Consider the following 57,671-nt stretch of genomic DNA (forward strand, 5'->3'; position numbering starts at 1 on the left):
TGCGGGTGCTTAAATCAAAATGGTTACCAGCATGGGTCACTTTACTGAATAAATGACTGAGGCTGCGATTAAGGTACTTAGATACAGATAAACTCAACCATGCTAATAAGCTTATGGAGATAGTTAATGCTAACAAAGATGTCCACATTAACTGACTTGCCGAATTCAAACGCTCTTGAGTTAAGCTAATTAAGTCATCAGCAAGAAAATGTTCAAAGTCAGTCAGTACGTTGATTCTGTTTGTTGAAGTCTTAAACCAACTTTCAGGATTTTGCTCACTGATATCACTCGCAACCTGTGAAAAAGCAATTTGACGTAACTGCTCTACTTCACTGATTTCACGTGAGCGATTCACTTGATTAAATTGCGATATCCAATCGGGGGTAGCGAGCGCTCTAAAACGTTCACCATAGGTATTTTGCTCCGACACTAAGGTAACAAAACGAGCATACACCCCATCTTTAAAACCTTGCTGACCAAAAGTCGTACTCAATACAGCACGTTCTATACCTGCGCGTTCTTTTAATTGTAAAAATGCGCCGAATGAAGCCAGCTTTAATGACAACTCGCTGTCGGTGCTTTGCATGGCTGTTTCATCGACAACGGACAAAAGTGCACTATTAAGACCAGTGTAGTACTTCACTTCATCTGCTACAGATATCGTTAAACTATCAACTGAGCGTCTAATGGATTGTAACTGCTGCAATTGATTTTGAATTTGACGTAAAGTCGAACTGATTTGAACAGGAAAATCATCCATATCGGGAATATTATTAAAAGTACTGATTTGTCTGTCTGACATAGCGCGCTGACTTGGTATTGAATCAGCAAAAGCTTGCCCTTGTGAACCAATAAAGCCCGCACTCATACCACGCTCTTTTTGTAACTCATGCACAAGCGCACTATTAATAACGGCCAACTCACTTAACGAAAGTACTGTGGTTAATTCCGATTTGGTTTCATATTTATTATGCACAAACATGCCGCCATATATGAGACAAATAACCAGTGGTGGAATAATCAGTAAAAGAAGTTTGTGTAGCGTTTTAAGATTGGTAATCCATTTCATTGTATCTTTACCCTTAGAGTAAGTGCTCCATGCAATTTGGCGGTAAATTACATGCTTTGATGTAATTAAGGCGACTTAATTCTAGATCAAAATAGTAGCGACGTTTCGTTTGCTCAAAAAAAAACCTGTAACAGCTAATTATTTAGCCATACAGGTTTTTATCGACATCTAAAGTTAAAACTTTAGCTTATCCTTCAACGCCTTTGCTGGCTAAGAACTCATCATAAGTTCCTTTGAAGTCGTTAATGCCGTTTGGCGTCACTTCTAAAATACGTGTGGCAAGTGATGATACAAATGCACGGTCATGAGAGACGAATAACAAGGTACCTTCATACATTTCTAAGGCGTTATTCAATGACTCGATTGATTCCATATCCATGTGGTTAGTTGGTTCATCAAGCAGCAAAATGTTTGGCTTTTGCATAATCAACTTACCAAAGTACATGCGGCCTTTTTCACCACCAGATAGTACTTTAACTGACTTTTTAATATCGTCAGAACCGAATAGCATACGACCTAAAATACCACGAACTGATTGGTCATCATCTTCTGGTTTACGCCATTGGCTCATCCAGTCAAATAATGTCATATCGTTAGCAAAATCAGCTTCGTGATCCTGTGCGTAATAACCAATGTTTGAATTTTCAGACCATTGGATAGTACCGGCATCTTGCGGTAAGTCGTGTACTAAAGTACGTAACAAGGTGGTTTTACCCACGCCGTTCTCACCTAAGATAGCAATTCGCTCGCCCACTTCAGCCATCATGTCAAAGCCTGAGAATAATGGCTTTTCATCAAAGCCTTTAGCCAGTTGCTCAACCACTAATGCATTACGGAACAATTTCTTTTCTTGTTCGAAACGAATGAATGGATTAACACGGCTAGATGCTTTGATTTCTTCAATCTTAATCTTGTCGATTTGCTTAGCACGTGACGTTGCTTGTTTTGCTTTCGATGCGTTAGCAGAGAAACGGGCAACGAAGCCTTGAAGTTCAGCAATTTGTGCTTTCTTCTTAGCATTGTCTGATTGTAGACGTTCGCGGGCTTGCTGCGCGGCCATCATGTACTCATCGTAGTTACCAGGGTAAACACGTAATTCAGCGTAATCGATATCAGCCATGTGAGTACATACTGAGTTTAGGAAATATCTATCATGCGAGATAATAACCATGGTGCTGTTACGTTGGTTCAGCATTTCTTGTAACCAACGAATAGTGTCGATGTCCAAGTTGTTGGTTGGTTCATCAAGCAGTAATACATCTGGATCTGAGAATAAAGCTTGAGCAAGAAGTACACGTAACTTAAAACCAGGGGCGATTTCGCTCATTAAGCCGAAGTGTTGGTCAACACCAATTCCCACGCCCATCAATAAGTCACCCGCGCGAGATTCAGCGGTGTAACCGTCCATCTCAGCAAATTCCATTTCAAGCTCAGACACCTTAATGCCGTCTTCTTCACTCATTTCTGGTAAAGAATAAATGCGGTCACGCTCTTGCTTTACTTCCCATAACTCTTTATGACCCATGATCACAGTATCGACTACTGAGAAAGCTTCATAAGCGAATTGATCCTGGTTCAACTTACCCATGCGCTCGCCTGGATCAATCGACACGTTACCGCTTGTGGGTTCTAAATCGCCAGTAAGAATCTTCATGAAGGTGGATTTACCACAGCCATTGGCTCCGATAAGACCGTAGCGGTTACCGCCACCGAATTTAACTGAGATATTTTCAAACAGTGGCTTTGAACCAAACTGCATGGTGATGTTAGCTGTAGTAATCAAAATGAGATTCCAAAATTCAAGTTATGACAAAAACAAAAAACCAGTGCCGACTTCATTAGCAGCTGCGTTTAACAAGTTCTATATTGCTTAACGAGTATAGCGGCTGTACGTAAATAGCACTGGTTTTAAACCACCCTTAAAATAATAAGCATGGTCACAATAATTAGGCGGCGTACTATAGCATTTCAGCTTATTTTTTCAACTTAACTTAGCAGAAGTAGAAGATAATTCGATGGGAAATTGATGAATTTAATGTGTCTGTAAACTTACATATAAAAATAGCCAACAAGGTTGGCCATTATTGCAGCAAATGCTTTGCTATATCTTAGTTACTTTATCTTAGTTACTTTTTAAAGCTAAACTTTTTAGTAAACCAATTAATCGTGTCGACTTGTTGCTGCTGGCTTAAGCCGAAATAAACGCAGATCCACGGGGAAAGTAGAAAATACCAAGGCATGGTCATACCAAGCTGGTCATTGAACTGTAAGTAGAAAAAACCAAAATAGATCACGGCTATACCTGCAATACCAACAGTTAGCATCGTCACCCTCATTGCTTTTTCTAGCCTATCCATTTCTTATCCCTAATAATATCTTTATATTTTACTGTGTGATGCCACACAATTAACTCATTATACCCAAACAACCTGAAGATGCTCGATTTCAGCAAGAATTTACACGCGTTTAGGCAAGGTATTGATTGCGGGTAATGGTTATTCCCTTTTCAAAATCAATAACGCAGCATAAACGCGTGTAAAACTTGCCCTCAGGGAGTTTCACCGTGTTCCCACTACGTTGTTGCGCTAATTTATAAGGTACCTACATTACCGCATTAACGCGCCTAGTATTGAAAACACGGTGAAGCTCTGAAACACGTATATTCAAGTAGTTTGGGTATAAGATGGTAACAATAAAATCATTAATAAAAAAGCCAACCATTTAACAGGCTGGCTTTAACTAACATCACCTGTATTACAGGATGTTGATGACAGTGATTAAGTGACAGTAAACAAATTATTTCGATAACTTCTTTCAATAACTGCTTTCAAAAACTGACTCTCACTAAGTAAGCGTGAAACTTGAAGATAGCTTGATGGTTTTAATATCAAGCCTCACTTCAATATTACATGCTTAAACCGCCATCGATTTCAAATACACGGCCATTAACATAGTCGTTTTCGACAATGAATTTTACTGTAGCTGCGACTTCTTGCGCTTCACCTAAACGGCCAACTGGTACCATTTTCTCTAAGCGCTCTAAGGCCTCTGGTTTCATGCCTGCGGTCATTTCGGTCGCAATAACGCCAGGGGCCACTGCAGCACTTCGAATATTGTAACGCGCCAGCTCTTTTGCCCAGCCAACACTCATCGCGGCAACACCCGCTTTAGAAGCTGAGTAGTTTGACTGGCCCATGTTACCAGCCTTAGCGATGCTCGAAATATTAATAATCACACCAGCTTGCTGTGAATGGATCATCGCCGCAGCCGCTTCACGGCCACACAAGAATGTGCCGGTTAAGTTAACATTGATGACTGATTGAAACTGCTCGTAAGACATACGGTCAGTGACTTTACCTTCTTTGGCTTTCACCATTAAACCATCACGTAAAATACCCGCGTTGTTAATTAACACGTTTACTTGACCGAAATCCTCTAGGATGTAATTAAAACCAGCAACTACATCTTCTTCGTCAGTAATGTCCAGTGCATAACCTTGTACTTCAGTAGAAGCACCTAAATCAGCACATGCGCGCTCTAATTTCTCTTGGTCTACATCGATAAGCGCCAAACGAGCGCCTTGTGCAGCAAAGTCTTGCGCCATGGCTAAACCTAAACCACCAGCACCGCCAGTAATGACCACAACCTTATCTTTAATTTCCATTAACTGGATCCTTTCTACTCTTATTTAAACCGAGATTATTGCTCTTGAGTCTATTAAACCCGTTACTTTTTATCCGCGGGGGCAAATTGTTCAAAAATACTTGAGAAATCGCGGCGACCATTGCCCTGACGCGCATGATTAACATACATGCTGCGTGCTAACGCTCCCATAGGTGTACTTGAGTTTGATGCTACCGACGCTTGTTGAGATAAACCCAAATCTTTGACCATCAAGTCGACCATAAAGCCACCTTGGTAATCGTTAGATGAAGGCACACTTTCCATCACATCTGGACAAGGGTTATATTTCTCTAAGGTCCAATTGCCACCACTGCTGACTTTCATGATATCAGATAACACTTTAGGGTCTAAACCATTATCAATACCTAATTGTAATGACTCGCTAGTACCAACCATTAATACTGATAACAGCATATTATTACAAATCTTAGCGATTTGACCTGCACCTGCTGCGCCTGCATGGAAAATATTAGCGCCCATTACCGTTAATACCGTTTGCGCTTTCTCATAGGCCTTATCACTACCACCACAAATAAAGGTCAAGGTACCCGCTGCAGCGCCTGCCGTTCCGCCCGAAACAGGTGCGTCCATAAACTCGATACCTTTCTTGGCAGCATGAGCACCTACCACTTGCGCCGTGCCAGCATCAATGGTCGAGCAATCAATCAATACGGCATCTTTGGCAACTACGTCCAGTAGGCCTTTATTGTCTGCATCGCCAATATACAATTGATGAACATGCTTGCCTGCTGGCAACATGGTGATGACAAAGTCAGCCGATGCCGCTGCGCCGCAAGCTGTTTTAGCACTGAGTGCACCTTGCGCTGTTAATGCTTCAACCGCAGCTGGAACTAAATCAAATACAGTCACAGTCATGCCTGCTTTAATTAAATTCGCCGCCATTGGGCCGCCCATATTACCTAAACCAATAAATGCTACTGTAGCCATGATAAATTCCTTTTAAAGATCTTTTAATGGATGCTTGTCAGCATCCCAAGGTGATGTCAGTAATTGCGTTACCGCTTCAGCTGTCACTTCACTTGCATGGCTAAAACGCCACTTTGGCTGACGGTCTTTATCTATCAAAAGTGCACGAACGCCTTCGCAAAAATCACCATGTGAACAGCAATTAACACTCACGCCTAGTTCCCATTTAAAAGATTCTGCCAAGGTTTTACTTGTGCCTAAATTGGCTTGTGCAAAAATTAAAAACCAACTTAACGGGCTACCTGATAACGCCGTTTTTTGAGCGCGTTTCAGCCAATCAAGTTCAGTATTTAAACTGGTAATTTGATGATGGACTTCTTCAATTTCACCTGACATTAATTGATCGATTTGTGGCTGGAATGTCGCAAGAGGACTTTCGCCAACCTCTTTAGTGGAACTCGCCTGCATTTTATTAAGTAATATACTCAACTGCTGATGATTTAAGCCAGCGTCATCGCTCCAGCTAATTTCGGCAATGGCATCGAACAAAGGCTCTTTCTCATCACTGCCTAAAAAGTGATTACCCAGATCAACATGTAACGCATCTGCCGCGTTCATATTGTAGGCCGTTAACCCTAAAAACAGTCCAAGTTTGCCTGGCATTCTGTTGAGGAAATAACTGCCACCCACATCAGGGTATAAACCAATACTGACTTCTGGCATGGCAATTCTGCTGCGCTCAGTAACAACACGATGACTACCGCCAGCCATCAAGCCAAGGCCACCTCCCATGACAATACCATCACCCCAGATAAGAACAGGTTTACCAAATTGATGTAGTAAATAATCAAGCTGATATTCTTGAGTAAAGAAATCACATGCCTCAGCGGTCATGGTGTTTGGGTTAGCGATAGAAGCATGGTAAATCGCCCTTACATCGCCACCTGCACAAAATGCTTTTTCGCCAGCACCATCAAGTACCACAAAGGCAATATCATTATCGTCTTTCCAAGCCTGTAATTGCTTGGTCATGGCTTGCACCATATCAAGGTTTAAGGCATTTAAGGCTTTTTCAATATTGAGCGTAACCACACCAATTGATTTGCCAGATAATGTCCCTAAAGTCTGAAATATTACATCTTGAGTCATTAGCAGTTCTTCCAATTTGCCGCACGTTTATCTAAAAAGGCATTTACGCCTTCTGCCTGATCTTCTGTATCAAATAAGCCTACGAATAGTTCACGTTCTAATGGCAATGCTTGAGTGCGTGGCATAGTACGTCCAGCTTGAATCAGCTTTTTACATACAGTCACACTACTTGGAGATTGACGCGCTACTTTCGCCGCTAATGCCACTGCAGCATCCAGAGAACTGCCCTTTTCGACCACTTCTTCAACTAAACCTATTTGCTCAGCTTTTGCGGCATCCACCCTTTCACCACAAAGGATCATTCTTTTCGCCCAGCCTTCGCCCACAAGTGCAGTCAGGTTTTGTGTACCGCCAGCACACGGTAATAAGCCAACGGTCGCTTCTGGCAGTGCCATTTGGGCCTGACTTTCTGCAATGCGTAAATCACAGGCCAGTGCAACTTCAAGACCGCCGCCCATGGCATAGCCATTAATTGCTGCAATCGACACGCCGCGAAATGCGCTTAAGGTCTCGAAAGCCTCACCAAAACATTTGGCCATTGTCGCGGCATTACCTTTGTCACCATCGGCAAATAATTTAAGATCTGCGCCCGCTGAAAAGAATTTCTCACCTTGTCCGGTGATCACAAGAGCATAGATATTGTTATCTGCATTTAATCGCTGCACGATATTTTTCAGCAAGACTAAACTATCAGCAGTCCAAGTATTAGCAGGTGGATTATTTAAGGTTAATATCGCCGTATGACCATTGATGGTCTCGATAATTGCTGGTGCTGCATCATTTGATTGCATTAAACCATTAGTTTGAGTTGAATCTGAGCTTGTCATTATTCGTTCCTTAAATGGTGACAATTATAGAATTGCGTGGGCGTTTTCATCTAACAAACGACGAGCAATAATCAGACGCATAATTTCGTTAGTGCCCTCTAAAATCTGATGCACACGGACGTCTCTAAAGTGGCGCTCTAAAGGATATTCACGGATATAACCGTAACCGCCATGGATTTGCAATGCGCTATCACACACCTGAAAGCCAATATCAGTCGCAAAGCGTTTTGCCATTGCACAATATGCAGTGGCTTCAGGATCTTTCTGATCTAATTTAAACGCTGCTAATCGCACCATTTGACGCGCCGCAACTAACTCAGTTGCCATATCAGCTAACTTAAACTGTAACCCTTGAAATGCCGCAATGGGTTTACCAAATTGCTTACGTTCATTCATGTATTCTGTGGCGCGCTCTAATGCAGCTTGCGCTGTACCCACTGAACAGGTTGCGATATTGATTCGACCACCATCGAGTCCTTTCATCGCAAAGGTGAAACCTTGGCCTTCTTCGCCTAATAAGTTTGCTTGAGGAATACGCACATTTTCAAAGCTGATTAAGCGGGTTGGCTGAGCATTCCAGCCCATTTTGTCTTCTGCTTTACCATAAGTAACACCTTGGGCATCTGCTGGAATCGCAATCGCTGAAATACCTTTAGCTCCCGCTTCACCTGTGCGGCACATCACCACTAATAATTCAGTTTCGCCGGCACCTGAGATAAACATTTTGGAGCCATTGATAATATAATCATCACCGTCTTTAACGGCTTTAGTTTGCAGTGATGCAGCGTCACTACCCGCACCAGGTTCTGTTAAGCAGTATGATGCTAATAGCTGACCTGTTGTTAGGCCTTCAGACCACTGTTGACGAAGTGACTCTGTTCCCCAAGTTGTCACCATCCAAGTTGCCATATTATGAATGGTCAACATTGCCGTTGTTGCGGTGCAGCCATGGGATAATTCTTCAAAAATGATTGAGGCATCCAGACGAGATAGACCCATGCCACCTTCTGACTCTGGTGAATAAAGTGAGCAGAAGCCGAGTTCGCCTGCTTTTTGCATAACATCTTTAGGAAAGTGATGTTCTTCATCCCATTTGGCAGCAAATGGTGCCAGCTCTTCTGCTGCAAATTGACGGGCAAGATCGGCGAATTGGCGTTGGTCTTCGTTGAGATTAAAATCCATGGTATGAATCCTTTTTTACTATGACTCTATGGTCACTTAAGCCTTAGTTCAGCATTAATTGTGTGAGCTATTTTGCTCTGTTTGCTGATAACTAGGCGTGATTATTGTTGTTTGCTGCACTTATCCAGCGTCCTGCTGAATGACATGTCTCGGCAATTGCCAACGAATGGAATGTTTATCTTTCAAGCGTTGGCATTATCTAAGGCCTTCTCCCAAAAGAAGGCCTATTTACACACTTATAGCGTGATTACTTAAGATCAATACTCATATTCGGGCCACTGACGACTTCATCAGCAAACCAGCGAGAAGTAATGGTTTTAGTTTCAGTATAGAAACGCACTGCTTGCTTACCGTAAGCATGCTGATCGCCATAGAAACTGCCTTTCCAGCCAGTGAATGAGAAAAATGGTAATGGCACAGGAATAGGTACGTTGATCCCAACCTGACCCACTTCGATGTGATGCTGGTACTTACGCGCTGCACCGCCAGATGCAGTAAAAATTGAAGTGCCGTTGCCGTAAGGGCTGTTATTAACTAATTCAATCGCTTCATCTAAATCGTCTGCTTCCATACAGCACAACACTGGGCCAAAGATTTCTTCTTTGTAAATGGCCATATCTGTAGTGACATTGCTGAACATAGTCGGGCCAATCCAGTTACCAGACTCATAACCTTCAACAGTGTAATCACTGCCATCAAGTAAACACTCAGCACCTTCTTCCTTACCTTGGGCAATAAGCTTAAGCACACGCTCTTTTGCAGCGGGGCTGATAACAGGGCCATAAGCCGCATTTTCATCATTCCATAAACCAGGACGCACTTTAGCTAATGCTTCTTTTAGTTCTGGGATCCACTCTTTTGCTGCGCCAACAAATACCGCGACAGAAATCGCCATACAACGCTGACCTGCAGCACCAACTGAAGCACCGACCATGTTATTAATCACTTGCTGCTTATTGGCATCAGGCATAATTACGCAGTGGTTTTTAGCGCCGGCAAAGGCTTGAACACGTTTAAGGTTATCGGTACCGGTTTTGTAAATATATTGACCAACACCGACAGAGCCCACAAACGAAATAGCTTTAATGGCTTCATCATTTAATAAAATATCAACGGCAGCTTTATCACCGTGGATCAATTGCAGTACGCCTTTTGGCGCGCCTGCTTCAACAAATAGCTCAACTAGACGCTGTGGTGTCATTGGATCTTGCTCTGATGGCTTAAGAATAAAAGTGTTACCGCAAGCAATCGCTAATGGGAACATCCACAATGGGATCATCGCTGGGAAGTTAAAAGGTGTAATACCAGCGCACACCCCTAGTGGTTGAGTGTAGCTATAGGTATCAATATTACGTGCAACATTCTCAACCGTTTCACCCATTAACATTGACGCGATATTACATGCGTGTTCAGCAACTTCAATCCCGCGCCAAACATCACCTTTAGCATCTTCAAAGGTTTTACCCGTTTCTTGAGCAAGTATGGTAGCAAGTTCATCATGATGCTCTTTTAGCAAATGCTGGTAACGAAGCATCACGCGAGCGCGTTCAGAAACTGGGACTTCTTTCCATGTTTTGAACGCTTCTTTAGCACTATGAATAGCTTGTTTAACTTCATCAGCAGTCGCTGCATTGATGTTCGCAATCACTTGGTTATCAGCCGGGTTAGTGACAGAAATAATCTGTGAACCAACACCTTCGGTGAACTCGCCATTAATATAATGTTTAACTTGAACAGTCATGTCGTTTCCTAAATCCCTGTTGAGCCCCAAAGCTCATCTATTAGTAAAGTACTGGTATAAGTTAAGTACTGGCTGCTTTTTATGTGGCTATTAATTGCCTAGCTAGTCCAGTACTCGTTTTGGTACTTGTGTCTTGTTGAGTTACAGCTTTTGCTGTTGATATTGCTTATAAAATTTCGAGACTGATTAAACTTCAATAGCCATTGCAGTCGCTTCACCACCACCGATACACAGTGATGCAACCCCTTTCGATAAGCCTTTCGCTTTAAGGGCATGAATGAGTGTCACAAGCACACGCGCGCCAGAACAGCCGATAGGATGGCCCAGTGCACACGCGCCACCATTAATATTCACTTTGGTTTCATCAAGCTGTAATTCGCTAATCGCCAACATAGTCACCATGGCGAACGCTTCGTTAATTTCAAATAAATCAACGTCGGCTTTTGACCAATTCACTTTGTCGAAGAGTTTGTTCATCGCACCCACTGGCGCAGTGGTGAACATTGATGGTTCTTGAGAATGAGTGGTATGGCCTTTAATAGTTGCCATCACTTCTAGCCCTAAAGTCTCAGCCTTTTCACGGCTCATCAGCATTAATGCAGCTGCGCCATCAGAAATAGAGCTTGAGTTTGCAGCAGTGATGGTGCCATCTTTAGCAAATGCAGGACGTAAAGCTGGAATTTTTTCAGGGCGAGCATTACCAGGTTGTTCATCGGTATCGATGGTGACATCACCACGGCGACTAGAAATAGTCACAGGAACCACTTCTTGTTTGAATGCACCTGAGTTGATAGCTGCATTGGCTTTTTCAAGTGAATTTAAGGCAAATTGATCCATGCCTTCACGAGTTAAACCAAAATCATCTGCGGTCTTTTGAGCAAATGTGCCCATTGCACCGCCAGTGTATGCGTCTTCAAGGCCATCAAGAAACATGTGATCGAGTACTTTGCCGTGTCCCATACGCATGCCGCCACGGGCTTTATCTAAAAGATATGGCGCTTGGGTCATACTTTCCATACCACCAGCAATAACCACTTCACTTGAACCCGCTTTGATTAAGTCGTGCCCGAGCATCACTGTTTTCATGCCTGAACCACAGACTTTATTTACTGTAGTTGCTCCTACGCTCAGTGGTAAATCAGCTCCAATACTAGCTTGACGTGCAGGAGCTTGACCTAAACCTGCAGGCAATACGCAGCCCATTAACACTTCATCAATCTGTTGGGTATCGATATTAGTTTGTTCAACTAAGCCCTTTATCGCTGTTGCTGCCAATGTTGGTGATGCCACGGCTGATAGTGCGCCTTGAAATCCACCCATTGGGGTACGTTTTGCTGCAACGATAACGATATCTTGTGGTGATGTAGTGCTCATAACTTCTCCGCTGTAAACCGGCTTTAAACTTGGCCGAGATTAATACACAGTAAAATGTGATCTAGTTCAATAATCACACTGTGACGTTTACGCTAACGTAAAGCAAGAAAAATCAGTTAAATTCACATTAAGATTTTTAAAACGCTGTCATTGAAAATTTACATGAAGGTTAAGTGACTGAAATATAGATAATATCTATTATCAAACAAGGCTATATTTGACTTTATCACTGGCAGATCTTTGACCAGTATTAATATACTTAGGGAGCGACTTACAATAACCCATGTTTAATGGCTATTGCCTTTTTTTGAGTGGCTGGTGACAGGGAAATGATGATTGCTGAATAGTTTTAAGTGATTACTCTGGCCTATGAGTATCAGTATTGGGTGACATAAGCACGTATCCGATAAAAACTGGCGAGGTGCTTATCGTATTATGCAAAGACGTCCTTAGTCGAAAGAGTCTCTCATGCTGAGAAGACCTGATTACGGCCGCTATTTTTAGCTTTATATAAGCCTGTATCAGCGCACTTAATCATATCGGCTAAACTGCCAGTTTCGGTGTGTCTAACGCTAACACCGAGACTTACTGTAAATTGTAGTTTTATATCATTAAAACTAAATTGATGTTGCTCAATACTTAAGCGCAATCGCTCAGCAATCTCTACTGCTTGCTCTAAATCAGTATTAGGCAAAATAAGTAAGAACTCTTCACCACCGATACGCCCAAGAATGTCACTCTTTTTAAACCAATTGCGAGCTTTACTAGCTGTTGCTTTAATCGCAAGATCGCCAATAGCATGTCCATATGTGTCATTAATCGTTTTAAACTTATCAATATCAAAAATAATCACCGCCAGAGCTTCATTGCGCTTTTTGGCAGCCGCAAATAACTTACTCCCCTGCTCCATGGTGTAGCGTCGATTAGAGATCCCCGTCATATAATCAGTTTGAGAACGGCGTTTAAAGAAGCGACGTGATTGAATTAAAAAAGCCATAATCACTAATAGCACAGCAATTATTAGCGCTGTAACTAATAAACTCAAGGTGGAAATTTGTTGTTTATCGGTTTCAGATTTCAGTTTTAATAAGTTTATTGCTAGTTGGTTCTCAAGAATTTGTATCTCGTATTCCGCTACTTTTGCACTGTGCTCAAGTGATGAATAGATCACATCTTTATCCATCATTGAAGCATAGGTTTTACGTTCATTGCCCAAGCTTTTGAGTAACAGGTTAAAACTGTCTTGATAGTCCTGCTTCGCAAACTTTTCTAATGCCAATACTGATGTTTTTAAAAACATTGGGCTCGACTGATAACTGTTAGAGTTTATAAACAAAGATGCCATTTCAAAAGCTTTATCAGCATGACTTTGTTGCATATAGCTCAGCGATAAATAGCCATAAATCAAATTGATAAAATAAACTTCTTTGGTGGAATCTTTTATCCGTAATGCCGCTTCTAAATGCTCGATAGCTTGTTCAAAGTTCTGTTGAAAAAACTGATTTCTACCGGCATTACTATGAGCAAAAAACAAAAAGTCATTAAACTCTGGGTGTTGCTCAGCTAACTCAAATAAAGCAGCAACATTAATTTCGGCCGTTCTCCAGTCCGATACTTTGATCGACTCGCCCACCATATTGTGAAGCATGTTAAACATATCTTGATAGTCATTGACTGAACGCCATAAATTGTAAGCTTCATGGAAATATTCATACGCGTATTTGTGCAAGCCATTTGAACGATAAATCGCACCCGTTGAGTTATAAATCATGGCTTGTCTGTTGGCAGTAAATTGATGTTTTCTGGCTAACAGTAACGCTTCCTCTAAACGGCTCAGGCCTTCTTCGAATAAATCCACATCGGCAAAACAAAATGCACTTTGAGTCAGAGCTTTAACGAGTATATCTGGAGAGTTTAATTGGCGAGCAAGAGTTAATGCATGCTCACGGTCGGGGCAATATCCTGCTTTGGAGTTTGTTTGCAAATAAGTGATATAAGAACGTTCAATATAACTTATAACCAGCATATCCGAGATAGGTTGAGCTTCAAGTATCGCAATAGCATCATTGTAGCTTGCATAAGCATTATCCAATTGCTCCATTGCTTCTTGCTCGATCGCTAACAAATGATAAAACTTAGCTTGTTCTTGTATGCTCCAACCAGCAATTTTCGCTTTTTGATCTAATAAAAAAGTTAAACGCGCATCTGTCACTTCAATCAAAGATAACTTGAGTTTAAATAGTTCGATATTCTTTTCGAGTTTATCTTCAATTCTAACTTCACTCTTTCCCTCAACTTCTGTGTCCACTAAAACTTCAGTAGCTTGAGCATCACCTGCAAATACTAGACAGCTCAACGCCATGCAGCTCAATAGCGCAATAATAAAAGCATTTCGATTATTAATGAAAGAATAAGAAGTCACTGAGTATCCTATTTAAGCCAAGTTAGCCTTAACATTATACCAACAATAGTAACCTTGTACGAAAAACCAAGATAAATCAGAAACTAACCTTAGAATAAAGCCAAACTTTTCACATCTGTCATTAGTCATAACATCTAGTGTCTAGCAATATATCATTTAACTCTCCTAGAATAAGGATAAATGCGACAGATAACACCAAATTGCGATTGTAAAAATCAAATAAAAAAAGCGCTGATATCAGCGCTTTTTAACAGATTTAATTCGTTTTCACGTCATAACATTATTTAGTAATCATCACAGCGCCTACACTTCTGTCTTCACTTTGATTAATTAAGCGAATGGTTAAACCATATTCAGGAATATTACGTCCTGCATCTGGTAACCCCCCACCTGTGTAATCTCGTGAATCTCTAAATGTGCGTTGTGCACGAGTGCGGTTGTCATACATAGTGATACCGTATTGTTCAGATAAGTCGATAAACATTTTTTCAGGTCTATCTATTCTGAACGTCGCATCGTGAATTTGATAACGAGTCGTCGCTATGTTGCCATTACTCCAAGACAAGGTATTTTGATCTGCATCCACGACTCCTAAGAAGCCATCCCCAGGATGAATCCCGACCCAATTGTCAGAGTATTGGTTATCAACATACCAAATGAGCATGCCTTTCTCGTAGGTCATTGGTTGGCCGCCCACATTGATATGCGCTAAACCACTATCTACACCATGGTGGGTTCGCCACTCAACCAAGTAATAATGCTCAGTTTCAGAGGTTCCAGCCGATACTTCAAAGCCGCCAAGCATCATGTTTTCAGGAGAAGAATCAGCATTGGCAGTAAAGCTTTCAACTTCATCTATAACCAACTGGATATCATCAATGTACATCCCTGGATTAGACACGGCTTCATCGGTTTGATACATCACATAAAGGTTAAACGCATTACCAGCAAGAGAAGTTAAGTCAAACTCTGCATTAATCCAACCAGAAGAACTTCCCGTAATACCATTACCTAAATTGGTACCATTTGGATTAGTGGTAGAGGTGATAGTACTTTCCAGCATCACTTGTCCAAAGTCTCCAACAGCCATTACATATGCATAATCCCAGTCAGTTTCTATGTCATACCATGTCTGGAAATTAATCGCGGCTGTCGTTGCATCAGATAAATCGACAGCGACTCCCATCACATTTTGTAAGTCATTTCCCGAGCCACTGAAGTAAGCGTATTCACCACTTGTTGGTTCAGTAATAACCCTAACCTTATTAGGAAGGGCAATTTTTATCACATCGTGATTTGTTCCCTTACTTGACGCTTGATCTAGCAAGCCAACGACACCACGGCGTGGAATATCATCGAAATTAACTATCGCACCATGTTGCCAATTCCCCCCTAATGAAGCTTGAAGGAATTCTCTGGCAAACGGACTGAAACCTACGGGCTCTGTACCACCAATCTCGCCAGCCCAACTACCTGAAGACATAACAGACCACATGGATACTGGCTCACCTTGACCTGTGTACTGGGTATCATATTCATCTGGTAACCCTAGGTCATGACCGTATTCATGACTAATAACCCCTACAGCGCTATCAATAGGTGCAATGGTATAATCATATGCCCCCATCACACCGCCCCAATATGGGATATCAGTAGACGAGCCAGGAATGCCATATACACCACCTAGGTTCCAGCGATGTGACCAAATAGCGTCTTCTCCCACTTGTCCTCCACCCGCTTCCTCACCGACTGCGGAGTGAAATACCATTACGTGATCAACTAATCCGTCTGGCTCCCAATAGTTTCCGTCACCATCAAGATCGTAGCGATCTTCAATATCAAACTGACTTAAATCTAACGTAGGATCTAACGATGCGGCAGTTAATGCCTCACGGATTAAACTACGTGCATCACCATCAACATTATTACCATAAAACGCAGCAGGCATAGTCGCCATGTACCAACCTGCTACATCACCGGTCACGGTGTAACTGTCGCCTGACTGTTTTTCATAGAACTGTCTAAAAGAATTGGAATGATGGCCATTGGGTGCAACCCAACCATCATCTCCAAATAGAATTTGACGGTAATGGTCTTGATTATAATCTTCGTAATACATGCCTGACTCTTCAGGCAATATTGAATTATGCACAAAATCAGGAAACTCCATCAGGATTGCAAGCACTCTAGCTTCACGGGTCGGGCCATCATAAAGCTCTTCTTCAACATTAGCTGGACTGTTTCGAATAGATCGGCCTGTTAAACTGCCCTTTGAAGCTTGATGACGTCGCTCCATTTTTGATTTACTTTTGATGCTACTTGTCATCGAGTAATGACTAGTGACTTCTGCATCTTGAGCCGCTGCGTTAATTACTGCTTCAGCTTGTCGTTTTTTCAAATACACTTTCAATGCTGATTCAGCTTCTTGTAAACTCGCTGATTGTGATATCTTGCCCGAGTTTTTGAGCATTTGAATTAGTTTTTGCTCATCAGCAATCACCAAATCAAAAGCACCAGTTTGTGGTATATGAGCATGCTCTGCTGCCTGCAAGCTTACTGAGAGCCCAGCAATAGCCAAGGCTAGTGGGATAAATTTTGTGTTATTCAATTGAATACCCTCATGTGAAATTCAGTTCCGTTTGAAATTTTCTACTCAGAAAGACTCGGCTACGTTAACTAAGTATTCAAAAATCCTAACCGAAGAAACTCATGGGCGACATACCAGAGATAACATTTCATGCCCAAGTATTATTTCGAGCTTAATATCTAATTCCTATGGGTATTTTGATATTATATATCATAATCAAAAGAGCCATTTAGTTAGACTAAATGGCTCAGAATAGTGTTTAAATAATATGAATTAGGTTTACTTAACTCTCAGATTCCCATGGCGTTCTGCCACTCATATCTGATAAGTCATACGGTGTTAGCTGATAAACATAATAGTTTAGCCAGTTGCTCACGAGTAAACTGCCGTGGCTATGCCACCTTGCAATTGCTTCTTGGCTTGGATCATCATTTCTAAAATAATGGCTGGGTACAGAAGGATTCAGTCCTTGTTCAAGATCTCGCTGGTATTCATCTTTCAATGTCGACTTTTGATACTCAGGATGTCCCATCACAAATAAGTTTCGGCTATTGCGACTTAATACAATATAGGCACCTGCTTGGTCTGACTCTGCAAGTACTTCAAGATCAGGATGTTGTTTTATATCTTCAATATTCATTTCAGCAAAACGCGAGTGCGGCGCAAAAAACTCATCATCAAAACCGCGTAATAACGGGTGTGGTTTAGCTGAGCGTCGGTGGCAAAATACCCCTGAGCGTTTTTCATCTAATAATTTACGATGTAAATCATATAGGTGGAATAACCCGGCATGAGCTGCCCAACACAAAAATAATACTGAAGTGACGTGATGCTGGGACCAATCAATGATTTCTTTAATATGTTCCCAATAGACAACATCTTCAAAATCCAGCTGGCCTAACGGCGCACCAGTGATAATGAGTCCATCATAATTTTTACTTTTTACCGCTTCAAAATCGCGATAGAAAGTATTCATATGATCAATAGAAGTATGTTTTGAGGCTTTATCGTGAATACGAAGCAAATCAACATCGACTTGCAGCGGGGTGTTACCCAATAAACGTAATAATTGAGTTTCGGTTTCAATCTTATTTGGCATAAGATTCAAAATAAGTACCCGCATAGGTCGAATATCTTGATTTGCTGCCCGAGTTTCGGACATCACGAAGATATTCTCTGATTCTAAAATTTCTGCAGCGGGTAAATTATCTGGAATTCTAACCGGCATTAAAGGCACCTTTTAATCTAAAAATTTTCGGTGCTATCAATCACTTCCTTCGGGCTGAACTTGCCCTAGTATGAAATGATTATCCACCGACCTTGTTGACGAGCACATTGACGGGTTCAGTTGCGTCAATATTTACAATGTAAGACTGAGTATTGATAAACCATAACTTGCCATCGACTTCAATTCGGGCACCAACGGCATAAGTATGGCCTGATTGAAACTGATCTCTGGCTAATTGAAACTCGAATGCATGGGGTGTCTTCACGTTATCAGTCATCATTTCAGCCATCACAATCGCTTTAGTGTCTTGCAGTGAGACATCTTTCAATTGCACTTTAATGACCGCATCTGCAGGTAATGCAATACGTTCGCGGTACATAACATCACCCGAAATAGTCACAAGATCGCTTTGTGAAGCGCATCCCCCCAGCGCAGCGACTAACGCCACAGCTAGCACAAACGGCATTAATAACTTGTTTAGTGTGTGTTTCATCGTTTTACCCATAATCAATTTCCTTATCATACATTAAGACTTCTAGAAGTCTATACGTCTCACTTGAATAATATTCTTACTTGTTATCGAAAGCAGTTGTTTTTATCATAGGCCATCATTTCAAAGCCATAAAGCGCATGACACAAGCAAACGCAATTATAGTGGGCGCTAGCTCACACCTTAGTAAAGAAATCGCGACTAAATTAGCTCAGCAAAAGGTTTCTTTGGTGCTATTTGTTCAAAACCCTGATGACATGAAGGAGTTTGCCGAGCAACTTCCTATTAAAGTTGATGTTTTGCCACTCGATATTGAAAATCCTGCTGCAATTATCAGCCAACTAGAAAAGGTTTGGCTCAGTATGGATGGAGCTCATCTTGTTTTAGTGAATACCGGGCTAAATGGTTATCACGAATCACTTCCATGGCAATTAGAACAAGATATTATTGATGTGAACGTGAGTGGCTTTACCGCAATTTGTAATACGACATTCCGTTTGATGCGCGAGCAAGGTTACGGCCAAATTGCTGCCATTAACTCGATTGCTGGATTACGCGGTGGACCAAGCGTGGCATATCATGCGTCGAAAGCTTATGCGCAAAATTACCTTGAAGGGTTAAGCATGCATGCACAGCGCTTAAAGCTACCCATTACCATCACAGATATACAATTAGGCTTATTGGATAAAGCCGCCATGCAACAAAGTAAATTATGGTTGCCGCCTTTACCTAAGGTTGCAGATCAAATTATTAAAGCGATGCAAAAAGGAAAACGAAAAGTCTACGTCACTAAGCGCTGGCGTTTGGTTGCTTGGCTTACCATGGGTTTACCTGAATTTATTTACAATACACGTCATTGGAAAGTAAAAAAGAAAAAGTAACTTTTGATTAATTTTTAATTAAAAAAACAGGAGCATAAGCTCCTGTTTTTATTGGTCAGTATCAGTAGTAAATCTGCTTAAAATTTATAACCAACACTCACCATATATACCCAAGGGTTAATATCAGTTTCAATAGTCACAGGTACAGAAACATCGCCACCTTCTGGCGAATAATTGAAACTTGCATCAGTTGAAATCTGTGCATACCAAACAGACGCGTTTACTAACCAGTTTTCATTAACATTGTAATCTAGACCAACTTGAGCAGCGACTCCCCAAGAATTAGATAAGCTTAAATCCGAAAGCCTGCCCCCTACATCATTAGTGATCTCATTATCGAAAAAGTTTGTAAAGTTCACACCAACACCGATATAAGGGCGTAATTTAGATTGCGCATTACCAAAATAGTATTGCGCTACCAAGGTAGGTGGTAAATGCTTGGTCTCAGCCACTTTCATACCAGCTATCGAAATATCATGAGAAAAAGGTGTCGCAGCTAGCAATTCAACAGCCCAATTATCAGTAATCATATAGCCAAAATTCAATCCAACTTGTGTATTGTCATCAACTGAAAACTCGCCAAGATTTCCAAGATCAGGAGTATTAACATCCTGACTTGAGTCATTTGGCGCAACAACAGCAGCACCCACTCGAACGATGAAATCACCAGCTTGGTGAGCGAATGCGGTAGTTGAAACACCTGCAGATAATAGGCTGGCAGCAACAAGACTAAGGGCTAGTTTTTTATTCATTATGACGACTCCATGTATGCAACATAATTAGTGCTTTTACGTAAACACATTTAACAATTGGCGCTACACTGCCAGAAAGTATCAGTAACAATATTGATATAGATCAATAAAAGCACTTACAACCAAATAGGTAGACCACCGACTTGATCTTGATCACAAAAAGCCATCAACTTATGATTAAGATGCTTTAAAAATAGATGTTTAAAGTCAAAAGCAGCAGGCTTATTGAGCGATTACCTGTTAAAACGCTGCTAATTATCATTTCTTCGCAACCTTCGTTAATTAACAAAAAAATAACAGCTAACAACGTAATTAAATACAAATTGTGGAAGAGGAGTTACCTCCTCAATAGTGATATTTTTAGACATTAAAGTGATACGATTATGATACAAATGATATGGATAATATGAGGCTGCTTTCTTTTCAAATGATAACTAGATTAAATGCAACCTTATGGACAATTTTCCAGTTTATGACAGCCTTGGTTATAACGTTCAACACTCATGCTTCAGAAGTACAAAATACTTATGATGCAAAAACGCAAACAGACATAGCTAATGTAAAAGCGACAAAAATAGAAGCTGAGCCAGAAGTTGAAACTGATACTGATACTGATACTGAAAATGAAACAGTTAACTCACCTTGCTATAGTCGCTCTCAATCAGACAGAGCAATAGACAAAACATTTGCCTACTTCAACACCAAATTCTGTGAACCCGCAATTTGGTTCGACAGCTTTTTTGCTGATGATCGAATTATAGACGATGCTAGAGCCGGAACGATTATTCGTTGGTATAACGATTTTTCGTATTTTGAAAAAGAAGGCTTTAAATATCGTTCTAACATTAAAGCTCATTTGAACTTGCCTGGCATGAGTAAAAAGCTAAAGCTTATCTTTGATTCAACAGGCGAAGATGATCCCTTTTCGTTCATCAAAAGGCCAGATGATGACAATGAACGAGATATCAGCTTACGATATGACTGGTATGCAAAAGATAGGACTAGCTTCAATATTAAAGCTAGCTTTAAACCTAAAATTGAAGCGCGCTATCGTTATACCTACCCCATCTCTCAAAATACCTTATGGCGATTTACTCAAACGCTTTATCAAGAGAAAAGCGTCACAGGTGAAACATCCGAATTTGATTTTGAACATGCGTTTAATGACGAGTTTCTATTACGCTGGAATAGTGCTGTTCAATATGAAACCAAAGATAATGGTTGGGACTTAGGGACAGGGTTGCAGCTATATCAATATATCAGTGATGATCAAGCCATCAGTTATCAAGCCAGAATTAATGGTGTCACTGAACCATATCACTATATTGAGGCAGCCAGCATCGGTCTCACCTACCGTCAAAATTACGCTAGAGAGTGGCTATACTTTTCAATCACACCTGAACACCTGAATACACTTGGACCAAAGAAGACGATACTGAACGGTTAAATCAAATGGTGATTACCTTCACCTTAGAGATCCTGTTTCAAAACGTCTAAATGCTTTCTCTTAGATAATGATTTTATAATTCTAAGGACAAGTTAGGATAGTTGTTGAACCAAGGCTTACTGGAAACACGTTTCATAAATACCGACTCGTCTGCTTTGGGGTTGTAATTAACGGTTAGGCCAAATACGGTTTCTAAGCCAAAAACAGAATCGATAATTAACTCCCCTTCTTCATCCAGTTTTACAGCTATCGCTGTTTGCTTTTCTGGCCAGTAAGACATGGCATCAAGGCAAGATAAATATGCCGAATGGTTGTTTTTCTTATGCATTCTTGCTTGGTTTTTAACTGACCAGGGCAAATTAGACTGCTCAGATAACGCAAGCTCAATTAATTTGTCGCGGTAAATACTGGTTTCTTCATGACACCAATAAATGACATCAATATCCTCTAATACAGATACTGGCGAATCGTGAAGCTTATCCCACACTAGATTACGCACAAAACCAGCAGCAATATACCAATCATCAACTTCGTTCTCAGCAAAAAACTGCGCTGTCAGCTTAAGCGCAGACATACGCATTTCATCACTGAGTAACCAATCTTTTAACCGAGCTTCATATTCCATTGCGACTATCCATTCCTACTGCCATTGCTACTGTTTATTAGTGCCAATTGCCATTACCATTGCTAACAGCGACCACTGCCAATGACGGTTTTATTTCTTATCAAATAAACCTATCACAATACCTTTCATGCTTCACTCAATAAAATGTAAATATTAACGCTTGCTAAACTAATTGCTTTTAACAGTATTAAAAACGGCTTTAGAATAATGATTAACTCGCATCTGCTTGCATTTCAGGCGCGGCATCAGCAAATGCAGCTAATTGATTACACTGCTCCCAAATTCTGACAATCTGAGGATATTGCGCCATATCTACGTTAAAACGATAGGCATTGTAAACCTGAGGAATAAGACAAATATCAGCCATGGTCGGAGTGTCGCCAAAACAAAATTGTCCAGAGGTTGTGCTTAATTGCTTTTCTAATGCACTAAAGCCTAGGTGTATCCAATGGTGATACCATTTCATTTTTGCTTCTTCGTCCACGCCCATTTCTTTCACTAAATATTGCAGAACACGTAAATTATCCAGAGGATGAATTTCACACGCAATCGCTTGAGACATTGCCCGCACAATCGCTCTATCTTTTGCTGACTCAGGTAAAGTCGCTTGCTGTGGATATTGCTCTTCAAGATATTCAAGAATCGCCAATGATTGGGTTAGTGCAAACTCTCCTTGTTCATCTTCATCAATAAATGCTGGCACCAAGTGCTGAGGATTAAGCTGACTAAACATGTCACTGTGTTGCTCACCACCATTTTTCACTAAATGAACTGAGACTTGTTCTGCGTTTAATAGTTTTAAATTCAGTGCTATACGCACTCTATAGGCTGCACTTGAGCGCCAGTAACCATATAGTTTCATTGTATATCCTTATCGGTCTTTATTAAGCAATAATGTTGAGCAAAATTGTTACATCTTGAGTCAGTTTTTATTAGGTATAAAAAAAGCAATAACGCACAGCGCTATTGCTTTTGATTAATTAATACCTTCATTAATATGAGGAATTAACCTTTGTATTCGACAACTTTTTGATCAATCGAACCAAAAATACTGCTGTCGTTTTCATCGAACATTTCAATGCGTACAGTATCACCAAAACGCATAAATGGCGTAGCAGGCTTGCCATCAGCAATGATTTCTAACATACGTTTTTCAGCCAAGCAGCTAGAACCAGCACTGCGGTCATAGTTTGAAATAGTACCAGAGCCAATCACAGCGCCAGCACATAATGGTCGAGTTTTAGCCACATGTGCAACTAGCTGACTAAAATCGAACGTCATGTCTACACCAGCATTTGGACGACCGAATAATTCACCATTTAAATGAGTCACTAATGGTAAATGCACTTTAGAATCTTGCCATTTATCGCCTAACTCATCAGGGGTAATCGCCACAGGAGAGAATGCACTTGATGGCTTTGATTGGAAAAAGCCAAAACCTTTAGCAAGCTCACCAGGAATAAGGTTACGAAGTGACACATCGTTCACTAGCATTAATAGTTTAATGTGCTTAGCCGCATTTTCAGAATCAACGCCCATTGCCACATCATCAGTGACAACAGCAATTTCAGATTCGAAATCAATACCGTACTCTTCGCTCGCCATTTCAATATCAGCTTTTGGCGCGATAAAGCAATCTGAACCACCTTGATACACTAATGGGTCAGTCCAAAAGCTTTCAGGCATTTCAGCGCCACGAGCTTTACGCACTAACTCAACATGGTTCACATAAGCACTACCGTCAGCCCACTGATAAGCACGAGGAAGCGGTGATAAACAACGTGCTTCGTCAAAATCCACTGCATTATCCATTTGACCTGCATTTAACGCTTCATACAGCTCTTGTAGTTGAGGATTAAGTAAGTCCCAAGCATCAAGTAATTGCTGCATTGTCTTAGCAATAGCAGGTACTGCAACGGTTTTAGTTAAATCTTTGCTAACCAACATCAGTTGGCCATCACGGCGACCGTTGTTATAACTTGCAAGTTTCATTTTGACTCCTAAATAGGTACAAATAAGGTTGATATTAAATTAATTAAATTATCATCCCAGCTTAGTGCGTTTAATACTTCGACATCAGCGTTAGCCAGCGAGTTTTATATAGCTCACTGTATTAATGAGAAACATGACACTTCACAGGTTAATATCAACAAAAATAGCCTTCTTAAGGCTAGAAATACCTTAAGCTTAGCCAAATTAATATAGCGTGAGGCAAATCACACTTTTGCAAGGCACCCTTGGTTTTGTAAACCTTTTGATACATTGCTCAAGATATTAGCAATTAAGCCAATATGCGTGTTAAAAACACGACAATGCCAGCATATGGCTGGCATTAAATCGTTACAGGTATAATTAGCTCATGCCAATACTCTTGTGCTCGTCGTGATTAACAGGCCCTAGCGCTTCTTGGTAATTTTGTAATCTCTGAGTTTATTGGCAATCGCCGTATGGGAAACCCCAAGCTTTTTTGCTAACTGGCGTGTACTTGGATATGCAGGATACAAACGCCTTAGCAAACTGGCTTCATATTCTTTCATTGCTTGGTCTAAGCTGCCTTCAAACTCTTCATCAAAATAACCGAAGCCTTCAGCATAAGACGGTAACTTTAATTGCTCTACAGTTAATTCAGCAGAACCGTCCCACATTGAGACAGCTCTAAAAATAGCGTTCTTTAACTGACGAACATTACCAGGCCACGCATAAGTGAAAAGGTAATCACGACAACTGGCAGAGATACGACGAAGCGGACTTGAAAGCTGCTGACTGTAATGTTCTAAAAACATCTCAGTCAGTGGAATAACATCCACTTTGCGCTCACGAAGTGACGGCATATGATAGCTCAATACGTGAATGCGATAATATAAATCTTCCCTAAACTCGCCCGACTGACAAAGCTCAGCAAGGTTTTTCTGGGTTGAGCAAATTATTCGTACATCGGCGCGAACTTCTTCATCACCACCAATGCGTCTAAAAGTGCCATCTTGCAATAAGCGTAGTAACTTAACTTGCGCAGCTTTTGACATCTCAGCAATTTCATCTAAAAAGACTGTGCCACCTTTTGCTTCTTCAAACAAACCACGTTTAACCACTTGGCCGTCATTAGAAACAAAACCAAATAACTCTTCTTCTGCAACGCTGTCAGGCAGCGCGGCGCAGTTAATTGGAATAAAGGGATGTTCGCGGCGCATGCTGGCATCATGGCTCGCTTTAGCCATTAACTCTTTACCTGTACCAGTTTCGCCCGTTATCAGTAACGGAGCATCAAGCTGAGCCATACGCTTAGCTTGTTTAAGTACATCTTTCATTTTGTCGCTTACAGCTAACACATTATCAAAACCAGTCGTTTGGTTCTGGAGTGCATTAAACTGCTTACCGACTCTTGCAGGAGATTTAAGAGACACCACCGCACCAGCAAGAATACTGGCATTGTTTTCATCAGGAAGATAAATTGGCAGCATTTCAGCCAAATATTCATTACTGCCTATTTGAACGCGAGTGGCTTGTGCAAGCACAGGCGCTTCAGTTAACCAACGAGAAAAGTTAAACCCTTGCACCCAATGGTTTAATGACTCATCAATCACTTCATGCTCATGCATGTTTAATGTCAGCAGCGCAGACTCATTTACAATACGTATGCGGCCTTTAGAATTAATAGAGAATACCGAATCTGGTAAGGTTTTTAACAAGGTTTTTAACGCATAATGTTCTTGTTCTGACGGCATAAATGACACAGTGCGAACATCATGTACACTTTCTACTTTTCGGATGAGGGGCATTAACTCGCTTAAGGTTTCAAAACCAATTTCAGCGAATTGCAGGTATAAGAAACCTTTATTACTAGCATCAATCGCGATTAAATTAATGCCATAATTTTCTAATACTTCGAGAATATCTTTCGCAAGGCCGATGCGATCTAAACAGCTCACTTCCAAACGCATATACAACTATTCCCTATCAGTCATTTTTCTGGAATATACGAGGATTAATGAAAAACTCATTAAAAAATAATGAGAAATACCATCCTTCTTTAATTTGTGAGCGATACGTTAAAAGGTTATGAGGCGTGTGGCAAGTGTTGTTTACAGTGGAATTGTAACAGAGGAAGTATTGCAGCAGGTTACGTTAACGTAACCTGCTGAAAATAATACTGAAGATGATTAACCAATTAACTGGTCTGTTTTCGCAGCCATGATGAAATCATTCTTATGTAAGCCTTTAATTGAGTGTGACCACCAAGTTACAGTCACTTTGCCCCATTCAGTTAAGATACCTGGATGATGAAACTCAGCTTCAGCCAGCTCAGCTAATTGATTAGTAAACACCATGGCAAGTTTAAAGTTTTTAAACTTATAAACGCGCTCTAATTGGTTGATTCCGTCACGATTCTCAACACGCCACTCAGGAACCATTTTGCTGAACTCAATCATTTCTTGCTCAGTCACTTTTGGGGCATCAATTTGGCAAGCTTCACACTTCAACTCTGATAAATCAGACATAACAACTCCTGAATAATATTGTATTTTTATTTAAATTTTATGTTGTTAGCTAACTATTGTTAAGACTAGCTAACTATCGTTAACGCTAGCTGGCAATCGTTTTAGGTGCGAACTTAGGTTCAAGCATGCCTAGTTTACGTGCTTCTGTCACTGCAGCCATAATGTCCATCTCGGCAATTTCATCAAGATAATCAACACTGTCAATGACATAATAAATTGGCTGCATGATGTCGATGCGATATGGCGTTCTTAATACTTCAATTAAATCAAAGGGCTTACGTTCAGGCTCGTCACTTAATGCATATAAAGTCTCTCCTGGCGAGCTTAAAATACCACCGCCATAAATATTCAACTCACCGTCATCACCTTTTACTAAACCAAACTCTACGGTAAACCAATAAAGTCGAGCCAAATAAACTCTTTCTTCTTTCGAGGCTGCAAGTCCCAATTGCCCATAAATATGGGAAAAGTGTGCAAAAGAAGGATTGGTTAATAACGGACAATGACCAAAAATTTCGTGAAAAATATCAGGCTCTTGTAGGTAATCAAATTCTTCTTTAGTTCGAATGAATGTGGCAACAGGAAACTGCTTATTCGCCAATAATTCGAAAAACTTCCCAAATGAGATAAGTGCAGGCACGCCTTCGGTTTTCCAGCCTGTCGCTTCAACTAGCACTTTATCAATTTCTTTCAATTGTGGTACCCGATTGCTTGGCATAGCCAACGCATCTAAGCCTTTCATATAGGCTTCACAAGCTCTGCCAGGCATATTGATCGCTTGGCGTTGATACAGCTCATGCCACACATCATGTTCTTCATCTGCGTATTGAATATAACCCTGACTGTCAGGAATTTTTGCAGTGTAATTTGTTGCTTTGCTCATAAGTGTCACTTTACGTAAACTTCTCTCCCTTCATAGTGTGCTAAGGTTTTAAATTTGTTAACAACCTCAAGGTTTATTCTTATGTCATGTGCTAGTGATAAACGTAAACTTTTCACTACAAAGCGAATCCTTTACGATTTATCATCTTTAAAATCAGTAAATTAAAATGTAGTTAATGTTTGACGATTATCCGCACTAGTCAAGATTGACCGATTACTAACGCGCAGATTTATGGACAAATTTAATAAAAAACAACAAATGTTATAATCAAGCCCATAAGTTCAGTACAATAAGCTCAGTGCAATAAGCTCAGTGCAATTAGTTAAGGAAAGGCCATGGCAATTTTAGTAACAGGCGGTGCAGGATATATTGGAAGCCATACTGTTGTTGAACTTTTAAATGCCGACCAGCAAGTTATTGTGTTAGATAACCTCTCTAACGCTAACGTCAATGCTTTAAAGCGCATCGAAAACATCACCCACAAAACATGCGTTTTTTATCAAGGAAGTGTGCTTAACAAAGCGTTGCTACATAAAATTTTTACTGACCATCAAATTGAATCGGTTATTCATTTTGCAGGGTTAAAAGCAGTCGGTGAGTCAGTAGATAAGCCTTTGCAGTATTATGAAACCAATGTCACTGGCACAATTATATTATGCCAAGTCATGGATGAACACGGTGTAAAGGAGCTGGTCTTTAGCTCTTCGGCAACCGTTTACGGCATCCCTGACAGCTTACCCATTCGGGAAAACTTCACCACTGGCGCGACTAACCCATACGGGCAATCAAAGTTAATGGTTGAGCAATTATTAACTGATTTACACATCGCTGATAAACAGTGGAATATTGCGGTACTAAGGTATTTTAATCCTGTAGGGGCTCACGAAAGTGGATTAATTGGTGAAGATCCTACCGACACGCCCAATAATTTAATGCCTTATATATGCCAAGTTGCTGTTGGAAAACTGCCTGAGCTGCAGATTTTTGGCAATGACTATTTGACCCCCGATGGCACAGGCGTAAGAGATTACATCCATGTTGTCGACCTTGCCAAAGGCCACCTAAAAGCTTTACAGAAATTATCAACGCGACCAGGTATCGTGACTTATAACTTAGGTACAGGTCGAGGTTATAGCGTCATAGAAATCATCAAAGCGTTTGAACAGGCCAGCGGAAAACAAATTCCTTATCGCTTTAGCGCTCGTCGTGATGGCGATCTAGCAGCATACTTTGCCGACGCGAGTCTTGCTTATGAAGAGCTACATTGGCACCCAGTGCACTCACTTGAGTCTATGGTTGAAAGTAGTTGGTTGTGGCAGTCTAAAAACCCGAATGGCTATAACGACTAACAGGCTTTAATCAATAAGCATGTTTAAGTAACCGCCGACTTAAACAATTGTCAGTATAAATAATCGTCCAGCTAATACATCAGTGTCACCGGAAAACATATGAGCCAATCAATAAATCACAGCCGTAGAAATTTGTTCCGTCGTAAAAAGTTTGATGCTCAAAGACCGCCATGGATAAAAACAGACATAGAGTTTACCGACGAGTGTACTCGCTGTAATGCCTGCATAGATGCATGTGAAACCAAAGTGCTCGTTAAAGGCGATGGTGGCTTTCCTGAAATTAAATTTACAGAAGATGAGTGCACCTTTTGTCAGCAATGTGCCACTGTATGTAAAGAGCCTATTTTCGACCTAACTCAAACTCAGCCATGGTCAATTAAAGCTGTAGTTAACGACACTTGCTTAACGTACAAAGGCGTTTGGTGTCAAAGCTGTAAAGATGCCTGCGATCCTGGTGCTATCAGTTTTAAAATGGCTGTAGGTCAAATCCCTAAGCCGATCGTTGATATTGATGCATGTACAGGTTGCGGAGCTTGCGTGTCGCCCTGTCCTGCAGTGTCAATTAGTATCAATGAGTCAAAAAGCAGCGAATAGTGGTGATTTCTGCTGCGCTGCGCCAGAAAAAGTCATTGGCGTCAAAATATAATGGTTTTTTTTGATTTTATTTGCCGTTATATTAATTGTTAAATTTTATAATAAAGCCATTTCGGTCGCTTATTTATAGTGGACTAATTTGCGAAAAAAGAGAGCCTACATGTTTAGTAAAAAAAGCCCTAGCAGTAACTTAAGTTTCATCGCTAATGATTGTGAATTAACGGGTAATATTAAAGTGGCTGGAGATGTACTCATCGCTGGTAAAATCAATGGTGAAATACGTGCATCAGGCAATGTAACAGTAGAACCTTCTGGCGTGGTAACGGGTGGCGTTGTTTGTGTTGAAGCCACTGTATCTGGCTTAATGACTGGCAATATCACTTGTGAAAAACTATCCATAACCAATACTGGCACCTTTGATGGCGAAGTGTACAGTAAACGTATGGAAATCTTAGATAACGGCCAATTTATTGGTTACCGTAAAGCTTACGACGAGAGCCTAGAGCACAACAGTCTTCTTAATGAGAAAGTCGTCAGCCCAAGTACTGACGAGTCTGTAGACAATCCTCAACTTTCTGCTGTAAATGTATAGACTGCAATACCATTAATTATCTTTTATAAGATACTCTTGTTGCCACTCGCGTAATAGCTCGACAAATTCTGCGGGTGGCCTATCAAGGCTATCAATCGACACATACAGATGAAAGCCTAAATGACTCTCTAATGTCTGACATCGATGGCCGAACATCGCAAGCACTCCGCGATACCTATCTCCATTGACCACAAGTGGCGTGAACTCAGCTCCTAAGTAGGTTTCCAAACTCTGTAGGTCTTCATCTTGCGTTGCAGCTGTCATCAGTAGTGGACGCTGCTCAGTTAAAAGCCCTGTGGCTAACCGAGGTGAAATACAATCAAGGATCGGGTTTATCTGTTTTAATTTAAAACCAATATATGGCAGCTCTATTAACTCGAGATTTTGAGTCACCCGTGACACATCCACTCTTTGAATATTTTCCCAACCAATGTGAACGGTGCCCCGATTTTGAAAGTAATCTAGGCCATTCTCAGTCAGTTTAAAGCTCGCTTTAGGTTGGTTAATCTTGGCAATACCAAGGATCAAACTCACACTGCCGAAGCCAAATAGGACAATGCCTATACCAAATAAACTTTTAGCATTGATGAACAAGATAAGGCTAATAAGTAGCGCCAACCCGCCAAACACACTCAGCGTGATGCCGTTTCTTTTGCCAAATGGACTAATTAGTAATATTTTAGTGTCTGTAAAATTCTCATTAGACATTGGTGATAAACCCTTTAATTTTAATCCAAAGCATACCGACATATTCATGAATTGAGCGCTGCGAAATAAATAAATTTTCTGCGCTAAAGCGCCACCAATATCCTGGAGAGCTTAAAAAGTTGGTCGGTGCTGCAACTGGGGATAATTTATTGGCTGTAAAAATCATCATAGAACGCGGCATATGGGTTGCCGATGTCACTAATATAAACGGAGTCTTACCCACAAGGGTTTTCATTGATTGCGCTTCTTCAATGGTATCTAAGGCCTCTGGAAAAGTAACAATACTTTGTTCAGTTACCCCTAACTCTATCGCTGCTTGTTTCATAATGAATGCATGGGGAGTTGGGGTTAAACCACCACTCCAACCACTCACCACTAAAGTGCATTGATTATCAGCTAATCTGAGTTGTCTAAGGCCTTCAGACAGCCTTGTTAATGCAGTAGAAGATAATTGCTGAACAGCACTGATTTCATCATTTTCACGGTGGCCGGAACCTAAGACCATTACGTAACAAGCATCGTCATTAATCTGGGTTAAAGGCAGTTCATTAACAGGATATTGAGACTCTAAGCTATTCGCGAGGTTGGCAGAAATAAATGAGTTACTCAGTAACATCAATGATGAAATACCCAATAACAAACTAAACTGGCCGAAGGACTTAAGCTTTTTGGCTTGAAAACGCCAAATGAAAAGTGCGAACAATAAACAGATCAATATAAACGGCACCGGCATGACGAATTGCGACAAGCCTTTTTTAAACCAAAACATCAATTTCATCTGTTTTTTATCTGCTTAATTAGAAGTATCTGAAGTGTCATTCATCTATTGTATCGACTGTGGCTGCAGAATGCGAAAATATCACCTTGTCATGCGATTAAACATATAGAGTTCAATACTAAGTTTTAATAAAAAATGGCGCCTTAAAAGCGCCATTTTTAATTTCAATGAGTAAACCAAACGAGTAATTAGTGTTCGTTTTTACCCCAAAGCCAAGCTGCGCCGCGCACACCTGAAGAAGCGCCAAATTGGTTTTTAACCACAATCGTGCCGCACTCTCTTCCTACTACATACTTAGGTAACACCTTTGGAAGCTCAGTATAGATAGCATCGATATTGGATACACCACCGCCCAATACAATCACATCGGGATCAATCATATTAATCAAATGCGCTAGAGAACGGGCAAGGCGATCGATATAACGCACAAAAGCTTGTGTTGCTAATGGATGACCTTCTGACATCATTTGTGAAATTTGAATGCCACTATCAGCTTCGCCACCAGCACGGCGGAAATCACGAACCCAGCCAGTGCCTGAGATAAAGGTTTCGATACAATCTTTATTACCACAAAAACAAGATGTTGAATTGAACTCATCAGGTGTCATCCAAGGTAGCGGATTATGTCCCCATTCGCCTGCAATGCCATTGCCGCCGCCATGAACTCGACCATTAATCGACAGTCCCCCACCACAGCCAGTACCGACAATGACACCAAACACTACGCCTTTTCCTGCAGCAGCCCCATCTACAGCTTCAGAGACTGCAAAACAGTTAGCATCATTAGCGACGCGCACTTCTCTGTCTAAGCGAGCACTTAAATCTTTATCAAGTGGATGACCATTAATCCAAGTGGAGTTTGAGTTTTTAACTAATCCGGTAAAAGGTGAAACGACACCCGGGATCCCAACACCTACAGAACCTTTTTGCTTGGTCTCAGCTTCGGCTTCATCCACTAAACCAATAATGGCATCTAAGGTTCCAGGATAATTTTTAGGGGTAGGTACACGTTTGCGAAACAGCTCGCTACCATCTTCAGCTAACGCAACTAATTCAATTTTTGTCCCACCAAGATCCACACCCATGCGCATCATAACTTCTCTCTCCATTGTAATTATAATCTGTAGCTAAATACGCATTTGGTGCTGCAATCTTGATTGTGTAAAGCCTGTATCCTTGATGAAATAACTGTGTGCTACAACTTAAATACACTCAGATTTTCAATCAAACCTTGATACAAAAACTATTTACGCTCAAACCATTTAGGTGATGCGGCAATAAAATACGGATTTAAAATATCTTCTTTTTGGTTGTACTCAAGTGGGGTTAATTCAGGGTGTTTAAGCACCTTACCACCTGCACTTTCTAATACTGCTTGTGCTGCACCTGTGTCCCATTCGCTAGTCAAACCTAAACGCGGGTAAACATCTGCATTGCCTTCTGCTACCAAACAAAACTTTAGTGAACTACCAACGCTTTGCATTTGATGCTCACCAATATGAGCAACGTATTCTGCAAGCCCTGGACTAATATGTGAACGACTCCCTACAACAATGGGTTTATCGTTAATCTGCTTATCAGTGATATCTAACGTTTGGGTTTTACCCGCAGCGTCAAGCCAAGCCCCTTTAGTTACAATGCCTGAATAACACTTATCTAATACAGGTGCATACACTACGCCAGCTACTGCTTTTCCCTTATGGATCAGCGCAATATTGACAGTAAACTCGCCATTACGCTTGATGAATTCTTTAGTGCCATCTAACGGGTCAATTAACCAATAGGTGGTCCAACGCTTACGAACATCCCAATCAATATCAGCCGCTTCTTCGCTCATTACTGGAATATCAGCAAAATGCTTATCAAGCTCTGCAACAATCACATTGTGACTGGCTATATCTGCTGCGGTTACAGGGCTATCATCTTGTTTATGATCCACTTGCAAGTCAGGCTTTGAATACACTTGCATAATGGCATCACCCGCTTGTTTCGCTATGGTGATAACGGTTTTTAGTTGTGCTTTAGATAAACTAATGTCTTGTTCTAATTCTTTATCAGTCAAAGGGTATTCCTTAGAAAATACCGACATTTAAGCCGGAAAATGATCGACACATATTATGCCATTGACCGTATTAAAGATTTATAACTATTTAGTTTGTCTTAGACATTTATTTAAAACCATATTCATACCCGGTTTAATGCCTACTTTTACTCAATCAATGCTTATTCTTACCCAATCAATGCTTATTCTTATTCAATCAATGCCTAGTCGCATTGATGATGCTTTAGCATTTTTCAATCATTAGCCAAAGCGTATTGTTACTTATTTGTAACGTCAGCTTGATAGTAAGCCAAGAACGAAGAGCTTAAAACCCTCAACGCCTTGGCTGCATTCGTATTCAAAGTTTTTATCTCAAGTTCAAGTTACAAAAATTTCTTAAACCTAGTTCAGGTTATTTAGTCAGTTTTACGTTATCAACTTGCATCACCACACCATTTTGGTTACCCCAAGCAGGAAATAACACAAGCGGGGTATCAACTTTAGTTAAATCTAGACTAGAACCTGTATTGGCAGCGACATCAACAAGTGCTATTTTATAATGAGTCCAAGCCCCGACTTCAGGTGCATTAATGGCAAAATCTCCAGAACTACACGGATGACCACAGTCAATTTTAATATTAAAATCTCTCACATCTGTCGTCACATTCAAATCGAACTCAAGGTAGTTAAAACTGCTCACATCTTGTTGAAAGTTGGTACTTTGAAAATACACAACAGCTTCGTTTGTGTTAAAGCTAAATTGGCTCACTAATCCGTTATCAGCGCCCACATCGACTTGCTCAATTGCAACACTGCCCGTTGCTGCATAATGACCGATAGTAAAAGGCGCTTTAACTGCATCATCATAAACAAGCAGTTCATCAGCTTGTGCCACATCATATTCATAACGCACATTATCAATTTGCAAACTCATATTGCCTAAGGGCTCGATGACAAAAGGGTTTGAAACCGACGCTAAATCAACAAAACTACCCGGTGAAAATCGATTGCTGCTAGTGACAAGTTCAACAATAGGTAAGCGGATTTCAGTCCAAGTATTAAGTACTGGGATCTCAACACTGGTATCACTAACATTAGGCCAGCCGCTGTCTATTTTAACTAACAAGTCGACATCGGTATCCGTGCTCATTACGTTCAAATCAAACACTAAAACGCCATTTGCAGACCAATGTGATAAATCTGCCGTTGGCGGATAAGAGAAATAAGCATTGCCCGTTGCGCCTACTTTATCTAACTGCAACACTTCTCCGCGACCTTCGACTTCAACAGTGGCTATAGTTACAGCGTTATCAGGGTTATAACTGTCTAAGCTTAAGCCTTCAGCCAGCGCACCTTCGTATAAAGTAAACACAGGTCCTGCGCCGATATCCGTTGAAGGCGTGGTAATTTCTGGCGCTACATGACCTTCGACAATTTCAGCATTTTCATCAACAGATGCGCAGCCTTGCCCCGTTTCAGGCGAGATACTACATTCATAAACACGCACATAGTCAACTTCTAAGGTTTGCGGAAAAACACTTTCGTCCACACCAGTATTATTGACATTCGCAGCCCATGTTCCGCCAACTGCTAGATTTAAAATCATATGAAATGACTGGTTATATGGGCCATCTTCTAGCGCATTTTGAAGGTTACCATCGCTATCGGTATATTGACTGTACCAACCTGTCGAGCGCTGTGTCGCAAAATGTACATCATCAACGTACCAACGAATTTCGTCTTTTTCCCACTCGAGGGCATAAACATGAAAGTCATCAGCTGGATTGGCAGCTTCAGGAAGTGAATACTCAGCACCTGAGTAAACATTACCAGGCCATGCTTTACCGTAATGCAAAGTACCGTGAATTTTGGCTTCAGGTTCTGAGCCCTCGGTCACCACTTTTAAATTGACCGCTTCCATAATATCGATTTCACCAGAACCTGCCCAAGGGCCATAAGCCCAATCAGTGGGTAACATCCATATTGCAGGCCATGTCCCTTGCCCATGAGGCATTTTGGCGCGGATTTCAAAACGGCCGTACTTCCAGTCACCTTTATTGGTGGAATCTAACCTTGCTGAAGTATAAGGCTGCTGTTTTGACGTATCATTAGCATCATAATTCGGATCTCCTAAAGCCACTGCGGGGCCACTGAAATCTTCACGCTCAGCTGTGATAACTAACATACCGTCAGCAACTTTACTGTTTTCATCACGCTGGGTATAGCATTGATGTTCTTGATTACCCCCACCGTAACAGTTGTGGGCAAGATTCCACTTATCTAAGTCAATACTGGTACCATCAAATTCATCACTCCAAACCAAAGTCCAAGTACTCTCTTGTGGCTGTTCAACGCTATTATCGACAGGAGCGGTATCATTGGCAGCTTCTACTTCCGATGAACTGTCTGAACCGCAACCTATTAATAATGCGGCAGCGACACTGATACTAGTGAGCGTTAAAGCTGGTGTTAATTTTTTCATTTTCCCCCCAAGGAAATAACTAAAAATCTTGAAAAAAATCCAACAAAATCCCTTACAAAGTTAATTGCAAGTTCACAGCAGTGCAGGAGTAAAACTCAGTTAGTCATTTATGTTCATAAATGACTAACTGGTATAAGGTTATTTAAGGAGCCGAACAGCTAATTGTGGCGTTATCTGCAGCATTTGGCACAATTAATAAATCACTGAAATTGATTTCTGCTTGGCCATCGGTAGCAAGATAAAATGGAGTGTTAATGTTGCCGAAATCCACTTGCTTATTCGCAAAACATTTCAAATCAACACTGATGGTTTGCCAGTTACCAATTGAGGCATTTAATGCTGCTGTAATATCAACTTCTGCGCGGCAATCTCGATCGCATGCAATGCCTAACATCACAGTTTTTTCAATTTTATTAGTGGTTTTAATCAGTACAGAAAGCGCGGCATTATTATTAGAGTAAGCTCGTAAGTCCCGCGGGAAGTTACTGATTAAGCCTACAAAACCAAGTTCTGTACCATTAAAGTTCACTAAACGAGCATCTTCTTGTACTGCTTTATCATAGGTTCTTAAGGTTAATGCATCATTTTGCTGAATACTGCTACTGACAGTTTCCATTGAGGTTTCAGTTCCAACAATCAGTTTCCATGGAGCTTTAACCGCACGCTCAAATAAAGCTAATGACTCAAGATTTGTTTCAGAGGCAAAGTTATCTTCTGAAAGCGTATTCGACACTTCACTCATCTCGCCATATTTAAGGCCATATCCATAGGCAAATAATGGTTGGTAATCTTCATCATTCACATTAACTGTGGTCTGCTGCGGGGTTGTTGGCCACGAGAAAGAAAGCTTACCCACAAAATCCGCATTCACTTTACCGTCAGAGTTTGAAAATAACACTTGAGCTACACCGTCACCTTCAGTGCCCGGTAACCATGCTGCCACAAACGCATCTGATGCATTAAGCTCAGGATTTACCCACATTGGACGGCCACTGATAAACACTGATACCACAGGAATACCTTGTGATTTAAATGAGTTAAGCAAGGCTAAGTCACGTTTGTCACCGCGTTGATACTCAAGGTTATCAATGTCGCCATTCCCTTCTGCATATGGCTCTTCACCAAATACTACAATGGCTACGTCGGGTTTGTTTGCCGCATCAAATTGGCCATCGACACTTAGCCAGCTTTGTCCGCCTGCAGCTTTTACTGTTTGTTCAATACCCGCATAAATAGACGTTGCGCCTGGGAAGTCTTCATTTAAATTATCGGTCCCCTGCCAAGTAATACTCCAGCCACCTGATTGCTTACCAATGTTGTCAGCAGCATCACCTGCTACCAGCACTTTTGTATTGGGCGCTAATGGTAAAATGTTGGCGTTATTTTTAAGCAGCACTAATGACTCTCGAACCGCTTGTCTTGCCACATCACGATGTTCTTTAGCACCAATTAATTCCGTTTTACCAGAAATAGCGCGATTTGCAGGGCTTGGTTTTTCAAATAAACCAGCGCGGAACTTAACCCTTAAAATACGACGCACTGCATCATCAACTCTTGCTTGAGTAATTTCACCGTTTTGTACTTGTGCAATCGTATTTTCATATAATGGCTTCCAAGCACTGGTTGGTACCATAAATACATCTAAACCTGCATTTGCAGCTTGGGCGCAAGATTCATTGGTACAACCATCAACTTGCCCATGACCATTCCAATCGCCAACAACAAAACCGTCAAAACCCATTTTGTCTTTTAGCACATCATTAAGTAGATACTTTTCGCCGTGGATTTTTTTGCCTTGCCAGCTGTTAAATGAGGCCATCACGGTTTGTGCACCAGCGGTTAATCCGCCCACATAACCTTGAGCATGGATATCAAACAACTCTTGCTCAGAATCCATGTTCTGGCCCTGATCTATACCCTTTTCAGTACCGCCATCACCTAAAAAGTGCTTAACGGTAGAAATAACATGTTGATCTGACAAAAAGTCATCACCAACCTTACCCTGTAAACCTTCCACAATTGAGTGCGAATACGCTTTTACAATGCGAGGGTCTTCTGAGTAACCTTCATAGGTTCGTCCCCAGCGATCATCACGAACCACTGCAACCGTTGGCGCAAATACCCAATCAATACCAGTAACCATCACTTCTTTAGCGGTAATTGCCGCAATGTCACGGATTAAATCAGGGTTATTTGCTGCACCTAAACCAATGTTATGAGGGAATAAAGTCGCACCAATCACGTTGTTGTGACCATGTACCGCATCTGTGCCCCACATCGTCGGGATAGCAATCCCATCAACACTGTCGTCAATGGATGCTTGATACATATCTTCAGCAAGCTTAATCCAGTCAGCAGGTGTCGCGTGCTTATCATCATTTGGATATGCACCACCACCATTTAAATACGAACCAAAACCATATTTGCGCATATCCTCAACAGTGATATCGCGAATTTCAGGTTGGATCATTTGGGCAATTTTTTGCTCTAAGGTCATCTTTTCCATTAGCTTAGAAATGCGCGCTTCCAATTCAGCGTCTTTGGCTAAGGGAATATCTAAAGTAGGCCAAATATCAATGTTATTTTCCATTGTGCTAGCCGCTTCATTTGTTTGTGCAACTTCCACTACCGCATGTTTCTCTGACTTGGCTTGTGCAGGCATAGCCTTTTTATCGTCATCCGAGCAAGCAGACAGCCCAACCAATACGGCGATGATTTGCAATGGCAACGTTAATTGCTTCCTTGCGATAACTTTATTTGCCTTCTTCATAAAATTTGCCTTATCTATTCTTTTAATAATTTATAAATCTGATGCCTGAATGCACGATTCACTTCTCAATGACAATCACAATGACATGCACTCAGGTAAGAATTTGATTAAACCGCTTGTTGTGGACGCTTGGCTTTACTGCCTACTAAGCCGTAATAAGCAATAAAGGCATAACACATGAGTGGTAAAACAAATGCCAGTTGAATACCAAACGTATCGGCTAACATCCCTTGCAGTAGTGGGACAATCGCACCACCAACAATTGCAAGGCACAAGACTCCAGAGCCCTGACTGGTATGTTGCTTTAAGTCAGTTAACGCTAAGCTGAAAATCGTTGGGAACATAATCGAGTTACATAAGCCAACCAGTAACAAGGCCCACATCGCCGTTGTTCCTTCAGCGAGCATAGCTACAGCCACTAATAACACCGCACAAGTTGCGTTAAATGCCAGCACTTTGCCCGCAGCAATTTTCTGCATGACTACAGCCCCAATAAAGCGGCCGATCATTGCTCCACCGAAGTAATAAGCAATGTAATTAGCGGCTTGTGCTTCTGTAAAACCACCAATATCTGGTTGAGTTAAAAAGTTAATTAAGAAGCTACCAATGCCGACTTCTGCGCCGACATATACAAAAATACCCACTGCACCTAATACCAAGTGAGGATACTTCCACGCACTACCAGTTTTTGAAGTATCTTGATCCGTTTTTTGTTCATTAATGCCTAGTACCGGTAATTTAAGGACAAAGAAAATAATCGCTAACACACATAATGCGCCAGCTAACATTAAGTAAGGCACTTGCACTGTACTGGCTTGATGAACAGCTTCTACAGTCGCAGTTGATACTACCGAATCAACTGCAGAATCAGCAGCGACTGACTCTGAGCTGTGACTCATATTGCTTAAAATAAGGTAACTGCCAAAAAATGGCGCGACGGTTGTCCCAAGCGCATTAAAGGCTTGAGTCATTGTGAGTCTTGATGAAGCAGTTTCAGCAGGCCCGAGTGCACTAACATAAGGATTAGCGGCTACCTGTAAAATAGTGATACCTGATGCTAAAACAAAAAAAGCAGTTAGAAACATCCAGTAAGATGCAAAACTTGCTGATGGATAAAATAGTAAACAGCCGACACAAGCAATAGCTAAACCAGTCACAATACCTTTTTGATAGCCTATTTTACCTACCAAGGCACCCGCTGGGACTGAAACAATGAAGTAAGCGCCAAAGAAACAAAACTGTACCAACATGGCTTGGGTGTAGCTTAATTCAAACATATTCTTCAAATATGGAATTAAGATGTCATTTAAGCAGGTTAAGAAACCCCACATAAAAAATAATGATGTTAATGCCATCAAAGCAAACCGAAAACTCCCAGTCTGATGAACACTTCCCATTTCTGCAGCATCTGCATTTAACGGTGCGTTAGCCATGACATTTCCTCTTTAATTATTATGTGTTTATGGATTAAGCCAATTTAAAACCTGTGTTCTACATCTTTTGTAGTATGTAAACAGCTTGTTTCGAGATTTATCTAAATCAATTATTGACCTTTGGTAAATTAATCACTAACCTCGATGTAAGCGCTTTCATTTTTAACATACCGATAACGAAAGTCAACGATTTTTATCAGGAAAAATTGTAACAGCACTTCGATAACTGCCTGTGTTCAGGGCATTGAAGAACTGTAGACAGAAACACGTCAGAAACATATTAAGTGAATAATAAATATGAAAATATCTTTACCTTCAAATTCTAAAATGCACTCAAAAGAATTCACTTTTGGGGTTGCTACCGCTTCTTTTCAAATTGAAGGTGCGGCTGATTCTCGCTTACCTTGTATCTGGGATACCTTCTGTGCAACCCCCAATAAAATTCGTGATGCTTCTGACGGCAAGCAAGCTTGTGAGCATGTCCAATTATGGAAGAACGACGTTGAGTTAATCAGTTCATTAGGTGTTGATGCTTACCGATTATCGATTTCTTGGGGGCGAGTCATCAATCAAGATGGCAGCTTGAATCCTGATGGGGTGAGCTTCTACACTAATTTGATGGATGCGCTCATCAGTAGAGGGATTAAGGTATATGCAACGCTATATCATTGGGACTTACCACAACATATTGAGGATCAAGGCGGCTGGCTTAACCGCAATACTGCATACCTATTTCAAGACTATGCCGATAAAATTACCCAAGCACTAGGTAACCGTGTTCATTCTTATGCCACCTTAAATGAGCCTTTTTGTAGCTCTTATTTAGGCTATGAGATTGGTATTCATGCTCCAGGGCTTGCAACTAAAGCTTATGGTCGTAAATCCGCTCACCATTTACTACTCGCACACGGCCTTGCCATGCAGGTTATTCAGAAGAATAGCCCTGACTCTTTAAATGGTATCGTACTGAATTTCACTCCTTGTTACCCCTTCTCACAAAAACCAGCGGATATAAAAGCAGCCCAAATTGCAGATGACTATTTCAATCAGTGGTATATCAAACCCATTATAGATGCTGAGTATCCCTCAATCATTGATGATTTTGATGCAGATGATAAGCCGGATATAGAACCAGGTGATATGGATATCATTAGTCAGCCAATCGATTTTTTAGGGATCAATTTTTATACCCGCGCAGTCTATCAAGCATGCTGTGACAATCAGTTTGTACAAATTGATATGAAAGATGCCCCTAAAACCGATATCGGTTGGGAAATTTATCCCGCTGCATTTACCGACTTATTAACCAGCTTGCATAAAACATATTCATTACCGCCGATATATATCACTGAGAATGGCGCAGCTATGGACGATAAAATTGTTGATGACGCGGTAAATGATCTAGACAGACTTGAGTATTACCAAGCTCATTTAAATGCCGTCAATGATGCTATGGAGCAAGGTGTTAAGGTTGATGGCTACTTTGCTTGGAGCTTGATGGATAATTTTGAATGGGCTGAGGGCTATTTAAAACGTTTTGGAATCGTGTATGTTGATTACCAAACTCAAAAAAGAACAATAAAGCGCAGTGGCCTTGCCTACCGTGACTTTATCAGCCAAAGAACGGTTTAATAAAAACTATTAATGCTCGCCCCCTATATTAAAAATAATAATGACCCGAAAGAGGTTCGCATGATTAGCGTTAAAGAAAAAATAGCCTATGGATTAGGTGATACTGCCAGTAATATTGTGTTCCAAACTGTAATGTTGTTTCTAACCTTTTTTTATACTGATATTTTTGGCATTTCACCGGCATTTGTCGGCACTATGTTTCTTGCGGTGCGTTTCATTGATGCGATAACCGATCCTCTTATGGGGGCATTAACCGACAGAACTGAAACTAAATGGGGTAAGTTTCGCCCTTACCTCATTTGGTTTGCACTGCCTTTTGGTCTAATCAGCGTACTCGCTTTTACCACACCTGATTTAGCTGAAGAAGGTAAAATGATCTACGCCTTCGTCACTTACACGGCATTAATGATGGTTTATACCGCTATTAATATTCCTTATTGCGCTTTAGGCGGTGTATTAACCGCAGATCCTAAAGAGCGTGTTTCAGTGCAATCTTACCGTTTTGTATTTGCCATGATTGGTGGATTAATGGTGTCGGCGCTCACTTTACCCTTAGTAGAATACTTTGGCCAAGGCGATCAAGCTAAAGGTTATCAACTGACCATTGCCGCGATGAGCGCATTGGGCGTAGTGATGTTTATTCTGTGTTTTATGGGTACAAAAGAGCGTTTACACCCACCTAAAGATCAGAACTTAAGCTTCAAAAAAGACTTTAAGCTACTTTGGAAAAATGACCAATGGCGCATTCTGTCAATTGCCGCCATCTGGCTATTATCAGGCATGGTACTTAAAACCAGTTTGGCCATTTATTATGTGAAATATTATTTGCATATGCCTGATTCGATTACCTTATTCATTACCCTAGGGATGATAGGTAACATTTTTGGCTGTATCTTGGCTGAACCTTTAGCAAAACGAGTTTGTAAGGTGAAAGCCTACATCACGATTCAAATCATTGCGGCGGCGTTATGTATTGCAGCTTACTTTGTTAGTGGTGAACAAGTTGAGATAGCATTTGCCTTATTTATTTTATGGGGCTTTACTTTCAATATGGGAACGCCACTATTGTGGGCTAAAATGGCTGACGTAGTAGACTACGGACAATATAAAACTGGCGTTAGGATCACTGGAATGATTTATTCATCAGTGATTTTCTTTATCAAGTTAGGGGTTGCAATTGGTGGCGCTGCAGCGGGTTGGTTACTGGCTTTATACGGTTACCAAGCTGATGCCGAGCAAACACAGGCTGCTCAGCAAGGCATATTAATTTCATTCACTATCTACCCAGCTGTCGGTTCAATCATTGTTGCTATCGTCATGAAATGGTACAAACTGGATGATGAAAAAGTTGCCGAAGTACATAATGCCATTACTGAATAAGGAGAATTCAGATAATAACGACTTAATATAAAAGTTCATGTTTGATTTCAAATCTTGAATCGTTTAATAGAACCAGTAGAAAATACTAGTTAAAAACAGAGGTTGTTCGCAATGGCTTGTTAAAAGAAGGCATTTTTTAATGATTATGCTAAATGGTTCATGCTAGTCTTATCGGCGTTTTAAAGAAGATAAGCATAAAAGTAATTAAATAGGGATATATGGCGACAATATACGATGTATCAGTTTTAGCAGGCGTTTCACTCGCGACAGTATCCCGAGTGATGAATAACAACACTAAAGTCAGCGAAAAAACGAAACAGAAAGTATTAAGTGCAATGGATCAATTGGGGTATCGCCCAAATACCATTGCTCAGTCGCTTGCATCTAGCCGATCTAATAGCGTCGGTGTTCTCGTCTCGCAACTTGACGGTCCATTCTATGGCCCGATGATGACTGAGATTGAAACAGCCCTTCGTGCTGGCAATAAACACGTTATTATTGCCGCAGGACACAGTGACGAATCACAAGAAAGAGACGGTGTTGATTTTTTAATTAGCCGAGGCTGCGATGCCTTAATTCTAGATGTTGAAGCGGTAGATGATGAATATCTGATAAAACTGCATCAAGGTAATACTCCAATTGTACTCATCAACCGTTATATTGATGAAATCAGCGAACGTTGCGTTTACCTTGATAACGAACTAGGTGGTTACCTCGCAACAAAACATGTCCTGCAACATGGCCACAAACAACTTGCCTACATTTCTGGGCCAATGTTTAAACTCGATTCCAAAGACCGTTTATTAGGTCATAAGCGTGCTTTGACAGAGTTTAATTTAGCGTTCGAACAAGAACTTTTTTACGAAGGAAACTATAAAGAGCAAGGCGGGAGTCAAGCCATGGATGCCCTGCTTAAAGTGAATAAGCCCTTTACAGCGGTAGTTTGTGCCAATGACCAAATGGCCTCAGGTGCCATTGCAGTGTGTCTTGAGAAAGGCATGAGTATCCCAGAGGAACTCTCCTTTGTAGGCTACGATAATATTCCTTTCCCCCAGTATATCTCGCCTAAACTCACTACAGTGAATAACCCAATTCATGAAATGGGTAAAATGGCTGCGCTATGGGTCTTAAAGCATGTATACAACGATCCAAAACCTATAGTGGAAAACACATTTAGTCCTAACCTCATTGTTAGGGACTCTGCAACCAAACCTATTAGTTAAGCATTAAATAAATTTACATTTAAACCGCGTTTTTATTTAAAATCGCGGTTTTTTATAGGTTTTACTATAAGATTCAATATAGGGGTTTTATCGATTTTTATAAGGTCTTTTTGCTCTATACCCAAACAACCTGAAGATGCTCGATTTCAGCAAGAATTTACACGTGTTTAGGCAAGGCATTGATTGCGGGTAATGGTTATTCCCTTTTCAAAATCAATAACGCAGCATAAACGCGTGTAAAACTTGCCCTCAGGGAGTTTCACCGTGTTCCCACTACGTTGTTGCGCTAATTTATAAGGTACCTACATTACCGCATTAACGCGCCTAGTATTGAAAACACGGTGAAGCTCTGAAACACGTATCTTCAAGTTGTTTGGATATATACCTGACTCACTTCCACTCAAACAACTCCCTCCCCTTAGTCTCAAACGACATAAAAATTGATTTGCTAATACAGCTCGACTTTAAAAAAATGAGCCATTATTTATTAACAATTATTCTTTCAATAACGGTTCGAAATATTGTCTATTTGTCATACAAAATGCACCTAATTAGTGTTGTATTAACTTGAAATTGTTCTTGATTAAAAATCACCTTCCTAGATCAGCAACAACTCACCTTCCTAGCGCAATTAAAACAAAAAAAATGTAAGCGCTATCACAAAATTATTTCATTTATCACTTTGAATAAAACGATGAGAATCGAATTTATTTCACCTAAAAATCATTAACTTAAGATTGAATTTATTATTCCCCCTTAAAAACAAGGTTAACAACTTGTGATAATTACTCGTAATTATTGTTGACGCTGTTAACAAATTAATCTAGTTTTATGTAAGCGCTTACATTAACTTTTACATAAAGGCTTTTAAAAGCGTTTACAAATGATGAATAAAACACATTACGTGAATACGTAATCCGAATAAAAAAATCAGAGAGTAGTAGCCTGAGATCTAGTCGAGGGGAGACTTAGATGAAATCTAGAACATTTAAAAAGACCAGAATTGCCACTAGTTTGTCGGTAGTACTGAGTGCAAGTGCCATGATGCCTGCATTTGCAGCAGATGAAGTCGCTGCAGATGAAAACATTGAGGTACTTAAGGTCACTGGTATCCGCGGAAGCTTAATTAAATCTATGGATTTAAAACGTAGCTCTAACGGTATTGTTGATGCAATTAACGCTGAAGACATTGGTAAGTTCCCGGATAGTAACTTAGCAGAGTCGTTACAACGTATTACTGGTGTATCTATCGACAGACAAAATGGTGAAGGTAGCCGTGTTTCTGTTCGTGGTTTCGGTCCAGACCAAAATTTAGTCATGCTAAACGGCCGTCAAATGCCAGTGACAACCGGTTCTCGCTCTTTTGATTTCGCCAACATCGCATCTGAAGCTATCAGTGCTGTAGAAGTTGAGAAAACAAGCCAAGCGAAAAACTCAACCGGTGGTATCGGTGCAACCATTAATGTTCTTACTCATCGCCCATTAAGCTCTCCAGGCCTTAAAGCCAGTTTTGGAGTCAAAGCTGTTGATGATCAATCAACTGATGAAGGCTCTGTCACACCAGAATTATCAGGCTTATACTCAAACACCTTTGCTGATGGCAAATTTGGTATCTCTATCTCTGCGAGTTACCAAGAGCGTGAAAGTGGTAACCAACAAGCACAAGTTGGTACTGGCTGGCGTAGTTTCCCAGGTATTGTTGACCAAGATTGGGGCGGCGATAACGCTGAATGGGGCGGTGTACCAAAAGATGACAACCAAATTAACCGCCCAGGTGAAGGTGATATTTACTCTGTACCACAAACCACAGTTTACCGTTTTGAAGAGCAGCAACGTACCCGTACTAACGGTCAGTTAGTATTGCAATACGAGCCAATTGACTCGTTACGTGCAACATTAGATTATACCTATATGCAAAATGATGTTGATACCCAATCTCATGATGTATCTGCATGGTTTAACTTTGTGCCAACTCAAGAAAGCACTTGGTCTGATGGCCCTGTATCTTCTCCGCTTGTTTATTCAGAAACCTACCCTGGCGGTGGCGCTGATTTATCAATGGCTGCGGGCGATTACGGTACCCGTGATGAAAGTGGGTCATTAGGTTTTAACTTAGAGTGGGATGCGACAGATAACTTATTCTTATCATTGGATTACCATACTTCAGAAGCTGAGCGTTCACCAAATAGCCCAAATGGTAGTAGCAGTAATTTAAGTACAGCAGCATTTATTCGTACGAGTGCAGCAACCGACTTCACTGGCGATGTACCAGTATTAGCTGTAGGTGGTGGTAATGCTGTTCGCCCAGAAGACATGCGCGTAACCGGTTCTGTATTTGGTAATTCACGCAATAAATCTGAAATCGAGCAACTACAAATCAATGGTACTTACGTCTTTGAAGAAGCAGGCAGCATTGACTTTGGTATCGCAGCAACTGACGTAAACAATCACTCTCAATCAGTTAATGTTCAACGTAATGACTGGGGTGGTGTGGGTGCTGAAGGCGACTTTGACCCTTCTTGGTTCCCTGCTGGTAGCGTTCAAGATAAATTTGACGGTTCACAAGGTGACTTCTCAGATTACGAAGGTTCAGCCTCTATTGACCCACAAGATGTGATTTTCCTTTGGGACTTTGAAGCTGTTCGTGCTCGCGCAGCTGAATTGTATGGTTTAACTGGAATTGGTGATTGTGGTAATGGATTCTGTCCATCGACTGATTATGCAAGCGATACTGACAGATTTACTCAAGAAGAATCTCAATCAGCATATTTGCAATATAACTACGAAGGCGACATCGGTGATATGCCATTTGACGTTCACTTCGGCGTACGTTATGAAAAAACAGATGTTGAATCTAAGTCTGCGGTATCTTCATATGACCAAGCAACTTGGATTGCTGAAACAGAAATCGCACTTGAGAGCACAACTTCAGATAACCGTGTATTTGGTACTCAAACAGGTTCTTACGATTACTTCTTACCAAGTTTTAACTTCAATATCGAAGTGGTAGAAGATATTTACCTACGTGCTGCATACAGTGAAACGATTGGTCGTCCAGATTACACCTCGATTCAAGGTGGTACCACTGTCGGTACTCTTGCTAACCGTGGCGGTGGTAGTGGTTCAAGTGGTAACCCAAGCTTACTGCCACTTGAGTCGACAAACTATGACTTCTCTGGTGAGTGGTACTACGCTGAAGGAAGTTACGTATCTATTGGTTACTTCCGTAAAGACGTAACCAACTTTATTGATAGTAACCCTGTTGATTCATCAATTTATAACATTCCAGACCCATCAAATGGCGCTTATGTTCAAGAAGCTATTGCTGCAGGTGAAACAACTGCTATTGGTCAACGTCAATGGATTTACGATAACTATGGTGCAACTGATCCGAATGTGACACTAAATCCTGACAACGGCAATATTGAGATTACAGGTAACCCTGGCGATCCAGATTTGAACTTCATTTTGACAACACCTTCAAATAGCAGTGATAGCTCTGTAATTGATGGTTGGGAATTCGCAGTTCAACACTTCTTCGGTGAGTCAGGCTTTGGTTTACAAGCTAACTACACGCTAGTTGATGCTGGTGATACCTATGACAATACAAATTTAGGTCGTCCTGAAAGTGTTACTCGCGCTGCCGATGCAGCACAAAATGTACTAACCAATATCAGTGATACTGCAAACATTGTCGCTATCTATGAAAACTACGGTTTCTCGGCGCGTCTCGCATGGAACTGGCGTGATGAGTTCTTAAACTCTACAGGTAACGATACTGGTGCTAACCCAACTTATACCGAAGAATACTCACAAGTTGACTTTAATATTGGTTATGACATCGCTGCAGTTGAAGGCCTAACGGTATTCTTCGAAGGGTTAAATATTACTGAAGAAAATACTCGTACTCATGGTCGTTCTTATTCTGAAGTCCTTAATTATACCCAAACAGGAGCCCGTTACAGTCTGGGTGCACGTTACACATTCTAAGTGCATCTTTCTTAAACTAAGGTCGTTTGAGGTGACCCCCACAGTCACCTCTTTTTTTAAGCTACATCCGTTAGCAACATGGACGTTGCACCTTTTTTCGGATTTACATTTCGTTTTCATTAATACAATTTATTACTTACAACCACTTGTAAGTGATTGAAAAATATTCAATGCTAGACCTGTACTAGCAGAAGTGATTTATACAGAATGACAAAACTAGCCTTTACTAAAATATAAAAAATAGGCATTTTATGGCACAAGCGATACAGAACATTATTATTGTTGGCGGCGGCACTGCAGGTTGGTTAACAGCAGGCATTTTGGCTGCAGAGCATAATGCTGATAATGGTAAGCTATCGCCCTCCCCTAAACTCAATATTACCTTAATCGAATCCCCTGATGTGCCAACAATTGGCGTCGGAGAAGGCACTTGGCCTTCAATGCGAACGACCTTAAAAAACATCGGTATCAGTGAAACTGAATTTTTATTAAGTTGTGACGCAAGCTTTAAGCAAGGTTCACGCTTTATTAATTGGACTCATGCTCAAAAAGCTAACGGCAATTCAGCAGAGCATTATCTCCACCCTTTTAGCTTGCCCATTGGCACTAACGAATTAGATCTTTGCCCTCATTGGCTAGCACACAGAGAACAAGTCAGCTTTGCCGATGCTGTCGGCCAGCAAAATCAATTAAGCCAATTAAGTTTAGCGCCTAAACAAATCACCACGGGTGAATACCAATTTCAAAATAATTATGGCTACCACCTCAATGCAGGAAAATTTAGCCAGCTATTACAACAGCATTGCACTGAAAAGCTTGGTGTCACCCATATTCAAGACCATGTCACTGCTATCCATAAAAATGACAGTGGTGATATTAGCCACTTATCTACTAAACAATCTGGTGAGCTCAGTGCAGACTTTTTTGTTGATTGCACTGGCGTTAAATCCTTAATACTTGGTGAGCAACTGAATGTCCCTTTTATTTGCCAAAAATCAGTTTTGTTTAATGACTCAGCTCTTGCGGTGCAAGTGCCTTATCCAAGCGCTGATACTGAAATAGCTTCTTGTACTCATTCAACTGCGCAATCAAACGGTTGGATTTGGGATATTGGTTTGCCTACAAGACGCGGGGTCGGTCATGTTTACTCATCAAGCCATACAGACCAAGCGCAGGCTGAACAACAATTAGTTGAATACCTAAAGCCAACAGTCAATATTGATGTGGATAACCTTGAAATCAGAAAGCTTTCAATAGCACCTGGTCATCGACAAGTCTGTTGGAAAAACAATTGTATGGCTGTCGGCATGGCTTCAGGCTTTATAGAGCCGTTAGAAGCCTCTGCATTAGCATTGGTTGAGTGGAGTGCAAATACCTTAGCTCAGCAACTGCCAGCAAACAGACAAGTCATGGATATTGTTTCTGCCCGAGTCAATAAAAGGTTTAATCAACATTGGCAGCAGATTATAGAATTTTTGAAATTACACTATGTACTCAGTAAAAGAAGCGACAGTGATTATTGGCATGACCATCGCGAGTCTTGTTCAATTCCAGAATCATTACAGCAGCAACTTAAGCTATGGCGCACTCAAGCGCCAAGTAAACATGATATTCAACATACTGATGCGCTATTTCCTGCTGCCAGCTTTCAATTTGTGCTCTACGGAATGGGATTTCAAACCTTATTGCCTAGCCAGTTAAAGCCATCGCTACAAAATAGAGCCCAGCAGCTTTTCACTGAAAATATTAAACGCACTCAAGGTTTACAGCAGTTATTGCCTACCAACCGTGAGTTGCTAGCCAAAATAGCACAATATGGATTACCTAAAATTTAGAACAAGATTTAAATAAGACTCAAACAAGACTTAGAACAAGACTTAGAAAAAGAGAATCGTAAACCAACAAAAACGAATAATAAGCACAGCCAAGGCTGTATTTGATTAGGATGTCAGCATGAACAAACCAGTATTACTTAATAGTGTCGATCATAAAGATTTAAAAATTATCACTGAACGTTCAGAAAAGTACGGTGATAACCTTTGGTACACGGTGACTTTCCCTGCAGAATTTAGAAGCGTACAAGCGCACTATCCTATCTTTTTTCAAAAAGACACCAATACTGGCCAATTCTATTCAATTGCCATGTTTGGATTTCAACATAAAGAAAATTTATTCCTACAAGACGGTAAATGGCAAGCGGCATATATTCCGCTAACCGTTCGTCGCCAACCATTTTTAATCGGTCAGCAAACTGTTCAAGAAGATGGCGTCGAGCAAATTCAACGTGTTATCCATTTAGACCCTAACCATCCAAGGATAAATGAAGACCAAGGTGAGCCATTATTTTTCCCTTATGGTGGGAATACGCCTTACCTTGATGAAGTGGGTGACATGCTGGAAACCATTCACCACGGCTTAATTGATAGCAAAAATTTCATTGATACCTTAATCAAACTCGAGTTACTTGAGTCATTCACGTTAGATATCGAATTAGATAACGGTGAAAAGCATCAAATGATTGGTTTTTATACTATTAATGAAGAAACCCTTGCCGCATTACCCGCTGAAACACTGGCTCAGCTGCATCAGCAAGGTTATTTAAATGCGATTTATATGACTCTGGCATCGCAATCTAATATCCGCCAATTACTGAACTTCAAAAATGCTCAGTAACTCAGGTCGAATCAATTAAAAGTTGAGTATCTAAGGTCGTTGTAGATGACACAAGCAGTTAAGGTGATAGAGGATTGTCCAATAGCGGATATCCCATTAATGATGGATCAAACAGATGAGCCGGTCATTTTTAGAGGTGCTTGTCTGCAATGGCCTTTAGTCCAAGCAGGATTAAACTCTGCTAAAGCTGCTGCTGACTACCTGCTCAGCTTTTATCAAGATACACCTGTGACGGCTTATTATGTAGAACCAAAATATAAAGGCAGAGTGTTTTATAACGAGCAAGTTAATGGCTTTAATTATCAGGCTGCCCAGCTCAATTTAAAGCAAGTTATTGAAAAGCTATTTGCTCACCAAGACGATGCATTACCACCTAGCATCTATATGGGCTCAACTGAAATTAATCATTTCTTACCGGGTTTAGCCGCTCAAAACAGTTTGCAGCTTGAGTCTATCAAGCCGTTAACCAGTGTTTGGTTAGGTAATCAGTCACGTATTGCTGCTCATTTTGATTTCCCGCAAAACTTAGCTTGTAATGTTGTCGGAAAGCGAACTTTTACCCTATTTCCGCCAGAGCAAGTCGGTAATTTATATATTGGACCAATGGAGTTTGCACCCGGCGGCCAAGAAATCAGCATGGTGGATTTTGATAACCCTGACTTTGATAAATACCCCAAATATAAAGATGCCTTAGCTGCTGCGAAAACCGCAGAACTTGAAGCTGGAGATGTGCTTTATGTGCCCAGTATGTGGTGGCATCAAGTCAGCGGGATTGAACCATTCAATGTGTTAATTACCCATTGGTGGCGTGACACTCCTGCCTACCTTGGCAGACCTAATAATGCCTTAGCAATGGCGATGTTAAGCCTTCGTTCATTGCCTAAAGCGCAAAGGCAGGCTTGGAAAGCCATGTTTGACCATTATATTTTTGATCATGACGATGATGATGTTAGCCACATCCCCAAAGAAGCCCAAGGGATGCAAACTAAACCACTTGATGAATTGAACGCCAGAAAATTAAGAGCTGATTTGATCAACAAATTAAAACGATAGCTTCTACATAGTCATGTTTAATTGCTTATTCATTAAAGACTTCAGGTACAAATAATAAAGCGTTAATGACCAATGAGTGATTTAACCTTAAGGAAATACAGTTATGCAAAACCAAGCCTCCACTTCAGATAGAACAACTAGCGCAAAAAACAAACAGATTAAGAAAGTGGTCATCGCCGGTGGTGGCACCGCAGGTTGGATGGCAGCGGCTGCATTAACAAAATTATTAGGTAAAAACCTAGAAGTTGTTTTAGTTGAATCTGATGAGATTGGTACTGTAGGTGTCGGTGAGGCCACCATTCCAACATTACATATTTTCCATCGTTTATTAGGCATTAAAGAACAAGATGTCATGGCGGCGACTAATGCCACCTTCAAGCTTGGGATTTCATTTGAAAATTGGCACGATGTGAATAAAAACTATATTCACTCATTTGGCTTTCTCGGTAAAGATTGTTGGGCCTGTGGTTTTCAGCACTTTTGGCTCAAAGGCCAACAACGAGGCATTGTCAGTGAAATCGGTGATTACTGCACTGAGCACTTAGCTGCTCGTGAAGGCCGCTTCGCGGTATTGCCAAACCAAGACTATAACCATGCCTATCATATGGATGCGACCCTTTACGCTAAGTTTTTACGTGTTATTGCTGAGCAACACGGTATTACTCGCATCGAAGGTAAAATATCTGACGTGTTACAAGATGAAGATACAGGCAATATCAGTGGCTTAAAACTGATGTCTGGCGAGCTGGTAGAAGGCGACTTATTTTTAGATTGTACTGGTTTTAGAGCCATGCTGATTGAAGGAACATTGAATACTGGCTTTGATGACTGGAGTCACTGGCTGCCATGTGACAGCGCCATCGCTGTGCAAACCAAAACCACTGAAAAGCCGATTCCTTATACTCGCTCAATCGCACGGGATTCTGGCTGGCAATGGCGTATACCACTGCAAAGCCGCACTGGTAATGGCATAGTTTTTTGCAGTAAATACATGAGTGATGAAGACGCGAAAACCACACTAATGAATAACATTGAGGGTGAACCGCTAACCGATCCTCGAGTGATCAAATTCCGCACAGGTAGCCGCCGTAAAACATGGCATAAAAACTGTGTCGCAATAGGACTGTCATCAGGTTTCTTAGAGCCATTAGAGTCCACCAGCATCCACCTTATTCAACGTGGTATTGTGCGTTTACTACAGATGTTTCCATCTCAAGGGATTGTTGAAGAAGACATTAATGAATTTAATGAGCAGACGCGCACCGAAACTGAGAATATTCGTGACTTCATTGTGTTGCATTACAAAGTGACTGACCGAACCGATACCCGCTTCTGGCGTTACTGTAAAAACATGAGCGTTCCTGCCTCGTTGCAACACCGCATCGATATGTTTGATGCTTCAGGTAAAGTCTATAAGCACGGCAATGAGTTATTTGGCGAAAGTTCATGGATACAGGTGATGATGGGACAAGGCCTCGCGCCAAAGCAGTATCACCCTATTGTCGATATGATGGAAGATGAAGAGTTAGAACACTTTTTAGGGTCTATCAAGGCTAAAGCCAAACAGAAAGTGGCCAATTTGCCAGATCATTATGATTTTGTTCAGCATTACTGTAAATCAAAAATGCTGTAAACCATTTAGTTAATGTTGTTAATCACAACAAGTCAGTAAGGTTGTATATGACAAACTCAAACACACAGAATCAACGAGCGCAGGGCATGACCGATCTCAATTCGCTGATATTGGTGAATAAGCCAATCAAGCCCGAGATCCACTATATTGGTGAACTGCGCACACCTGTGATTGTCATCGATAACTTTACTGCTGATGTTACTGAACTTCAAAACTGCGCAAATCAAATTGACTTTACTTTAGATAAGGGCTCTTACTACCCAGGTGTAAGAGCTAAATTGCCGAAAGATTACGTGATTGAAGTTTTAAACCATGTTTTTCAATTGATTTATGATGTTTACAAAATCCCGACCAATTTGCGCATCAAACCCCAAGCAACATATTTTTCTTTAATCAATCGCCAACCTGAAAGTTTGACGACATTACAGCGTATTCCGCATTTTGATACGCCTTCGCCATACTACTTTGCCATACTGCAATATTTAAATGATGATCCTCACGGTGCTACCGCTTTTTTCAAACACAAGCCAACGGGTTACGATCGAATAACTCAATCCAACATGGATGAATATTTCAGAGCCGCTGAGCCTTATTTGCAAGAATTAGCGCCCTTTCCTGCAAAGTATTTTGTTGAAAGTAATGAGTATTACCAACAACACCATCACATTGAATATAAGCAGCATCGCTTGGTTATATATCCTGGTAATTTATTGCACTCTACCTTGGTTAATCACCAAACTGATATCGACAGCAATCCCAAAACAGGTCGCTTAACTGCCAATATATTTATTAATGTCACTTAGCCACTGAATTAGTACCCTCAATAATCTAAATACTTACCACTTTTTTCATTAATCATTTAAACAGTTCATCACTTGAAAGGGAGCCTCAGATGACACCGATAAAACGGCTAAATATGGAAGCGCTTACAAAAGGTACGCTTCGATCAGTTTCGATGTCCGCTTCAATATTGATACTTAGCAGCTCTGCTAGTTTTGCCAACACTTCCAAAACAATTGAGCTGTCACACGCATTATCAGTATTAAGTCAAAGTGAGCAGCAACGTTTACAGAGTCGTCTATCTAAAGTTGAATCTGAAATAGAGCGCTTGTTAACGCAACTGACATTGGAAGAAAAAGTCTCTTTAGTCCATGCAGGCGGTAAGTTTCATATCCCAGCCATTGAACGGTTAACTATCCATGAAATGTGGATGTCTGATGGCCCCCACGGTGTGCGTTACGAAATCGACAGAAATTCATGGGCGCCAGCGGGTTGGACAAATGATTATTCGACTTATTTGCCCCCACTGACTGCGGTCGCAGCAAGCTGGGATCCCCAAATGGCAAGCCTACATGGCAATGTATTAGGCGCTGAAGCCCGTCACCGTAATAAAGACCTCATTCTCGGTCCTGGCGTTAACCTTGCTCGATTACCGTTATATGGTCGAAACTTTGAGTACATGGGCGAAGACCCATACCTAGCAGCAGCGTTAGTGGTACCAACGATTAAAGCTATTCAAGCCAATGATGTTGGCGCTACAGCAAAACACTATGCCCTTAATACTCAAGAGTTAAATCGCACTGGTGTTAACGCAAAACCTGACGAGCGCACGCTACGTGAGGTCTACCTACCCGCTTTTGAAGCAGCAGTAAAAGAAGCTAACGTTTATGCGATTATGGGGGCTTATAATGAATTTCGCGGCACCAATGCCAACCAAAGTCATCACCTAATCAAAACCATTCTTAAAGGTGAATGGGGCTATGAAGGCGTTTTGCTAACCGATTGGAATGTCGACATTAATACCTATGATGCTGCGATGAACGGCCTAGATATTGAAATGGGCACTGCTGTCGAAAGTTATGATGAGTATTTTTTAGCGGCTCCGTTACTTGAAATGATTAAGGCTGGCAAGGTACCAGAGTCAGAGCTTGATGATAAAGTGCGCCGGATTCTGCGAGTTCAATTAAGTATCGGGATGATGGATAAGCAGCGATTATCGGGCGAGCGAAATACTCAAGCTCATCGTGATGATGCCCGCACTATTGCGACCAATGGTGTAGTGCTCTTAAAGAATGACAATCAGGTATTACCCCTTGATGTGAATAAGGTCAAAAACATCTTAGTACTAGGCCCTAATGCTGATAAACGACATGGTTTCGGTGGCGGTTCATCTGAAGTAAAAGCCTTATATGAAATTAGCCCACTAGACGGCTTAAAAGCAAAGTTTGAGCAAAGCGGCAACAAGGTCAACATTCAATATATGCGCCCTGCTAGCAGCCAATTTATGCCAATACCTAATGATTACTTAACTACCCGTCACTGGACTGGCACCCCTTCTTGGCAAATTAATTACTATGCAGATAAAGAACTTACACAATTATCCAGTGAGTCTTGGATAGCAGATCCGCAGTTTGACGCCAAAGAACAGCAACAAAACGTTGAAATACTCGCAAACATCAAACCGATGGAATCAGGTAAACATACTTTAAAAGTCCTAGGTGATGGTAAGGTTTCTCTGCTGATTAATGATGAACAATTATTTAGCCAAAACGCTCAGCAACCCAATGTGATTAATGAAGATATTGAACTTAAAGCCGGTGAAACTTACGCCTTTAAATTAGTCTACCAAGGTAAGAAACAGGTCACATTAGGTTGGGAAACACCTAATAGCTTGTACAACTCAGAATCAGAGTACTTACAAGCGGCCCAAAATGCCGATGCGGTCATTTATTACGGTGGATTAAGCCATGCAGATGATCGTGAGTCGATTGATAGACCTGATATGAAATTACCGGGTCAGCAAGATGAAATTATCAATAAGCTAATCAAAGCGAACCCTAATACCGTGGTATTTATGATTGGTGGTTCTGCGGTAGAAATGCCGTGGGCAGAAAAAGCAAATGCTATTGCTTGGGGCTGGTATGGCGGAATGGAAGCAGGTCATGCCTATACAGATATATTATTTGGTGATGCGAACCCAAGCGGTAAAATGCCGATAACCTTACCTAAAAAACTACAAGATACTGCGCCTATTGCGCTGAATGATTATAACGAGACTGAGTCGTTATATTCTGAAGGTGTATTTATTGGCTATCGTTGGTTTGAACAACAAAAAATTGCCCCTGAATTTCCATTTGGGCACGGACTGTCATACAGTGAGTTTAGCTACGAAAATATCACTTTTTCACAGAGTAAATTAACGGGAGATAAAAGCTTAACTGTCAGCGCTAATATCACGAATACGAGTAAGGTTGACGGCGCTGAAGTTGCGCAACTTTACCTGTATGACGTTAAATCAAGCGTGTCACGACCATTAAAAGAGCTTAAAGGCTTTGATAAAATTTGGCTTAAAGCGGGTGAAACAGGCCAAGTTAACTTTACCCTAACTCAACGCGACCTTTCCTTCTGGGATATCAATACCAATGACTGGTTAGCCGAATCTGGCGAATTTAAGGTTTTGATTGGTGCATCGGTTGAGGACATTCGATTGCAAAAGAGTTTTCAATATCAACAATAATATAAGTTATTTTAAGAAAGCGACTAAACCCAGTTAAATTTAGAAACCTTGACTGAGTG

General features: G+C 40.9%; 43 protein-coding genes (1 of these 43 cut by a window edge). 15 read left to right on the plus strand and 28 right to left on the minus strand.

Annotated features, from left to right (window positions below):
• The 14 genes from L2735_RS06160 to L2735_RS06225 form a co-directional block, all read right to left on the minus strand.
• Nucleotides 1-1,069: the 5' portion of a methyl-accepting chemotaxis protein gene (locus L2735_RS06160; protein WP_248983867.1), read on the minus strand. Its footprint begins 923 nt before the window's first position; the window shows 1,069 of its 1,992 coding nt (coding positions 1-1,069); its start codon is at nt 1,067-1,069; its stop codon lies off the left edge, out of view.
• A gap of 187 nt (nt 1,070-1,256) precedes the next feature.
• Nucleotides 1,257-2,852: an ABC-F family ATPase gene (locus L2735_RS06165; protein ID WP_248983868.1), complete on the minus strand. Its 1,596-nt coding sequence runs from the start codon at nt 2,850-2,852 to the stop codon at nt 1,257-1,259.
• Between the two features lie 343 nt (nt 2,853-3,195).
• Nucleotides 3,196-3,426 carry a hypothetical protein gene (locus L2735_RS06170; protein ID WP_248983869.1) on the minus strand — a complete coding sequence of 77 codons (231 nt, stop codon included), beginning with the start codon at nt 3,424-3,426 and terminating at the stop codon, nt 3,196-3,198.
• Between the two features lie 548 nt (nt 3,427-3,974).
• A complete protein-coding gene (locus L2735_RS06175) occupies nt 3,975-4,733 on the minus strand; it encodes an SDR family oxidoreductase (protein WP_153916073.1) in 759 nt (252 codons plus the stop codon).
• A gap of 62 nt (nt 4,734-4,795) precedes the next feature.
• On the minus strand, nt 4,796-5,701 hold the full coding sequence (gene mmsB / locus L2735_RS06180; protein WP_248983870.1) for a 3-hydroxyisobutyrate dehydrogenase: 906 nt from the start codon (nt 5,699-5,701) through the stop codon (nt 4,796-4,798).
• 12 nt (nt 5,702-5,713) lie between these two features.
• Entirely contained in the window at nt 5,714-6,829 is a 1,116-nt protein-coding gene (locus L2735_RS06185) for an enoyl-CoA hydratase/isomerase family protein (RefSeq protein WP_248983871.1), read from the minus strand.
• Nucleotides 6,829-7,620 carry an enoyl-CoA hydratase gene (locus L2735_RS06190; protein WP_248983915.1) on the minus strand — a complete coding sequence of 264 codons (792 nt, stop codon included), beginning with the start codon at nt 7,618-7,620 and terminating at the stop codon, nt 6,829-6,831. Before L2735_RS06190 ends, L2735_RS06185 begins: the two co-directional genes overlap by 1 nt.
• Nucleotides 7,621-7,680: 60 nt before the next feature.
• On the minus strand, nt 7,681-8,838 hold the full coding sequence (locus L2735_RS06195) for an acyl-CoA dehydrogenase family protein (RefSeq protein ID WP_248983872.1): 1,158 nt from the start codon (nt 8,836-8,838) through the stop codon (nt 7,681-7,683).
• Between the two features lie 247 nt (nt 8,839-9,085).
• Nucleotides 9,086-10,579: a CoA-acylating methylmalonate-semialdehyde dehydrogenase gene (locus tag L2735_RS06200; protein ID WP_248983873.1), complete on the minus strand. Its 1,494-nt coding sequence runs from the start codon at nt 10,577-10,579 to the stop codon at nt 9,086-9,088.
• Between the two features lie 186 nt (nt 10,580-10,765).
• On the minus strand, nt 10,766-11,953 hold the full coding sequence (locus L2735_RS06205) for a thiolase family protein (protein ID WP_248983874.1): 1,188 nt from the start codon (nt 11,951-11,953) through the stop codon (nt 10,766-10,768).
• A gap of 466 nt (nt 11,954-12,419) precedes the next feature.
• Nucleotides 12,420-14,375, minus strand: coding sequence for a GGDEF domain-containing protein (locus L2735_RS20090; RefSeq protein ID WP_248983875.1), 1,956 nt, complete (start codon nt 14,373-14,375; stop codon nt 12,420-12,422).
• Between the two features lie 280 nt (nt 14,376-14,655).
• Nucleotides 14,656-16,983: an immune inhibitor A domain-containing protein gene (locus L2735_RS06215; protein ID WP_248983876.1), complete on the minus strand. Its 2,328-nt coding sequence runs from the start codon at nt 16,981-16,983 to the stop codon at nt 14,656-14,658.
• Between the two features lie 262 nt (nt 16,984-17,245).
• Nucleotides 17,246-18,190 carry a homoserine O-acetyltransferase MetA gene (gene metA, locus L2735_RS06220; protein WP_248983877.1) on the minus strand — a complete coding sequence of 315 codons (945 nt, stop codon included), beginning with the start codon at nt 18,188-18,190 and terminating at the stop codon, nt 17,246-17,248.
• A gap of 79 nt (nt 18,191-18,269) precedes the next feature.
• Nucleotides 18,270-18,695 carry a YbaY family lipoprotein gene (locus L2735_RS06225; RefSeq protein WP_248983878.1) on the minus strand — a complete coding sequence of 142 codons (426 nt, stop codon included), beginning with the start codon at nt 18,693-18,695 and terminating at the stop codon, nt 18,270-18,272.
• 125 nt (nt 18,696-18,820) lie between these two features.
• Here L2735_RS06225 and L2735_RS06230 point away from each other — a divergent pair, with 125 nt between their 5' ends.
• A complete protein-coding gene (locus tag L2735_RS06230) occupies nt 18,821-19,561 on the plus strand; it encodes an SDR family NAD(P)-dependent oxidoreductase (RefSeq protein WP_248983879.1) in 741 nt (246 codons plus the stop codon).
• A gap of 77 nt (nt 19,562-19,638) precedes the next feature.
• On the opposite strand, the gene ompW is transcribed toward L2735_RS06230, so the two are convergent.
• Entirely contained in the window at nt 19,639-20,313 is a 675-nt protein-coding gene (gene ompW, locus L2735_RS06235; protein ID WP_248983880.1) for an outer membrane protein OmpW, read from the minus strand.
• A 472-nt stretch (nt 20,314-20,785) separates the two neighbouring features.
• Here ompW and L2735_RS06240 point away from each other — a divergent pair, with 472 nt between their 5' ends.
• Nucleotides 20,786-21,760 carry a hypothetical protein gene (locus tag L2735_RS06240; RefSeq protein ID WP_248983881.1) on the plus strand — a complete coding sequence of 325 codons (975 nt, stop codon included), beginning with the start codon at nt 20,786-20,788 and terminating at the stop codon, nt 21,758-21,760.
• A gap of 73 nt (nt 21,761-21,833) precedes the next feature.
• On the opposite strand, the gene L2735_RS06245 is transcribed toward L2735_RS06240, so the two are convergent.
• From L2735_RS06245 to phhA, 6 genes are all read right to left on the minus strand, one after another.
• Nucleotides 21,834-22,385, minus strand: a complete 552-nt coding sequence (locus L2735_RS06245; protein ID WP_248983882.1) for a nucleotidyltransferase family protein — start codon at nt 22,383-22,385, stop codon at nt 21,834-21,836.
• 211 nt (nt 22,386-22,596) lie between these two features.
• Nucleotides 22,597-23,247: a maleylacetoacetate isomerase gene (maiA, locus tag L2735_RS06250; protein ID WP_248983883.1), complete on the minus strand. Its 651-nt coding sequence runs from the start codon at nt 23,245-23,247 to the stop codon at nt 22,597-22,599.
• A gap of 143 nt (nt 23,248-23,390) precedes the next feature.
• Nucleotides 23,391-24,377: a fumarylacetoacetate hydrolase family protein gene (locus L2735_RS06255; RefSeq protein ID WP_248983884.1), complete on the minus strand. Its 987-nt coding sequence runs from the start codon at nt 24,375-24,377 to the stop codon at nt 23,391-23,393.
• Nucleotides 24,378-24,781: 404 nt separating this feature from the next.
• Nucleotides 24,782-26,323: a transcriptional regulator TyrR gene (tyrR, locus tag L2735_RS06260; RefSeq protein ID WP_153916809.1), complete on the minus strand. Its 1,542-nt coding sequence runs from the start codon at nt 26,321-26,323 to the stop codon at nt 24,782-24,784.
• Between the two features lie 219 nt (nt 26,324-26,542).
• Nucleotides 26,543-26,881, minus strand: coding sequence for a 4a-hydroxytetrahydrobiopterin dehydratase (locus tag L2735_RS06265; protein WP_248983885.1), 339 nt, complete (start codon nt 26,879-26,881; stop codon nt 26,543-26,545).
• Between the two features lie 85 nt (nt 26,882-26,966).
• The gene (gene phhA, locus L2735_RS06270; protein ID WP_248983886.1) at nt 26,967-27,764 is read right to left on the minus strand and encodes a phenylalanine 4-monooxygenase; all 798 of its coding nucleotides are present in this window, start codon (nt 27,762-27,764) and stop codon (nt 26,967-26,969) included.
• Nucleotides 27,765-28,099: 335 nt separating this feature from the next.
• Here phhA and galE point away from each other — a divergent pair, with 335 nt between their 5' ends.
• The 3 genes from galE (at nt 28,100) to L2735_RS06285 (ending at nt 30,299) form a co-directional block, all read left to right on the plus strand.
• Nucleotides 28,100-29,113, plus strand: a complete 1,014-nt coding sequence (gene galE, locus L2735_RS06275) for a UDP-glucose 4-epimerase GalE (RefSeq protein WP_248983887.1) — start codon at nt 28,100-28,102, stop codon at nt 29,111-29,113.
• Between the two features lie 99 nt (nt 29,114-29,212).
• Nucleotides 29,213-29,707: a ferredoxin-type protein NapF gene (gene napF, locus L2735_RS06280; RefSeq protein ID WP_248983888.1), complete on the plus strand. Its 495-nt coding sequence runs from the start codon at nt 29,213-29,215 to the stop codon at nt 29,705-29,707.
• Between the two features lie 160 nt (nt 29,708-29,867).
• Nucleotides 29,868-30,299 (plus strand): bactofilin family protein, encoded by a 432-nt coding sequence (locus L2735_RS06285; RefSeq protein WP_248983889.1) that lies wholly within the window; start codon nt 29,868-29,870, stop codon nt 30,297-30,299.
• Between the two features lie 12 nt (nt 30,300-30,311).
• On the opposite strand, the gene L2735_RS06290 is transcribed toward L2735_RS06285, so the two are convergent.
• The 7 genes from L2735_RS06290 to L2735_RS06320 all read right to left on the minus strand — a co-directional run bounded on the left by L2735_RS06290 (nt 30,312) and on the right by L2735_RS06320 (nt 40,511).
• The gene (locus tag L2735_RS06290; RefSeq protein WP_248983890.1) at nt 30,312-31,007 is read right to left on the minus strand and encodes a DUF2982 domain-containing protein; all 696 of its coding nucleotides are present in this window, start codon (nt 31,005-31,007) and stop codon (nt 30,312-30,314) included.
• Entirely contained in the window at nt 31,000-31,785 is a 786-nt protein-coding gene (locus L2735_RS06295; RefSeq protein ID WP_346348126.1) for an ElyC/SanA/YdcF family protein, read from the minus strand. Before L2735_RS06295 ends, L2735_RS06290 begins: the two co-directional genes overlap by 8 nt.
• Before the next feature lie 188 nt (nt 31,786-31,973).
• The gene (mak, locus tag L2735_RS06300; protein WP_248983891.1) at nt 31,974-32,879 is read right to left on the minus strand and encodes a fructokinase; all 906 of its coding nucleotides are present in this window, start codon (nt 32,877-32,879) and stop codon (nt 31,974-31,976) included.
• Nucleotides 32,880-33,028: 149 nt separating this feature from the next.
• Nucleotides 33,029-33,847 carry a 3'(2'),5'-bisphosphate nucleotidase CysQ gene (cysQ, locus tag L2735_RS06305; protein WP_248983892.1) on the minus strand — a complete coding sequence of 273 codons (819 nt, stop codon included), beginning with the start codon at nt 33,845-33,847 and terminating at the stop codon, nt 33,029-33,031.
• A gap of 391 nt (nt 33,848-34,238) precedes the next feature.
• A complete protein-coding gene (locus L2735_RS06310; protein WP_248983893.1) occupies nt 34,239-36,308 on the minus strand; it encodes a glycoside hydrolase family 16 protein in 2,070 nt (689 codons plus the stop codon).
• A 142-nt stretch (nt 36,309-36,450) separates the two neighbouring features.
• On the minus strand, nt 36,451-39,078 hold the full coding sequence (locus L2735_RS06315) for a glycoside hydrolase family 3 protein (RefSeq protein WP_283104559.1): 2,628 nt from the start codon (nt 39,076-39,078) through the stop codon (nt 36,451-36,453).
• 107 nt (nt 39,079-39,185) lie between these two features.
• The gene (locus L2735_RS06320; RefSeq protein WP_248983894.1) at nt 39,186-40,511 is read right to left on the minus strand and encodes a sugar MFS transporter; all 1,326 of its coding nucleotides are present in this window, start codon (nt 40,509-40,511) and stop codon (nt 39,186-39,188) included.
• A gap of 297 nt (nt 40,512-40,808) precedes the next feature.
• Between L2735_RS06320 and L2735_RS06325 the strand changes: the two genes are divergently transcribed.
• The 10 genes from L2735_RS06325 (at nt 40,809) to L2735_RS06370 (ending at nt 57,612) form a co-directional block, all read left to right on the plus strand.
• Nucleotides 40,809-42,143 carry a GH1 family beta-glucosidase gene (locus L2735_RS06325; protein WP_248983895.1) on the plus strand — a complete coding sequence of 445 codons (1,335 nt, stop codon included), beginning with the start codon at nt 40,809-40,811 and terminating at the stop codon, nt 42,141-42,143.
• 60 nt (nt 42,144-42,203) lie between these two features.
• Nucleotides 42,204-43,523 (plus strand): glycoside-pentoside-hexuronide (GPH):cation symporter, encoded by a 1,320-nt coding sequence (locus L2735_RS06330; protein WP_248983896.1) that lies wholly within the window; start codon nt 42,204-42,206, stop codon nt 43,521-43,523.
• A 218-nt stretch (nt 43,524-43,741) separates the two neighbouring features.
• Entirely contained in the window at nt 43,742-44,746 is a 1,005-nt protein-coding gene (locus tag L2735_RS06335; protein ID WP_248983897.1) for a LacI family DNA-binding transcriptional regulator, read from the plus strand.
• A 972-nt stretch (nt 44,747-45,718) separates the two neighbouring features.
• Nucleotides 45,719-48,736, plus strand: a complete 3,018-nt coding sequence (locus tag L2735_RS06340; RefSeq protein ID WP_248983898.1) for a TonB-dependent receptor — start codon at nt 45,719-45,721, stop codon at nt 48,734-48,736.
• Between the two features lie 251 nt (nt 48,737-48,987).
• A complete protein-coding gene (locus L2735_RS06345) occupies nt 48,988-50,571 on the plus strand; it encodes a tryptophan halogenase family protein (protein ID WP_248983899.1) in 1,584 nt (527 codons plus the stop codon).
• A gap of 118 nt (nt 50,572-50,689) precedes the next feature.
• A complete protein-coding gene (locus tag L2735_RS06350; RefSeq protein ID WP_248983900.1) occupies nt 50,690-51,409 on the plus strand; it encodes a SapC family protein in 720 nt (239 codons plus the stop codon).
• 45 nt (nt 51,410-51,454) lie between these two features.
• Nucleotides 51,455-52,462: a cupin-like domain-containing protein gene (locus L2735_RS06355; RefSeq protein WP_248983901.1), complete on the plus strand. Its 1,008-nt coding sequence runs from the start codon at nt 51,455-51,457 to the stop codon at nt 52,460-52,462.
• Nucleotides 52,463-52,565: 103 nt separating this feature from the next.
• A complete protein-coding gene (locus L2735_RS06360) occupies nt 52,566-54,095 on the plus strand; it encodes a tryptophan halogenase family protein (RefSeq protein WP_248983902.1) in 1,530 nt (509 codons plus the stop codon).
• A 47-nt stretch (nt 54,096-54,142) separates the two neighbouring features.
• Complete coding sequence (locus tag L2735_RS06365) at nt 54,143-54,898, plus strand: DUF6445 family protein (protein WP_248983903.1); 756 nt, start codon at nt 54,143-54,145, stop codon at nt 54,896-54,898.
• 89 nt (nt 54,899-54,987) lie between these two features.
• The gene (locus L2735_RS06370; protein ID WP_248983904.1) at nt 54,988-57,612 is read left to right on the plus strand and encodes a beta-glucosidase; all 2,625 of its coding nucleotides are present in this window, start codon (nt 54,988-54,990) and stop codon (nt 57,610-57,612) included.
• Nucleotides 57,613-57,671 lie beyond the last annotated feature (59 nt).

This window comes from Shewanella olleyana, from assembly GCF_023283825.1.
Lineage (GTDB): Bacteria > Pseudomonadota > Gammaproteobacteria > Enterobacterales > Shewanellaceae > Shewanella > Shewanella olleyana.

What these genes read in the sequence shown, in the direction of transcription:
- L2735_RS06170 (WP_248983869.1), bottom strand. Translation starts at nt 3,426, where the DNA reads ATGGATAGGCTAGAAAAAGCAATGAGGGTGACGATGCTAACTGTTGGT.
- L2735_RS06175 (WP_153916073.1), bottom strand. Translation starts at nt 4,733, where the DNA reads ATGGAAATTAAAGATAAGGTTGTGGTCATTACTGGCGGTGCTGGTGGT.
- mmsB (WP_248983870.1), bottom strand. Translation starts at nt 5,701, where the DNA reads ATGGCTACAGTAGCATTTATTGGTTTAGGTAATATGGGCGGCCCAATG.
- L2735_RS06185 (WP_248983871.1), bottom strand. Translation starts at nt 6,829, where the DNA reads ATGACTCAAGATGTAATATTTCAGACTTTAGGGACATTATCTGGCAAA.
- L2735_RS06190 (WP_248983915.1), bottom strand. Translation starts at nt 7,620, where the DNA reads ATGCAATCAAATGATGCAGCACCAGCAATTATCGAGACCATCAATGGT.
- L2735_RS06195 (WP_248983872.1), bottom strand. Translation starts at nt 8,838, where the DNA reads ATGGATTTTAATCTCAACGAAGACCAACGCCAATTCGCCGATCTTGCC.
- L2735_RS06200 (WP_248983873.1), bottom strand. Translation starts at nt 10,579, where the DNA reads ATGACTGTTCAAGTTAAACATTATATTAATGGCGAGTTCACCGAAGGT.
- L2735_RS06205 (WP_248983874.1), bottom strand. Translation starts at nt 11,953, where the DNA reads ATGAGCACTACATCACCACAAGATATCGTTATCGTTGCAGCAAAACGT.
- metA (WP_248983877.1), bottom strand. Translation starts at nt 18,190, where the DNA reads ATGCCGGTTAGAATTCCAGATAATTTACCCGCTGCAGAAATTTTAGAA.
- L2735_RS06225 (WP_248983878.1), bottom strand. Translation starts at nt 18,695, where the DNA reads ATGGGTAAAACGATGAAACACACACTAAACAAGTTATTAATGCCGTTT.
- L2735_RS06230 (WP_248983879.1), top strand. Translation starts at nt 18,821, where the DNA reads ATGACACAAGCAAACGCAATTATAGTGGGCGCTAGCTCACACCTTAGT.
- ompW (WP_248983880.1), bottom strand. Translation starts at nt 20,313, where the DNA reads ATGAATAAAAAACTAGCCCTTAGTCTTGTTGCTGCCAGCCTATTATCT.
- L2735_RS06240 (WP_248983881.1), top strand. Translation starts at nt 20,786, where the DNA reads ATGACAGCCTTGGTTATAACGTTCAACACTCATGCTTCAGAAGTACAA.
- L2735_RS06245 (WP_248983882.1), bottom strand. Translation starts at nt 22,385, where the DNA reads ATGGAATATGAAGCTCGGTTAAAAGATTGGTTACTCAGTGATGAAATG.
- maiA (WP_248983883.1), bottom strand. Translation starts at nt 23,247, where the DNA reads ATGAAACTATATGGTTACTGGCGCTCAAGTGCAGCCTATAGAGTGCGT.
- L2735_RS06255 (WP_248983884.1), bottom strand. Translation starts at nt 24,377, where the DNA reads ATGAAACTTGCAAGTTATAACAACGGTCGCCGTGATGGCCAACTGATG.
- tyrR (WP_153916809.1), bottom strand. Translation starts at nt 26,323, where the DNA reads ATGCGTTTGGAAGTGAGCTGTTTAGATCGCATCGGCCTTGCGAAAGAT.
- L2735_RS06265 (WP_248983885.1), bottom strand. Translation starts at nt 26,881, where the DNA reads ATGTCTGATTTATCAGAGTTGAAGTGTGAAGCTTGCCAAATTGATGCC.
- phhA (WP_248983886.1), bottom strand. Translation starts at nt 27,764, where the DNA reads ATGAGCAAAGCAACAAATTACACTGCAAAAATTCCTGACAGTCAGGGT.
- galE (WP_248983887.1), top strand. Translation starts at nt 28,100, where the DNA reads ATGGCAATTTTAGTAACAGGCGGTGCAGGATATATTGGAAGCCATACT.
- napF (WP_248983888.1), top strand. Translation starts at nt 29,213, where the DNA reads ATGAGCCAATCAATAAATCACAGCCGTAGAAATTTGTTCCGTCGTAAA.
- L2735_RS06285 (WP_248983889.1), top strand. Translation starts at nt 29,868, where the DNA reads ATGTTTAGTAAAAAAAGCCCTAGCAGTAACTTAAGTTTCATCGCTAAT.
- L2735_RS06290 (WP_248983890.1), bottom strand. Translation starts at nt 31,007, where the DNA reads ATGTCTAATGAGAATTTTACAGACACTAAAATATTACTAATTAGTCCA.
- L2735_RS06295 (WP_346348126.1), bottom strand. Translation starts at nt 31,785, where the DNA reads ATGAAATTGATGTTTTGGTTTAAAAAAGGCTTGTCGCAATTCGTCATG.
- mak (WP_248983891.1), bottom strand. Translation starts at nt 32,879, where the DNA reads ATGATGCGCATGGGTGTGGATCTTGGTGGGACAAAAATTGAATTAGTT.
- L2735_RS06310 (WP_248983893.1), bottom strand. Translation starts at nt 36,308, where the DNA reads ATGAAAAAATTAACACCAGCTTTAACGCTCACTAGTATCAGTGTCGCT.
- L2735_RS06315 (WP_283104559.1), bottom strand. Translation starts at nt 39,078, where the DNA reads ATGAAGAAGGCAAATAAAGTTATCGCAAGGAAGCAATTAACGTTGCCA.
- L2735_RS06320 (WP_248983894.1), bottom strand. Translation starts at nt 40,511, where the DNA reads ATGGCTAACGCACCGTTAAATGCAGATGCTGCAGAAATGGGAAGTGTT.
- L2735_RS06325 (WP_248983895.1), top strand. Translation starts at nt 40,809, where the DNA reads ATGAAAATATCTTTACCTTCAAATTCTAAAATGCACTCAAAAGAATTC.
- L2735_RS06330 (WP_248983896.1), top strand. Translation starts at nt 42,204, where the DNA reads ATGATTAGCGTTAAAGAAAAAATAGCCTATGGATTAGGTGATACTGCC.
- L2735_RS06335 (WP_248983897.1), top strand. Translation starts at nt 43,742, where the DNA reads ATGGCGACAATATACGATGTATCAGTTTTAGCAGGCGTTTCACTCGCG.
- L2735_RS06340 (WP_248983898.1), top strand. Translation starts at nt 45,719, where the DNA reads ATGAAATCTAGAACATTTAAAAAGACCAGAATTGCCACTAGTTTGTCG.
- L2735_RS06345 (WP_248983899.1), top strand. Translation starts at nt 48,988, where the DNA reads ATGGCACAAGCGATACAGAACATTATTATTGTTGGCGGCGGCACTGCA.
- L2735_RS06350 (WP_248983900.1), top strand. Translation starts at nt 50,690, where the DNA reads ATGAACAAACCAGTATTACTTAATAGTGTCGATCATAAAGATTTAAAA.
- L2735_RS06355 (WP_248983901.1), top strand. Translation starts at nt 51,455, where the DNA reads ATGACACAAGCAGTTAAGGTGATAGAGGATTGTCCAATAGCGGATATC.
- L2735_RS06360 (WP_248983902.1), top strand. Translation starts at nt 52,566, where the DNA reads ATGCAAAACCAAGCCTCCACTTCAGATAGAACAACTAGCGCAAAAAAC.
- L2735_RS06365 (WP_248983903.1), top strand. Translation starts at nt 54,143, where the DNA reads ATGACAAACTCAAACACACAGAATCAACGAGCGCAGGGCATGACCGAT.
- L2735_RS06370 (WP_248983904.1), top strand. Translation starts at nt 54,988, where the DNA reads ATGACACCGATAAAACGGCTAAATATGGAAGCGCTTACAAAAGGTACG.